A 56910-nucleotide genomic window follows, 5' to 3' on the forward strand; every position below is an offset into this window, starting at 1 on the left:
GCAGGCGTAGGAGATCACCCGGGCCGCCTCGTAGACGCGGCGCAGCAGTGCGTCCGCGTCCGGCAGGGCGAGTGCGGCGGCGATCTGGTCCTGGTCCTGGAGGGCGAGCCGGTCGGTGGCGCGGCCGGTGCCCAGGTGGAGGGCGTCGCGTACGTCGAGGAGGGTGCGGTGGGCCTCGTCCAGCCCTTCGCGGGGCGCGTCGGCCAGCCAGGAGGCGGCCACCGCGCGCAGGGCGGTGGCGTCGCGCAGGCCGCCGCGGGCCTCCTTCAGATCGGGTTCGAGGAGGAAGCGCAGCTCGCCGTGGCGGTGGGCGCGCTCCCGGACCGCCTCGCGCAGCTCGGGCAGCAGCCGGTGGGCGCCGGTGCGCCAGCGGGCGAGCATCCGGGTGCGCAGGGCGGCGGTGATCTCCGGGTCTCCGGCGACGTGCCGGGCGTCGAGCAGCCCGAGCTGCACCCTGAGGTCGCCGGCCGCGGCCCGTTCGGCCTCGCCCGGGGTGCGCACCGAGTGGTCCAGGGCGATCCCCAGGTCCCACACGGGGTACCAGAGGCGGTCGGCGAGGGCGGCGACCTCGCGCGTGTCGCGGCCGGTGTGCAGCAGCAGCAGGTCCAGATCGCTGCGCGGGGAGAGTTCCCCGCGGCCGTAGCCGCCGACGGCCACGAGCGCGACCCCCTCGCCCGCGCCGCCCAGGAGCGAGGCGAGCCAGGCGTCGGTGAGGTCGGACAGGGCCCGGCGGCGCGGCGGCCCGGGCCGCACCTCCCGGTCCAGGAGGCGCAGCCGGGCCGCCGCGTAGTTGCCGGGGTCGCCGGATCCCGTGGTCACGCGGTCTCCCGCTCCGGCCGGCTCACAGCGCGTCCGGGCCGCGCTCGCCGGTGCGCACGCGCACCGCCGTCTCGACGGGGACGCTCCAGACCTTGCCGTCGCCGATCTTGCCGGTCCGGGCGGCCTTGACGACCACGTCGAGGAGCTGCTCGGCGTCCTCGTCCTCGACCAGGACCTCGACGCGGACCTTGGGGACCAGGTCGACGGTGTACTCGGCGCCGCGGTACACCTCGGTGTGGCCGCGCTGCCGGCCGTACCCGCTGGCCTCGGTGACGGTCAGTCCCTGGACGCCGAACGCCTGCAGGGCGTCCTTGACCTCGTCGAGTCGGTGCGGCTTGATGACTGCGGTGATGAGCTTCACGCGTCCACCTTCTTGTCGGTCTCCTTCGCGGACGGCGAAGCCGTCGCGCTGTCGTTGTGGCCTCCCGCGGCGCCGCGGGAGGCGGGCGAGCCGCCCACCGCGCTGAAGTCGTACGCGGTCTCGGCGTGGTACGCCTGGTCCAGCCCGGCGGTCTCGTCGTCCTCGCTCGCCCGGAAGCCGACGACCGCGTCGACCAGCTTGGCGAGGACCCAGGAGACCACGAAGGAGAAGGCCATCACCGAGAAGGCCCCGGCGGCCTGCTTGCCGAGCTGGGTGAGGCCGCCCACGCCGTCCGTGGCCAGGACGCCGACCAGCAGGGTGCCGATGACGCCGCCGACGAGGTGGACTCCGACGACGTCCAGGGAGTCGTCATAGCCGAGCCTGTACTTCAGGCTGACGGCCCAGGAGCAGACCAGGCCGGCCACCAGGCCGATGACGATCGCGCCGACGGCGTTCACGTGCGCGCCGGCGGGGGTGATGGCGACCAGGCCCGCGACGGCTCCGGAGGCGGCGCCCAGGGTGGTGAAGGCACCGTGCCGGATCCGCTCGTACAGCAGCCAGCCCAGGATGGCGGCGGCGGTGGCGACCTGCGTGTTCAGGGCCATGGTGGCCGCGGTGCCGTTCGCGCCCAGCGCGGAGCCGGCGTTGAAGCCGAACCAGCCGAACCACAGCAGGGCGGCGCCCAGGACCACCAGCGGGAGGCTGTGGGGCCGCATGGGCTCCCTCTTGAAACCGATGCGCCTGCCGACCACCAGGACGGCCGCCAGGGCGCCGACCCCGGCGTTGATGTGGACGGCGGTGCCGCCGGCGAAGTCGATGACCTCCAGCTCGAACAGCCAGCCGCCCTCGGCCCACACCCAGTGCGCGACGGGGAAGTAGACGACCGTGGCCCACAGGGTGATGAACAGCGCCCAGGCGCTGAACTTCACGCGGTCGGCCAGGGCGCCGCTCATCAGGGCGGGCGTCAGAACGGCGAACATGAGCTGGAAGAGGACGAAGGCGAGGACCGGGATGCCCTCCTCACCGCCGGTCAGCGTCTCGACGTCGATGCCGCTGAGGCCGATGTGCTCGAAACCGCCGATCAGGCCGCCGGTGTCGGTGCCGAAGGCGAGCGAGTAGCCGTAGAGGACCCAGAGGACGCTCACGATGCCCAGGGAGATGAAGGACATCATGAGCATGTTCAGTGCGCTCTTGACCCGGACCATGCCGCCGTAGAAGAGGGCCAGGCCGGGTGTCATCAACATGACCAGCGCCGCGCTGATCAGTACGAAAGCGGTATCCGCGCCGTTCAATGTGGGCGTCTCCTCGCGTGCGCGACCCGTGGGGGCGGATCTGGGGGTCAGGATGAGCCACAGATTTCCGGAGCCCCGTTTCCGCCGATGCGGCGCGGCGTTTCACGGCCGTGACGAAGGCGCGCTCTCTGTTACGCCCGGATGAACACGCCCGCGGGCCGGAACCGCGCCGTCGCCGGCCCGGCTTCCCGCCGCCCGTGCGGCACACCGCCCTGAGCGGGCACGACGGCCGCGCCGGGCGGGCTCGGGGCGGCCCGGCCGGCGCGGTCGTATGACAACCCGGGGGACGTGCGGCGGGCGGCCGGGAAGGGCCGGTGGGACGGAGGACCGGTGGGGCGGAGGCCCGTTCAGCTCGCGAGGGCGGTCTCGCCCTCGGGCAGCTCGTCGGCGAGCCGCTCGGTGAGCTCGGCGACCTCCGCGACGTGCCCGAACTCGCGGGCGGCCGTGGCCACGGTCTTGCGGATGCGGTTGTCGACCCGTTCCGAACGGAGACGTTTCGCCACCCCCAGCGCCCGGCCGGTCATCTCGGCGCACTGCTCGGGTTCGCGCTGCAGCAGATGGACCGTGGCCATGCCGACGAGGTTGAGCGCGTAGGAGCGCTGGTGGCCCCTGCCGCCGCCGCACTCGCGGCCGAACAGCTCCACGGCCCGCCGCATCGCCGGCTGCGCGAGTGAGAGGTAGGCGGGGCTGCGGCCCGCCACATAGGCGAGGTCGCGGTAGGAGTGGGCGTTCTCGGCGTGCAGCTCGGCCTCGGAGAAGAAGCCGATCCAGTCCGGGTCGGCGTCCCCCTCGGTGGCCTCGGCGAAGGTCTCCTCGGCCATCCTCACCGCCCGGTGGCACTTGTCGGGCCGGCCCATGTTGGCGTACGCCCGCGCCTCCACCGCGTGGAGCATGGCCTGAGTGCGGGGGGTGGCGTCCTCCCGGCCGCCGTACTGCGCGAGGTGGACCAGTTCCAGCGCGTCCTCGGGCCGGCCCAGGTGGATCATCTGGCGGCCCATGTCGGACAGCACGTACGCGCCCAGCGGCCGGTCGCCGGCCTCCTTGGCCGCGTGCAGGGCGAGGACGAAGTACTTCTGCGCGGTCGGCTGGAGCCCGACGTCGTAGCTCATCCAGCCGGCCAGCTCCGCCAGCTCGGCGGTGACGCGGAACAGCCGCCGCCGCACCGGCTCGGCGTGGTGCTCCTGGAGGAGGTCGGTGACCTCGTGGAGCTGGCCGACGACGGCCTTGCGCCGCAGCCCGCCGCCGCACTGGGCGTCCCACTGGCGGAACATCACGATCGTCTGCTCCAGCAGTTCCAGCTCCGGGTCCGACAGCCGGTGGTCGCCCCGTGCTCCGGGACCCCGGGCAGGGGCCGGCGGCGCGCCGGGGAAGCGCTCGCCGGGGGCCGGTACGGCAGGGGCGGGCACCAGCCAGCGCTGCATCGGCTCGATCAGCGCGGGACCGGCGGCCATGCCCAGGGAGGTGCCGAGGAAGCCACGCCGGGCCAGCATCAGGTCGCTGCGCGAGAACTCGCTGATCATCGCCACGGTCTGCGGCCCCGTCCAGGGCAGGTCCACGCCCCCGTCGGAGGCCGTCTGGCGGGCGGCGCGCAACCCCAGGTCCTCGACGGCGACCACACAGCCGAAGCGCTCGGAGAACAGCTCGGAGAGGATGCGCGGAATCGGCTCGCGGGGCTGCTCGCCGTCGAGCCAGCGGCGCACCCGGGATGTGTCGGTGCTGATGTGGTGCGCGCCCGTCCGGCGTGCGCGGCGGTTCACCTGCCGGGCCAGCTCGCCCTTGGACCAGCCGCTGCGCGCGAACCACGAGGCGAGCTGTCCGTTCGGGCGCCTCCCGGCGGTGCCGACCCCGCCGCTGCTGCCGTTGCCGCCCACTGGAACGCCCCCATCCCGGCCCGTACGCGTCCTGTCCCCGGATGCCGTCTCGGCATGCCTCTGGCATAGGCGCACGTCGGACGTCTTCCGTGTATCTGTGTCGCCGTGTGAACCGAAAGTAATCCTACGATCACTGACGCGGCGAGTGAAATTGCAAAACCGCCACCATTCGCCACCCCTTCGGGTGAACCCAAGCAGCGCCCGGCGCGGTTCACTTGACCCAGGGCGGCCACAACCGGTTGAAGCGATGCACACCGGGGCGCGCGAAGACCGGCGCACCCCTCACACAGATCCCGTCGACCCGCTTCGACCCGGACCGCCCGGCGTCGCTCTGTGCGACGGTTTCGTAACCGAAAGCACGCGGGACCCGTTGGAGGGGGCATGGGCTTCACAATCGGCAGCATCCGCGAGATCCGGGAGCTCCGGGAGTTGCGGTCCGGCACCCGGCGCCGGGGCCGCGCCCCGGTGTGCACGGCGGTGGCCGAGTACACCGGTCTGTGGGGCTGGGACGTGGTCCCGGGTGCGCGCGCCACTCGCGTCGGCGGCCGGACCGAGTGCTCCTGCGGCGCCCCGCGGTGCCCCTCCCCCGGCGCCCATCCCCTGGACGAGTCGCTCCTGGTCCCGGCCGGCGCGACGCTGGACGAGGCCACCGCGGCCTGGGAGCGGGTCCCCGGCGCGGCCCTGCTGCTGCCGGTGGGCCGCGCCTTCGACGTCATCGAGGTCCCCGAGTCCGCCGGGCGCCGCGCGCTGGCCCGGCTGGAGCGGATGGGGCTGCCGCTGGGGCCGGTCGCCGTCGCCCCGCACGGCCGCGCCTGGTTCTTCGTGGCCACCGGCGCCGCGGCCGGCCTGCCCCGCCTGCTGTACCGGACGGGCTGGGACGACGCCGTACTGGACCTGCGCGGCCTCGGCCCGGGCGACCACGTCACCGCTCCGCCCTCCGACCTCGGCGGGCTCGGCCCGGTCCGGTGGCTGCGGCCGCCCACCCTGGAGGGGGCGGGCCGTCCCCCGCAGGCCAGGCTGCTGCTGGGCACCCTGGCTTACGTCTGCCACCGCGAACTGCCCGGCTCCTGAACCCTCCGGGCCCTCCGGCGCCTCCGGCGCGTGAGCCCGGGGCCGGGCCCCGCCGCGGCCCCGGCCGTACGCGGCGGGGCGTCCCCCGGTGTCCTTCCCGGGTTCGTCAGTCGCCGATCAGGGCGTCGACGAACGCCTCCGGCTCGAACGGCGCGAGGTCGTCCGCCCCCTCGCCCAGGCCGACGAGCTTGACCGGGACGTTCAGCTCGCGCTGGACGGCGATGACGATGCCGCCCTTGGCCGTGCCGTCGAGCTTGGTGAGCACGATGCCGGTGATGTCCACGACCTCGGCGAAGACCCGGGCCTGGATCAGGCCGTTCTGGCCGGTGGTGGCGTCCAGGACGAGCAGGACCTCGTCGACCGGGCCGTGCTTCTCCACCACGCGCTTGACCTTGCCCAGCTCGTCCATCAGGCCGGTCTTGGTGTGCAGCCGCCCCGCGGTGTCGATGAGCACCACGTCCGCGCTCTCGCCGATGCCCTCCTTGACCGCGTCGAAGGCGACCGACGCCGGGTCGCCGCCCTCGGGGCCGCGCACGGTGCGGGCGCCGACGCGCTCGCCCCAGGTCTGGAGCTGGTCGGCGGCGGCGGCACGGAAGGTGTCGGCGGCGCCGAGCACGACCGACCTGCCGTCGGCGACCAGGACGCGGGCGAGCTTGCCGGTGGTGGTGGTCTTGCCGGTGCCGTTGACGCCGACGACCAGCACCACGCCCGGCCGCACCACGCCCCCGGAGGACACTCCGCCCTCGGTGTGGACGGTGCGGTCCAGGTCGGTGCCGATCAGGGCCAGCAGCTCCTCGCGCAGCAGCGCGCGCAGCTCGGCGGGGCTGCGGGTGCCCAGCACCCTCACCCGCTCGCGCAGCCGCTCCACCAGCTCCTGGGTGGGGGCGACGCCGACGTCGGCGGTGAGCAGGGTGTCCTCGATCTCCTCCCAGGTGTCCTCGTCGAGGTGGTCGCGGGAGAGCAGGGTGAGCAGGCCGCGGCCCAGGGTGTTCTGGGAGCGCGACAGGCGCTCGCGCAGCCGCACCAGGCGCCCGGCGGTGGGCGCGGGCACCTCGATCCCGGGTGCCTCGGGCTGCGGGGGCGCGGGGGGCGCGGCAGCCTCCGCGTCCGTCGCCCCGACCGGGGGCCGCGGCAGCTCGACCTCTTCGATGGTGCGGCGTTCCTCCGCGCGGGGAGGCCCGGCCTCCTCGCCGACCTGCGGTTCGGTCGGGGGCGGGGTGATGGTCGGAGGCGGGGCGGAGCGGTCCAGCCGCGGCGTCTTCTTCTTGCGGACGCCGGTGACCACCAGTCCGCCGATCGCCACGACGGCGACCACGGCGATGACGACAGCGAGAATGAGGATGTCCATGGTTCCCTAGAGAGTTACCTGCGTCACGGGCAGGGCCTGCCCGTGACGCAGAGCCGTTCGGGCCGAGCGAGAAGCTCCTTCGGAGCCGGAGTCACAACGCGTCCCAGTATCGGCCAAGAACGCGGACGAGCGCCGTTCCGGCCCGTGGGGCGGGCCGGAACGGCGCTCGTCTCGGCGGGCACGGGCGGGTCAGCCCATCTCCTCCAGCGCCCTGCCCCTGGTCTCCGGCACGAACTTGAGGACGAACGGGATCGAGAGGGCCGCGAAGACGGTGTAGATGACGTACGCGCCCGACAGGTTCCAGTCCGACAGGCTCGGGAAGGTGACGGTGATCAGCCAGTTCGCCACCCACTGGGCCCCGGCGGCGATGCCGAGGGCGGCGGCGCGGATGCGGTTGGGGAACATCTCGCCGAGCATCACCCAGACCACCACGCCCCAGGAGAGGGCGAAGAAGAGCACGAAGGCGTGCGCGGCGACGAGCGCGACCGTGCCCTGGACGTCGGGCAGGGTGATGTCGTCGCCGGTGCCGCTCTTGTAGGAGAAGGCCCAGGCCGCGGCGCCGAGGGAGAGCGCCATGCCCGCGGAGCCGGTCAGGGCCAGCGGCCTGCGGCCGATCCGGTCCACCAGGAGCATCGCGATCACCGTGCCGACGATGTTGATGATCGAGGTGGTGAAGGAGTAGAAGAACGAGCTGCCGGGGTCGATGCCGACCGACTGCCACAGCGAGGCGCTGTAGTAGAAGATCACGTTGATGCCGACCAGCTGCTGGAACAGCGACAGGCCGATGCCGACCCAGACGACGGGCAGCAGGCCGAAGCGTCCTCCCAGCAGGTCCCGCAGGCTCGGCCTGCGCTCGCCGCGCATGCGCTCGCGAATCTCGGCGATCCTGGCGTCCAGGTCGCTCCCCTCCGCCTCGACGCCCGCGAGGACGGTCCTGGCCTCGTCCGTACGTCCCTGGGCGACGAGGTGGCGCGGGGACTCGGGTATGCGCAGGGTCAGCAGTCCGTACAGCAGGGCGGGGACGACCTCGATGCCGAGCATGAGCTGCCAGGCCTCGACGCCCAGCAGGCTGCCGCGCTGCTCGCCGCCGGCGAGGTTGAGCACGCCCCAGTTGACCAGCTGGGACACAGCTATGCCCAGCACGATCGCGGCCTGCTGGAAGGATGCGAGCCGGCCGCGGTACTCGGCCGGGGCGACCTCCGCGATGTAGGCGGGCGCGATCACCGAGGCCATGCCGATGGCGACGCCGCCCAGGGTCCGCCAGAAGGCCAGGTCCCACATGGTGAAGGGGAGCATGGAGCCGACGGCGCTGAGGGCGAAGAGCGCCGCGGCGATCTGCATCACCCGGATGCGGCCGATCCGGTCGGCGAGCCGGCCCGCGGTGGCGGCGCCGATCGCGGCGCCGATCAGGGCTGCGGCGATGATCTGCGCGAGCACGCCGGAGGCGATGTCGAATCTGCCCCGGATGCCCTCGACCGCTCCGTTGATGACGGAGCTGTCGTAGCCGAAGAGGAAGCCCCCCATCGCCGCCGCGATGGCGATGAAGACGACGTGTCTGAGGTGCTGGGTCCGTCCGGCCGGGGCGTCCGGTCCGTCCGGCCTCACCTGCGCGGTGCTGGTCACGGTGTGTACTCCTGCGGTCCCCGGCGGCGTTGCCGGGTGGGGTGCCAAGTGGTTGCCGCCTTTTACCCGGCACGCACAACTGCATGCCGCCGTTTGAAGGCATGGCCGACCATGCAGAGACTATTCCTTCAAAAGTTGAAGTCAATAGATGAGAGATAACCGAAACAGCCCCGAGCTGTAACGTTTTTCGTTCGGAAAGTGAAGCAGGAGTGAAGACCCAGGCCGCCCCTGGGGAAGCTCAGCGGAGCCGCTGGCTGATGACCTTCGACACCCCGTCGCCCTGCATCGAGACGCCGTAGAGGGCGTCGGCGACCTCCATGGTCCGCTTCTGGTGGGTGATCACGATGAGCTGGGAGCTCTCCTGGAGCTCCTTCATGATCCCGATCAGCCGCTGGAGGTTGGTGTCGTCCAGCGCCGCCTCGACCTCGTCCATGACGTAGAACGGGCTGGGGCGCGCCTTGAAGATCGACACCAGCAGCGCCACGGCCGTCAGCGAGCGTTCGCCTCCCGACAGCAGCGACAGCCGCTTGACCTTCTTCCCCGGCGGCCGGGCCTCGACGTCCACGCCCGTGGTGAGCATGTTCTCCGGGTCGGTGAGGACCAGCCGCCCCTCGCCGCCGGGGAACAGCCGCGAGAAGACGCCCTCGAACTCGCGGGCCGTGTCGCGGTACGCCTCGGTGAAGACCTGCTCGACCCGCTCGTCCACCTCCCTGACCACCTGCAGCAGGTCCGCGCGGGTCTTCTTCAGGTCCTCCAGCTGCTCGCTGAGGAAGCGGTGCCGCTCCTCCAGGGCCGCGAACTCCTCCAGCGCCAGCGGGTTCACCTTGCCCAGCTGCCGGTACGCCCGCTCGGCCGCCCGCAGCCGCTTCTCCTGCTCGGCGCGGACGAAGGGGACCGGACGGTTGCGCGGGTGACCGGGATCCTCGGGCAGCTCCTCCCCCTCGGCGGGCGGCGACGGCGGCACCGGCTGGTCGGGGCCGTACTCGCGGACCAGCACGGCCGGCTCCACGCCCAGCTCCTCCAGGGACCTGGTCTCCAGCTGCTCGATCCGCAGCCGCTTCTCGGCGCCCAGCACCTCGCCGCGGTGCACGGAGTCGGTGAGCTTGTCCAGCTCCTCCTTCAGCTGCCGGCCCCGGTCGCGCTCGGCAGCCAGCTCGCGCTCCCGTCCGGCCTTGGCGCTCCGGGCGGCCTCCCGCTCCTCCTCGGCCCGCGCCAGCGACACCTCCACGTGCGCCAGCAGCTGCCGGGCGCCGGAGGCGACGGCCGAGGCCACCTCCCGCTCGTGCCGCAGCCGGGCACGGCGGCGCTCCGCGCGCGCCCGCGCCTCCCGTTCGGCGCGCGCCGCCCGGTCCAGGGAGTCCGCCCGCCCGGCGAGCCCCTTGACCCTCTCCTCGTGGGTGCGCACCTGGAGGCGGGCCTCCATCTCCGTCTGCCGGGCGTTGGCGCCGTCGGCGGCCAGCCGGTCGCGCACCGAGGTGTCCGGCTCCTCCTCGCCCGGCTGCTCCTCGGCCACCGCCAGCCGTTCGGCCAGCACCTCGGCCTCCTCGCGGGCCCGCGCCAGCGCCTCCTCGGCCTTCGCCACGGCCGCCGCCGCGCGCTCGGCCTCCCCCTGCGCGGCCCGCGCCTGCCCGCCCAGCCGCCCGAGCCGGCCGGCGACCTGCGACCTCTCCCTGTCGGCCGCGCTGCGCCGCGCCCCCAGTTCCTCGACCCGGGCGGCGCACTCGCGCCGCCGCTCCCGGGCCCTCTCCCGGTCCCCGGCCAGCGCCTCGCACCGGCCGTCCAGTTCGGCCAGCTCGGCGGTGGCCTCGTCCACCGACGCCCGTACCTCCAGCAACGACGGCGCCCCGGCGGAACCGCCCTGCGCGAAGTGGGCGCCGAGCAGGTCGCCCTCGGCGGTGACGGCGGTCAGCTCAGGGCGCTCGGCCACCAGCTCCACCGCGTCCCGCAGGGCGCCGACCACCACCACGCCGCGCAGCAGCCGCCGCAGGGCGGGCAGCAGGACCTCCGGGCCCGACACCAGTTCCGCGGCCCACCGCGCACCGGGTACGTCCAGGGCTCCGGGGGGCTCCTCCCGCGGTGCGCCCCCGAGCACCAGCGCCGCGCGGCCGGCATCCTGCCCGCGCAGCAGGCGCAGCGCGTCGGCGGCCGCGGCCGGGCCGTCCACGGCGACGGCGTCCGCGGCCGAGCCGAGGGCGGCGGCGACGGGCACTTCGAAGCCGGGGGTGACGGTGAGGAGTTCGGCGGCCGGGCCGAGCAGTCCGGTGAGCCGGTCGCCGGCGCCGAGGAGGGCCCCGGTGCCGTCCTTGCGGCGCAGTCCCAGGGACAGGGCGTCGCGGCGGGCGGCGGTCGCCGCGCGTTCCCGCTCGGCGGCCGACAGCGCCTCGCCGGCCGCGCTCAGTTCCGCCTCGGCCTCGGCCAGTTCACCTCTGGCCGCCTCGTGCTCCCCGGCCAGCTCGGCGTCCCCCGCCTCCAGCCCGTCGACCTCGGCCCGCAGCGCCTCGTACTCCTCCCGGGCCGCCGCCGCGCGCTCGGCCGCCTCGTCCCGGGCGGTGGCCAGCCGGTCGATCTCGGCCTGCGCGGAGGCGGCCCGGCCGCGGGCGGCGGTGACCTGGCCGTGCAGCCGGGCCAGCCCCTCACGGCGGTCGGCGATGGCGCGGGCGGCGTCCTTCAGCCGCCGCTCCTCGTCGGCCAGGGCCCGCTCCAGCTCCGCGCGGTGCGCGACGGTGTCCTCCAGCGCCCGGCTCGCCGCCTCCAGCGCGGCCCTCAGCTCCGCCTCCTGCTCCCGGACCCGGGCCGCCTCACGCTCCATGTCCTCCGGATCGCGCCCCGGACGCTCCTCGACGGGCTCCGCGGACGCGCTGCGGACCCGGGCGTCGGCCAGGCTCACGGTGCCGCGCACCCGCTCGGCGAGCTGCGACAGCTCGTACCAGGTCTGCTGCGCCTGCTCCAGCCGCGGGGACAGCTCCCTGACCTGCTGCTCCAGCGCGGCCTCCCGCCGCAGCGCCTCCCCGAGACCGGCCTCCACCGACTCCTTCCGCTCCTTGAGCGCCGCCTCGTCGGCCAGTTCGGCCTTCAGCGCCGCGCGCAGGGCCACCAGGTCGTCGGCCAGCAGCCGCAGCCGGGCGTCGCGCAGATCGGCCTGGATCACCGCGGCCCGGCGGGCGACGGCCGCCTGCCGTCCCAGCGGCTTGAGCTGGCGGCGCAGTTCGTCGGTGAGGTCCTGGACGCGGGCGAGGTTGGCCTGCATCGCGTCCAGTTTCCGCAGCGCCTTCTCCTTGCGCTTGCGGTGCTTGAGGACGCCGGCGGCCTCCTCGATGAAGGCCCGGCGGCCGGTCGGGTCGGCGTGCAGGACGGAGTCGAGCTGGCCCTGTCCGACGATGACGTGCATCTCGCGGCCGATGCCGGAGTCCGACAGCAGTTCCTGGATGTCCAGCAGCCGGCAGGTGTCGCCGTTGATCTGGTACTCGCTGCCGCCGTTGCGGAACATGATCCGCGTGATGGTGACCTCGGCGTACTCGATGGGCAGGGCGCCGTCGGAGTTGTCGATGGTCAGGGAGACCTCGGCGCGGCCGAGCGGGGGGCGGCCCGAAGGGCCCGCCGTCCCGGCGAAGATGACGTCCTCCATCTTGCCGCCGCGCAGCGACTTGGCGCCCTGCTCGCCCATCACCCACGACAGGGCGTCAACGACGTTGGACTTGCCGGAGCCGTTGGGGCCCACCACGCAGGTGATGCCCGGCTCGAAGCGCAGCGTCGTGGCCGAGGCGAAGGACTTGAACCCGCGCAGGGTCAGGCTCTTGAGGTGCACGTATCCGGACTTTACCCCCAGGTGTCGGTTTCAGGACCGAAGCGAGTTTCACCGCTGAACGGGTGGGGCACATCACACGGTAAGCGCCACAGCTCCGGCCGGAAACGACGAAGGGACGCCGAAGCGTCCCTTGCAGTTTTCTCCAGCGGCCTGGCGCTGCGTTCCCCGGACCGGAAGGTCAGGTGAGCGCAGGCTCCGCCTTGGATACGTCGATGCTCTCCAGCAACGAGTCGCCGTGCCGTGCAGCGGCGGCCGACAGCGCGTCGTTCTCCGCCTGGATCCGTACCAGCTCGGATTCCAGGTCCTGAACACGCTGCTGCAGCCGTCGCATCTCGGCGAGGACTCGGGGGTCGGAACCGCCGACGTAACCGAGAAGCGCCTTTGCCATGATGGATGGTCCTCCACACTGAGTGACCGACCGGAACGGTGGTGGGTCGTGAGGGATTCGCACCCGCGGTTGCCGTTCGGCCTTCATTCCGAAGGCAGAACAGCTGCGGTGCGCGGGGCTTCCAGAGTCTCACCAAAACTTTTGGCGGTCAACACGATCACGCCACGCGCCCCGGCGGCCTTGACTCGACGGCACTCAATCTGCCGGAGGGCTCGCGGGGTCCTGTGGGGGTGACGCTGGCCGCAGCCTTGCACGTCACGCGGTGAAAGGCAACCACTTTGGATCATCGGATCGCGAAGCCCTCGTAGCCCCCGCGCGGGGGACCCCAGATCTCGGTCACACCTTCGACCCGCCCCGGCGTATCACCCGTTCGGAGCCACTCCAGCAGCAGTTCGCAGCGATCGCGCGGCCCTTCGGCGACCACCTGGACCCGGCCGTCGCCGAGATTGAGCGCAAAACCCTCCAGACCGCCGATCCGCAGCGCGCCGGCCCGGGTGAACCAGCGGAAACCGACCCCCTGCACCTGCCCGCGCACCCAGGCCGTCATCCGCACGGTCTCCCCGGCCGCGCCTTCGCCGGCGCCCTCCGTCCTCGTACCCATGGGCGCACGCTATCCGGACGCGCACCGCCCCACGCGCCCCGCCCTCTCCTTCCGCTCCCGTGTTTCCACCGTTCCCTCCTGCGCCTCTCATCGATGCCGTACAGTCACGCCGCAACGGGACTCACTCTTTCGAGTGACACAAGTGACGCCGATCACGTGAGGACTGCAGCAGATGGGACGCCACCGCCGTGCCGAACCGGTTCCAGCACCGGCCCCCGTCACCCCCGGCCGCCGCGCGGCGGTCGGGCGCCACCGCAGCCCGCACCGCAAGCGGAGCGCGGCCCCCGTCCGCACCGGTCTCCTCGGAGCATCGGCCGCGATGGCGATGGGCGCCGTGGCGGTGGCCTCGGGGCTGCTGCCCGGCCCGAGCGGCGACTACACCGTCGGCGGGTTCGCCTCCCCCTCCGGAGTGGCCCCGGGCAACCTGCGGGACCTGCAGACCCAGGGCGCGGCGACACCGGCCCCGGACGACCGCGGCGACGCTTCCGCCGCGGGCCGCGGCGACGGCCGTGCCGCTTCCCCCGGCGCGGAGCCCTCACACGGCCGCGAGTCGAAGAAGCCGGAGGCCACGCCCTCGGAGAAGGCGGCCGAGCCGACCCCGCCGCGCGGCAGTACGCCCCCGGCCGGCGAGACCGGCGCGGGCGACGTCTTCCGCAAGCCCTCCGGCACGCCCGGCGAGCCCTCCGCCTCCTCCCGCAAACCCACCGCACCCGGCCTCCCCTCCCTCGACGAGGAGACGGCCGCCGAGGCGGAGGTGCTGAGACTGGTCAACCTGGAACGGGCCGAGGCCGGTTGCCAGCCGGTCACCGCCGACCCCGAACTCGCCGAACTGGCCGGGGAGTTCAGCCAGGACATGGCCACCCGGGGCTTCTTCTCCCACACCAGCCCCAACGGCGACACCCCCTGGGACCGGGCCGAGGCGGCGGGCATCGACAACCTCGGCGGCGAGAACATAGCCCGCGGCCAGGCCGACGCCCGGGCGGTGATGGACGCCTGGATGGACAGCCCCGGCCACCGCGCCAACATCCTCAACTGCGACTACCGGACCCTGGGCGTGGGCGCGCACTTCGCCGAGGGCGGCCCCTGGTGGACGCAGAACTTCGGCTTCTGAGCGGCTTCCCGCCAGGACTCGGGCACCCGCCGCCCCGTCCGGCGGCGGGCGGTGCTCAGCGCACCGGGCGGGGCGGGCGCTGGCAGCGCGGGCAGAAGTAGCTGGAGCGGTTCATCCAGGGGCTGCGGCGCATCGGGGCGGCGCATCGGCGGCAGGGCAGGCCCTCGCGGCCGTAGGCGTCCAGGGAGCGTTCGAAGTAGCCCGACTCCCCGTTGACGTTGACGTAGAGGCTGTCGAAGCTGGTGCCGCCGACGGCTAGGGCCGCGTTCATCACGTCGCGGACGTGGCCGAGGAGTTCGGCGGTGCGCGGACGTGTGAGGGTGGCGGTGGGGCGGTCGTAGTGCAGCCGGGAACGCCACAGCGCCTCGTCCGCGTAGATGTTGCCGACCCCGCTGATCAGGGACTGGTCGAGCAGCGCCCGCTTGAGCGTGCTGCGGCGGCGGCGCAGGGCGGCGTGGAAGGCCGCCTCGTCGAAGGCCGGGTCCAGCGGGTCGCGGGCGATGTGGGCTATGACGTCGGGCAGGCCGTCCTCCGTGGTGGCGTGCAGCGACAGCCCGCCGAAGGTCCGCTGGTCGACGAAGCGCAGTTCGGTCCCCTCGGTGTCGGCGAAGCGGACGCGGACGCGCAGGTGCTTCTCGTCGGGGGCGTCCTGTGGCTGGACGAGCAGCTGCCCGCTCATGCCGAGGTGGGCCAGGACGCACTGGCCGGTGCCCTCCAGCGGCAGCCACAGGTACTTGCCGCGGCGCAGGGGGGCGCCGACGCGCGCTCCGCGCAGCCGGCCGGCGAAGTCCTCCGCTCCGGCGAGGTGGCGACGGATCGCGCGGGGGTGCAGCACCTCGGCCGCGGCGATGGTGCGGCCGCCGACCCAGCGCTCGAGTCCGCGCCGGACGACCTCGACCTCGGGCAGCTCTGGCAACGACGGCTCCTCGTCGACGTGGATCCCGCGTCAGCGGGGGCGGGATGGGGTCACTGGTGGAACGACGCGCCCACCCGCCCGGATTCCGGGCGGGTGGGCGGAAGGTGCGGGGCAGGCTCCGGACCGGTCAGGAAACCTTCTCGGCCGCCTGGCCGTCCCGCTGCTCTGCGGCGGCCCGGATCGCGCGCCAGGCGGCCTCCGCCGCCTGCTGCTCGGCCTCCTTCTTGCTGCGGCCGGTGCCGGTGCCGTACGCGACACCACCGACGCGGGCGGCAGCCGTGAAGGTCTTCTCGTGGTCGGGGCCGGTCTCGCTGACCAGGTACTCCGGAACGCCCAGCCCCTCGGCCGCGGTCAGTTCCTGGAGGCTGGTCTTCCAGTCCAGCCCGGCGCCGAGGTTGGAGGACTCCTCGATCAGGGGGTCGAAGAGCCGGTGCACCAGTTCGCTGGCCGCCTCCAGCCCCCGATCGAGGTAGACCGCGCCGATCACGGCCTCCAGGGTGTCGGCGAGGATCGACGCCTTGTCCCGGCCGCCGGTGCCCTCCTCGCCCCGGCCGAGCCGGATGAAGGCGCCCAGGTCGAGACCGCGGGCGACTCCGGCCAGCGCACGGGAGTTGACCACCGCCGCGCGCAGCTTGGCGAGCTGGCCCTCGGGCAGGTCGGGGTGGGTGCGGTAGAGGGTGTCGGTGACCACCAGGCCCAGCACGGAGTCCCCCAGGAACTCCAGGCGCTCGTTGGTGGGCAGGCCGCCGTTCTCGTACGCGTAGCTGCGGTGCGTCAGTGCACGCGTCAGAAGGGCGGACTCGAGTTGGTACCCGAGCCGCCCTTCCAGAAGCGTGTGGGACGAGGCCGCGTCCACCAGACCCGCCCTCTGCGCCGTTTCACCCCCGTCGTTGCGAGGGGAGTCTGCGGGCGTAGTGGCGTCTGACATGGAGCCCGTCACCAGCCGATCAGACCTCGAGGACCTGGCGGCGGTTGTAGGTGCCGCAGTTGGGGCAGGCGATGTGCTGCTGACGGGGCTCCTGGCAGCGCTCGCACTTCACCAGGGTCGGGACCGCAGCCTTCCACTGCGACCGGCGGTGGCGCGTGTTGCTGCGCGACATCTTCCGCTTCGGAACAGCCACGGCTATTTCTCCTGTGGATCGTCCCCGGCAGTGCGGGGTTCGTTGTCTTCGTCCTTCTCGCCGTCCCGCATGGAGCCGGCGAGTCCTTCGAGAGCCGCCCACCGGATGTCGACGGCCTCGTTGTGGTCGTGCCCGGGGTCGTCCGCGAGCCTCGCCCCGCAGCGGGGGCAGAGTCCGGGGCAGTCCTCCTGGCACACCGGCTGCAGCGGCAGTGACAGCACCACCGCGTCACGCAGCACGGGCTCGAGGTCGAGCAGGTCGCCCTCGAGTCGGAACGTCTCCTCGTCCTCGGCGTCGTCGCCGGTGTCCGCGAAACGGCTCCGGTCGTCGGCGTCGGGGTAGGAGAACATCTCCTGGAAGTCCGCCTCGCACTCCTGCTCCAGCGGCTCCAGACACCTTACGCACTCCCCCTTCAGCCGTGCACGGGCGGTGCCCGTGACGAGCACCCCTTCCATGACCGACTCCAGGCGGAGGTCGAGCTCCATGGGCGAACCCTGCGGCACCCCGATGACCTCGATGCCGAGGTCTGCGGGAGCCGGGACCGTCCGGGAGAACTCCTTGAGCGCACCCGGACGGCGCCCCAGCTCGCGCGTGTCCAGCACGAGGGGGGAACGGGGGTCGAGGGGGGCGTTCAGGGCTTCCTGCTTTCTACGGTCTGACACCGGCTGGCTCCGTTTTCCTGCGTTCTGGGCAGCCGAACGTCGCGGGCGGACCACGACCGAATGGCCAGGATACTGGACCGGCCGCCCCGGACCCAATCCGGGCCGACCGGACACGGCCGGGCCTGCGGGACACCGGCCCGGCGGGGTGCCGGGCCGGCACGGGCCGATACGGCTAGCGGCCCTGCTCGTACTGCCGCAGCCGCTCCATGTCGATCATGCTGGTGTCGAAGAAGCTGGTCTCGTCGAGCGCCGCGGGCTGCTGCGCCTGCTGCGGCTGGTACGGCGGCTGTCCGGGTTCCTGCCCCTGATGGTAGGCGTACGGGTCCTGCTGCGGCTGCCCGTACTGCTGCTGCGGATAGCCGTAACCGCCCTGCTGGACCTGCGGCTCGTACGCGGGCTGCTGCGGCGGGGACTGCTGCTGGTAGGCGTAGGGGTCCTGCTGCGGCTGCCCGTACTGCTGCTGCGGATAGCCGTAACCACCCTGCTGGTAGGCGTACGGATCCTGCTGGGGCTGCTGCGGCTGCGGCTCGTAGGACGGCTGCTGCGGCGGCTGCGCGGGAACCTGAGGCGCCTGCTGCGGCTGCTGCGCCTGCGGTGCGCCGGAGACGGCTGCGAGGTCAGCGAGGTAGTCGGCGTCGCTCTGCTGCCCGTGCTCGTCCTGGGCCGCCAGATGGGCACCGAGCTCGTCGACGGGCCGGTGGCCGGTGAGCTTCTGCCGGCCGCGTCCGACCGCCTCCAGAGTCTTGGTCAGCACCGCCTCGAAGGCCCGGAACTGGGCCTCCACATAGGCGTCGGCGCGCTCCCGCAGCTCGGCGGGGTCGGCGGAGCGCTCCGGGATGTCCTCGCCGTCCTCCTCGCCGTAGGGGTCGGCGCCCGGCTCCCGGCCCAGCAGCTTCTCCCGCCCCCGGTCGACCGAACCTATGGTCTTGCTGAGGACGACCTCGAAGTTGGCGAGCTTGCTGTCGACGTAGTCGTCGGCCTCGGCCCGGATCCCCTCGGCCTCCTGGCGCGCCTGGGCGAGGATGCGGTCGGCCTCCTCCTGCGCACGGCGGGCGATCTCGGTGCCGGAGACCAGCGAGCCGCGCTCGGCCTGGGCGGAGTCGATGATCCGCTGGGCCTCCCGCCGGGCCTCGGCGATCATCTGCTCCCGGTCGCCGATCAGCTCCTGGGCCTGGGCGAGCGAGCCGGGCAGCGCCTGCCGCACCTCCTCCAGCATCCCCAGCAGCTCCGCGCGGTTGACCACGCAGGAGGCCGACATGGGCATGGAGCGGGCGCCTTCGACCGCCGCGACGATGTCGTCGAGTTTCTGCTGTACGTCCACGGGAGCGACTGTACGGGCAGCGGCCGCCGGTGCGACAGCGGATGCGGGAACCGGTCCGGTGGCGGTCCCGCCCGGTCCCGCCCGGTCCCGTCCGGCCCCTCCGGCCCCCGGGACGGGCCGCGGCCGGGCGGGGCGCCGCAGGGGCGCCGGAGGCCGTCAGGGGCGGGACAGGCGCCCGCGCAGGGCCTGGAGCACCACCGGCGGCACCAGGTGGGAGACGTCGCCGCCCCAGGCCGCGACCTCCTTGACCAGGCTGGAGGAGAGGAAGCTGTAGGTCGGGTTGGTGGGCACGAACAGCGTCTCCACCCCGGAGAGCCCGTTGTTCATCTGGGCCATCTGCAGCTCGTAGTCGAAGTCGCTGACCGCCCGCAGGCCCTTGACGATGGCCGGGATGTCGCGCTGCTTGCAGAAGTCCACCAGCAGTCCGTGGAAGGCCTCGACGCGCACGTTGCCGTACTCGGCGGTGACCTGGTGGATCAGGTCGATGCGCTCCTCGACGGTGAACAGGCCCTGCTTGGACTTGTTGATCATCACCGCGACGTACACCTCGTCGTAGAGCCTGGAGGCGCGGGAGATGATGTCGAGGTGTCCGTTGGTGATGGGGTCGAAGGACCCCGGACAGACGGCGCGGCGCACTGGCGTTTCCTCGCTCTCCGTACGGGTCATGACGCGTCGGTGACCTCTTCGGCTTCTTCGGCGGCGCGACCGTACCAGAGCGTTCCCTCGCCGTAGCGGCGGGAGCGCAGCCCCTCGAAACCGGCGGGCCAGCGGAATTCGCCGCCCCTGGTGCTCCGTTCCACGGTGGCGAGGGCGCCGCCCGCGAGCCACCCCCCGGCGCGGAGTGTGAGAAGGATCTCGCGCAGCTCCCCGTCCCCGACGGCGTACGGCGGGTCGAGGAACACCGCGTCGTACGGCTCCCCGGGGGCCTGCGCGCGTATCACCTGCTCCGCGCGGCCGGCGCGCACCTCGGCGCCGGGCAGGCCGAGGCCGCGGACGTTCTGGCGGATGGTGCGCACGGCCCGGGCGTCGGACTCGACCAGCAGGACGTGGGCCGCGCCGCGCGAGAGGGCCTCCAGACCGACCGCGCCCGAACCCCCGTACAGGTCGAGCACCCGCAGGCCCGACAGCGGGCCGAGCAGCGACTCCCAGGTGGAGAACAGCCCCTCGCGCGCCCGGTCGGAGGTCGGCCGGGTGCCCTGGCCGGGCGGCACCGCCAGACGTCGTCCGCCGGCCGCTCCGGCGATCACGCGGGTCATCGCTTCACCGTCTCCAGGGTGCTCGGGGGCCGGGGTGCTCGGGCGGGGGCGCGGCGGGCCGCCGCCCCACCACGATAGGCGCGTGCCCGGGCCCCCGCCCCCGGCCCCCCGCGCGCGGCGGACGGGCGCCGGGCCCGCTGCTCCCCCTCAGCCCTTCTCCAGGTACTCCTCGCGCTCGGCGTCCAGCAGTGCCTCCAGCGCCGCGCGCAGCTCGGGCAGGCGCTCCAGCTCGGGGTCGGCGGCGACGATCGCCGTCGCCTTCTCCCGGGCGGCCGCGATGACCTCCTCGTCGTCGATGACGGCGAGCATCCGCAGGGAGGAACGGGTGCCGGACTGCGCCTGGCCCAGCACATCTCCCTCCCGGCGCTGCTCCAGGTCGATGCGGGACAGCTCGAAGCCGTCCAACGTCGCGGCGACCGCCCCCAGCCTGGCGCGGGCGGGGCTGCCCTCGGGGGCCTCGCTGACCAGCAGGCACAGCCCCGGCGCGCTGCCGCGCCCGACCCGGCCGCGCAACTGGTGGAGCTGGGAGACGCCGAAGCGGTCCGCGTCCATGATCACCATCACGGTGGCATTCGGCACGTTCACCCCGACCTCGATGACCGTCGTGGCGACCAGGACGTCCAGTTCTCCCGCGGCGAAGCGGCGCATCACCTCGTCCTTGGCGTCCGGCTGCATCCGGCCGTGCAGCGCGGCCACCCGCAGGCCCTTGAGCGGCCCGTCGGCGAGCTGCCCGGCGATGTCGAGGACGGCCAGCGGCGGACGGCGCTCGCCCCCCGCGTCGGCGCCCTCTCCGCCCTCGCCCCCCGTGCCGTCCCCGCCGCTTCCGTCACCCGCGCCGCCCGCGCCGTTCCGCCGGGTGCCCGCGGGCTCCTCCTCGTCGCCGATGCGCGGGCAGACCACGTAGGCCTGGTGTCCGGCCGATACCTCCTCGCGCACCCGCTCCCAGGCACGGGAGAGGAAGTGGGGTTTCTCGGCGGCGGGCACGACATGGCTGGCGATGGGCGAGCGCCCGGCCGGGAGCTGGTCCAGCACGGAGGTCTCCAGGTCGCCGAAGACCGTCATGGCGACCGTGCGCGGGATGGGGGTGGCGGTCATCACCAGCAGGTGCGGGGGCTGCTTCCCCTTGGAGCGCAGGGCGTCGCGCTGCTCGACGCCGAAGCGGTGCTGCTCGTCGACCACGACCAGGCCCAGGTCGTGGAAGCCCACCTTGTCCTCGATCAGGGCATGGGTGCCGATGACGATCCCGGCCTCGCCGGTGGCCAGGTCCAGCAGCGCCCGGCGGCGGGCGGCGGCCCCCATCGAGCCGGTGAGCAGCACCACCTTGGTGGCGTGCTCGGCGCCGCCGAGCATCCCGCCCTCGGCCAGCTCGCCCATCATCTCGGTGATCGAGCGGTGGTGCTGCTGGGCCAGCACCTCGGTGGGGGCGAGCATCGCGGCCTGCCCGCCGGCGTCCACCACCGCGAGCATGGCGCGCAGCGCCACCAGCGTCTTGCCGGAGCCGACCTCGCCCTGGAGCAGCCGGTGCATGGGGTGCTCGGTGGCCAGGTCGTCGAAGATCTCCCGGCTGACGGCCCGCTGGCCGTCGGTGAGGGTGAACGGCAGCCGGGCGTCGAAGGCGTCCAGCAGCCCGCCCTCGCGCGGCCTGCGCGCCACGGCCGGCAGCTGGCCCTCGGCCAGGCGGCGGCGGGCCAGTGCTACCTGGAGGACGAACGCCTCGTCCCACTTCAGCCGGGCCCGTGCCAGCTCCACGTCCGCCTTGGTGCGCGGCCGGTGGACCTTCTCCAGCGCCTCGGGCAGCGTGGGCAGGCCGCGTTCGGCGCGCAGGGCGGCGGGCAGCGGGTCGGCGACGCCCGCCCAGCCGGTGGCCAGCAGGGAGTCCACGACGGTGGCGACGGCCTTGGCGATCTTCCATGACTCCAGCTGCTTGCACGCCGGGTAGATCGGCATGAGCCTGCCCGCGAAGGCGTCCACCGCGTCCGCCCCGCTGCCGGCGCCCAGCAGCTCGTAGGCGGGGTGGGAGAGCTGGAGCTTCCGGTTGAACACACCGACCTTGCCCGCGAACATCCCCCGGCGGCCGGGCAGCAGTTCCTTGTGGTGGTGGTGGACGGCCCTGCCGAAGAAGACGAGCTGGAGGCGGCCGCTGCCGTCGGTGAGGGTGACCTCCAGGCGCTTGCCGCGGCCCTGGTTGAAGGTGAGCACCCGGGAGTCGGCGACCTGGGCCACGACGGTGACGTGCTCGTCCAGCGGCAGGTCGGCGAGCCGGGTCAGCTCACCGCGCTCGGCGTACCGCCGCGGGTAGTGGTGCAGCAGGTCGCCGACGGTGTGCAGGCCGAGGTGTTCGGCCATCACCTTCGCGGTGGTGCCGCCGAGCACCTTGCGCAGCGGTTCCGTCAGGGGATCTCGCGTGTTCTCTTCCAGCACGGGCACGTCCCCCATTGCACACCACGCCGCCGACAGTGCGGGTCACGCGACCCGTTCGACCCGCTCCCCCGCCCACTCCCCTCGACCCTGCTCACTCCACGCCGATCAGCAGGGGGCCGCTCTGCCGTCCCTCGTAGACGAGCGTGTCGACGGCCAGGTGGTTGCGGCGCACATGGTCCTCCAGGTGCCCGGCCAGGCCTTCGGGCGCGCCCGCGCCGACCACCAGGGTCACCAGCTCGCCGCCCGCCGAGAGCATCCGGTCCAGTACGGCCGCGGCGACGTCCGCCGCCTGTGCGCCGATCAGCGCCACGTCCCCCTCGATCAGGCCGAGGACGTCCCCGGCCTGGCAGATCCCGGCGGTGGTCCATGCCTGCCGTTCGGCGACGCACAGCTCGCCGTACCGGGTGGCCCCGGCCGCGGAGGTCATGGCGACGACGTCCTCGTCGAAGCGCCGACCGGGCTCGTGCACGGCGAGCGCCGCGATGCCCTGCACCGGGGAGCGGGTGGGGATGATGGCGACCCGCAGCCCCTCGGCGCGGGCCTGCTCGGCGGCCGCGGCGGCGGTGTGCCGCAGTTCGGGGTCGTTGGGCAGCAGGACGGCCTCGGGCGCGCCCGTCCGCAGCAGCGCCTGCGCCAGCTCCCCGCTGGCGGGCGGCTCCCCGGGCCGTGCGGTCACGGTGGTGGCGCCCGCCGCGGCGCACAGTTCGGCCAGTCCGTCGCCGGGCACCACCGCGACCACGGCGCGGGGGGCGGCGCGGTCGGGGGCGTGTGCGGGCGTACGGCCGGTGTGCCGGTCACCGCTCCGGGCGCCGAAGTGCGTGATCCGGACGCGGAAGGGGCGTCCGGCCTCGATCCCGGCCTCCACCGCGGCGCCGGCGTCGTCCACATGGACGTGGACGTTCCACAGCCCGTCGCCGCCGACCACCACCAGGGAGTCGCCCAGGGCGTCGAGCCGGGTGCGCAGGGCGGCCACGGCCTCGTCCCCGGCCTCCAGCAGGTAGACGACCTCGTAGGCCGGGCCGGCCGGCTCCTCGGGCGCCGCGCAGCCTCCGCCGCCGGGCTCCGCGCACGGGTCCGAGGACGGGCGCGGGCCCGGCGCGCCGGTGCGGCCGGAGGACTCGGCGGCCGGGGCCTCGGGCCGCTCCCCGCACAGCGCCGCCACCAGCGCGCCCAGCACGGTGACCAGGCCGTAGCCGCCCGCGTCCACCACACCCGCGCGGGAGAGGGCCGGGAGCTGCCCGGGGGTGGCCTCCAGGGCCGCGCGGGCCGCGGACCATGCGGCGCGGGCCACCGCGGCGCAGTCCCCGGCGGCGTCCGCCGCCGCGCCGGCCGCGGCGGCGGCCACGGTGAGCACGGTGCCCTCCACCGGGTGCGCGACCGCGGCCCGGGCCGCGGCGGCCGCGCGGACCAGCGCGCGCCGCAGCGGCTCCCCGTCGTCGCGGCCGCCCCCGTCCGTCCCTGTTCCGGCCGCCCCGTCCGTCCCGGTTCCGGCGGCCTCGGCCTCGCCGATCTCCTCGGCCATGCCGCGCAGCAGCTGCGCCAGGATCGTCCCGGAGTTGCCGCGTGCGCCGATCAGCGCGCCGTGCGCCATGGCCCGTACCGCCTGGGCCGGGGTGGGCTCCCCCGCGCAGGCGGCCTCGACGGCCCGGGCGGCGGACTCCACGGTCAGGTAGAGGTTGGTGCCGGTGTCGGCGTCCGCGACCGGGTAGACGTTGATCGCGTCGATGGTCTCGCGGGCGCGGCCCAGCGCGTCGAGCGCCTGGGCGCTCCACTCCCGTACCGCGGCGGCGTCGAGCGGGTGCGGCACGGACGGGCCTCCTGGGGGCTTGCGGCCGGGCGGCCGGGAAGGACATCTGCGACGGGCGAAGGCTAGTGCCCGGCGCGGTCCGCGGCCGGGGGTGGGGCCGGTGCCGCGGTGCGGGGCCGTGGTAATTTCGTGGTCCGGACGGGGGCGAGGTATGCTTCCCCGGTTGCCCGACCCGCTCGGGCTCTATCCAATTCCCTGGCAGTGCCGGTCATCCTCTGATCCTGCCGACGCCGGGATTTCACTGTAAGTGCATCTGAAGTCTTTGGAGTGACCCGTGGCTGCCAACTGCGACGTCTGCGGCAAGGGGCCGGGCTTCGGCAACAACATCTCGCACTCGCACCGCCGTACGTCCCGCCGTTGGAACCCCAACATCCAGCGGGTGCGTGCGATGGTCGGTCGGACGCCGAAGCGGCTCAACGTCTGCACCTCGTGCATCAAGGCCGGCAAGGTCTCGCGCTGAGCGCATGACCTCTCCCCCGCCGCGCGGCGGGGGTGATCCGGTCTCGCGCTGACGCAACGCCCAGCGCGGCCACTTTGCCGGTTGCACCGGAAGGCCGGTCCACCTCGGGTGGACCGGCCTTCCGGCATTGCGGGCCTCCGGCCGGCGGCCGGCCGGAACGGCTGCTCGGGCTCAGGTCTCCTCCTCCGGACCCTCCCGTTCCAGCCGCCAGCCGTGGTCCACGGGCCCGATCCCGCCGCCCAGCGCGAAGCCCGCGGCGATGGCGCCCGTCACGTACTCCTTGGCGTCGGCGACCGCCTCCGGGACCGGGCGCCCCTTCGCCAGCCCCGCGGCGATCGCGGCGGCCAGGGTGCAGCCGGTTCCGTGGGTGTGGCGGTTGTCGTGGCGGGGCGCGCGCAGCCAGTGCTCGGCGGTGCCGTCGGTGAGCAGGTCCACCGCGTCCCCGCCGTCCTTGAGGTGGCCGCCCTTGATCAGCGCCCACCGGGGCCCGTACGCCAGCACCGCCTCCGCCGCGCGCGGCAGATCGGCCTCGCGTTCCACCCGTACGCCGGTGAGCTGGGCGACCTCGTCCAGGTTGGGGGTGGCGACGGTGGCCCTGGGCAGCAGTTCGGTGCGCACCGTCTCCAGCGCCTCGGCGGCCAGCAGCGGGTCGCCGTGCTTGGAGACTCCGACGGGGTCGACGACCACGGGCGCGGTGAGGCCGTCCAGCAGGCCTGCGACCGTCGCGACCAGTTCGGCGGTGGCCAGCATGCCGGTCTTGACCGCCTGCACCCCGATGTCGTCCACGACGCTGCGGAACTGCTGCCGCACCGCCTCGGCGGGCAGTTCCCAGGCGCCCTGCACGCCCAGGGAGTTCTGCGCGGTGACGGCGGTGAGCACGCTCATCCCGTGGGTGCCGAGCGCGAGCATGGTCTTCAGGTCGGCCTGGATGCCCGCTCCGCCGCCGGAGTCGGACCCGGCGACGGTGAGGACGCGCGGTGGTGGTGTACGCATGCCCCGCAGCCTAAGCCGCCCCGCCCCGGTGCCCCTCCGCCGGGCGGCTCGCGCCCGTGTTCACGGCAGCCGTCGGTCGAGCGGCCCCCTCGGCGGGCAACCGGGTCCGCGAAAGCGGCAGCCACGGCGGGTCAGTCCCCGAAGTGGTCCCAGCCGCCCGCCCGGTTCCACGGGGCGCCGTCCACCGTGACCTGCGGCGCGGCCGAGGGGTGCAGCACCTCGCCGATGCGGCGCCAGCGGGCGGGGAGCTTGGCGTCCGCGGGGAAGGTGGCGACGATCGCGTGGTCCTCGCCCCCGGTGAGGACCCACTGCAGCGGGTCGACGCCCACCGCCTGCCCGATGTCGGACATCTGGGCGGGGACGTCGAGGGCCGACGAGCGGACGTCGATGCGGACCTTGCTGGCGTCGGCGATGTGCCCGAGGTCGGCGACGAGCCCGTCGCTGACGTCCGTCATCGCCGTCGCGCCCAGTTCGGCCGCCGCCGGGCCCGCGTGGTAGGGCGGCTCGGGGCGGCGGTGGGCCTCGACGAAGGCCCTCGGCGAGCGGAATCCGCGGGCGAGCACCGAGTGCCCGGCGGCCGACCAGCCCAGCCAGCCGGTCACCGCGACGACGTCGCCGGGCCGCGCCCCGGACCGGGTGACCGGCTCGCGCCCGTGCAGGTCACCCAGCGCGGTGATGGCCACCGTGATGGTCTCGCCGCGCACCACGTCCCCGCCGACCACGGCCGCGCCCGCGACCTGGCACTCGTCGTGGAGGCCGTCCATCAGCTCGGTGGGCCAGGTGGCGGGGAGTTCGGCGGGTACGACCAGGCCGAGCAGCAGCGCGGTGGGCTCGGCCCCCATGGCGGCGATGTCGGCCAGGTTCTGCGCCGCGGCCTTGCGGCCGACGTCGTAGGCGGTGGACCAGTCGCGCCGGAAGTGCCGCCCCTCCAGCAGCAGGTCGGTGCTGGCCACCACGCGCCGGTCGGGCGCCGCGACCACGGCCGCGTCGTCGCCCGGGCCGATCCGTACGGCCGGGGTGGGGGTGATCCGCGAGGTCAGCTCGCGGATCAGTCCGAACTCCCCGAGCTCCCCCACGGTACGGCCGGGGGTCCTGGGGGCGCCCCCAGGGAATCCAGGGGGAGGCTGCCCCCCGGGAGAACTCAGCATCGTCGTGCCCCTTCGTCAGTGCGCTCGAACGGTACCGCCGCGGCCGTCCTCCCGGCCCCCCGAGTCACCGTTCCGCCGCGCCCGCCCGCGGTCCGGGTCTCCCCGGCGGCACGGGCGACGCGGTACCGTGGCGTCCCTTCTTCCCACATGATCCTCGTGGCCGCCCTGGAGGTTCCGTGGTACAGGCGTACATCCTGATCCAGACTGAGGTCGGCAAGGCGTCGTCCGTCGCCGAGGTCGTCGGCGCGATCCCGGGAGTGGTCCGGGCCGAGGACGTGACCGGTCCCTACGACGTGATCGTGCGGGCCGAGGCCGACACGGTGGACGACCTGGGCCGCATGGTGGTGGCCCGCATCCAGCACGTGGAGGGCATCACCCGCACCCTGACCTGCCCGGTCGTGCATCTGTAGCTCCCCCGTATGCTCGTCCGGTGAGCTTCCCGCCCCGCCGGTCCCTGCCGTCCGCCCTCCGTGCGCCCGCCGCCGTGCTCGCCGTGCTCGCCGCGGCGGCCGGCTGCGCGTCCGGCGGCGACCGCCCCGGTCCGCCCGTGCCGAGCCCGACGGGCGCGGCCGCCGGCATCTGCCGCGAGCTGTACGACGCGCTGCCCGAGGAGGTGGACGGGCAGCCCCGGGGCGAGATCGAGCCCGAGACGCGGTTCGCCGCCGTGTGGGGCGAACCCGCGATCGAACTGAGCTGCGGGGTACCGCGGCCCGAGGTCCTCACACCCGGCAGTGAACACTACAACCCCGCCACCGAGGCGGTGGAGGTGAACGGGGTCTCCTGGCTGCTGGAGGAGCGGGACGGCGGCCACCGGTTCACCCTCCTCGGACGCGAGGTCTTCGTGCGGGTGGCGGTCCCCGACGCGTACGCGCCCGAGGTCAACGCCCTGGTCGACCTCGCCGGCGCGGTGCGGGAGGCCGTCCCGGAGAAGCCTCTGTGACGTCCCGGCGCGTCCGCTCCGGACCCGCGCTCCCCTCACGGGCCCGCGCCCCGCGCCGCCGGGGCGACCGGGTCAGCGCAGGCCGGTCGGGCGGCGCAGGGCGGCCCTGATGAGGCGGTCGACCAGCTCGGGGTAGCCGACTCCGCTGGCCTCCCACATCCGCGGGTACATGGAGATGGGCGTGAAGCCGGGCATCGTGTTGATCTCGTTGATGACGAACTCGCCGCTGTCCAGCAGGAAGAAGTCCGCGCGGACCAGTCCCTCGCAGGAGGCCGCGTCGAAGGCGCGCACCGCCAGCTCCTGGACCTCGCGGGTCTGCTCCCCGGTCAGCGGGGCGGGCACCAGTCCCTCGGCCGAGTCGATGTACTTCGCCTCGAAGTCGTAGAAGTCGTGGGCCGTGGCCGGCGGGATCTCGGCCGGAAGGCTGGCGCGCGGGCCGTCCTCGAACTCCAGGACGCCGCACTCGATCTCACGGCCGCGCAGCAGCGACTCGACGATGATCTTGGGGTCGTGGCGCCGCGCCTCGGCGATCGCCTCGTCCAGGCCCGACAGGTCCTCGACCTTGGTGATGCCGAAGGAGGACCCGGCCCGGGCGGGCTTGACGAAGACCGGCCAGCCGTGGTCGGCGGCGAAGTCCACGACCCTCTTCCGCGCGGCCTTCTCGTCCTGCTCCCACTCGCGCGGCCTGACCACCGTGTAGGGACCGACGGGCAGCCCGAAGGAGGTGAAGACCCGCTTCATGTACTCCTTGTCCATGCCGACCGCCGAGGCCAGCACGCCCGAGCCGACGTAGGGCACTCCGGCCAGGTCCAGCAGGCCCTGGAGCGTGCCGTCCTCGCCGTACGGGCCGTGCAGCATGGGGAAGACGACGTCGACCTCCCCGAGCACCTTGGGCACCGAGCCCGGCTCGCTGTAGACGACCTCGCGGTTGTGCGGCTCGAAGGGCAGCAGCACGGAGCCGGTGTCGGACTCGGCGAGCTGCTCCACGCTCGGCAGCGCGCGGTCGGCGATCGCCATGCGCTCGGGGTCGTCGGCGGTCAGCGCCCAGCGGCCGTCGGCGGTGATGCCGATGGGCAGGACGTCGTAGGCGCTGCGGTCGATGGCGCGCAGTACGGCGCCCGCGGTGACCACGGAGATCCCGTGTTCGGAGCTGCGGCCGCCGAAGACGACGGCGACGCGCGGCCGCCGGCCGGCCGGCGGGGGCGTCTGGGGGCCTGGGGGGAAGGACTGGCTGCTCATATCCGGGCGAGATTACCTGACGTGACGGTGGCGGGCGGTCAGCGGCGCTCGGCCTTGGCGCTGCGCGACATCAGTTCCTTGAGGGCGACCAGCGGCGGCTTGCCGTCGTGGACGATGTCGACGACGGTCTCGGTGATGGGCATGTCGACGTCGTGCCGCCGGGCCAGGTCCAGCACCGATTCGCAGGACTTGACGCCCTCGGCGGTCTGCCGGGTCGCCGCGACGGTCTCCGCCAGGGTCATGCCCCTGCCGAGGTTGGCGCCGAAGGTGTGGTTGCGCGACAGCGGCGAGGAGCAGGTGGCGACCAGGTCTCCCAGACCCGCCAGGCCCGCGAAGGTGTGCGCGTCGGCGCCCATGGCCAGACCGAGCCGGGTGGTCTCGGCCAGGCCGCGGGTGATCAGCGAGGCCTTGGCGTTGTCGCCCAGGCCCATGCCGTCGGCGATGCCGACCGCCAGCGCGATGACGTTCTTCACCGCCCCGCCCAGTTCGCAGCCGACGACGTCGGTGTTGGTGTAGGGGCGGAAGTAGGGGGTGTGGCAGGCGGCCTGGAGTCTGCGGGCCACCTCCTCGTCGCGGCAGGCGACGACGGAGGCGGCGGGCTGCCGCTCGGCGATCTCGCGGGCCAGGTTGGGGCCGGACAGCACGGCGATCCGGTCCGGGCCGGCCCCTGCGACCTCCTCGATCACCTCGCTCATCCGCTTGGCGGTGCCGAGTTCGACGCCCTTCATCAGGGAGACGAGCACGGTGTCCGGCGGCAGCAGCGGCCGCCACGCCGAGAGGTTGCCGCGCAGGGTCTGGGAGGGCACGGCCAGCACCGCGAACCGGGCCCCGGCCGCGGCCTCGGCGGGGTCGGTGGTGGCGCGCACGGCCTCGGGGAGGACGACCCCCGGCAGGTAGTCGGGGTTGGTGCGGGTGGTGTTGACCGCCTCGGCCAGCTCCGCGCGGCGGCCCCACAGGGTCACCTCGCAGCCGGCGTCGGCGAGCACCATCGCGAAGGCGGTGCCCCAGGATCCGGTGCCGTAGACGGCGACTCGCGTCACGCGCTCTCTCCCTCGGCTGCCGCGCGGCCGACGGTGTTCAGGCCGGCGGCGTTCTCCTCACCGGCGCCGCGCCCCGCGGGCTCGCCGCCCGCGGCCGCCCTCGCGGCTGTCTCGCGGCGGCGGCCCTGCGCGAGCGCCCGGCGGCGGTCGTATCGCTGGGCGGGCGCGGGCTCGCCGCGCACCTCGGCCAGCAGTTGCGTGATCGCGTCCATGATGACGTCGGTGACCTCGCGCAGCAGTTCCGCGGTGGGTTCGCGGTCGTAGAACCGCGACAGGTCGACGGGCGGCCCGGCCAGCACCTTCAGCGTCCTGCGCGGGAAGAGCCGGATCTTCTTGATCCCCGCGTACGGCGGCACGGCCTCGTTGGCGCCCCACTGCGCGACGGGGATGACGGGCGCCCTGGTGAGCAGGGCGACGCGGGCGGCGCCGGTCTTGCCCTCCATCGGCCACATGTCCGGGTCGCGGGTGAGGGTGCCCTCGGGGTAGAACGCCACGCACTCGCCCCTGTCGATCGCCTCGACGGCGGCGCGGAAGGCGCTCACGGCGTCCGCGGTCTCGCGGTAGACGGGGATCTGCCCGGTGCCGCGCATCACCGCGCCGACGAATCCGCCCTTGAACAGGGAGTCCTTGGCCAGGAAACGGGGGACGCGGCCGGTGTTGTACTGGTAGTGGGCGTAGGAGAGGGGGTCCAGATAGGAGTTGTGATTCACCACGGTGATGAATCCGCCCTCTTCCGGAATATGCTCCATTCCGCGCCAGTCCCGCTTGAACAGCACCACCAGGGGCGGTTTCGCCAAAACCGCGGCAAAGCGGTACCAGAAGCCGATTCTGCGGCGGGACACCCGGACACCATCTCCTCTTGCCTGCTGCGGCACACGCGCCGCCGGGAACAACCGCACAAGTGTCGCCCCGGGCCGTCGCCCTGTCGAGCACACCGTAACCCCGCAAAGCCCCGGGCGGCTCCGGCGGTGGGTGAGAATGGTGCCGATGCATCGCGACGACACGGCGCAGGCCGCGGCGGCCCGGGGCTGGACCCTGCTGGTGCCCCTCAAGCCCCTGGCGCTGGCGAAGAGCAGGCTGGTCCCGGCGGCCGGGAGGGAGCTGCGGTCCGGGCTGGCCCTGGCCTTCGCCCAGGACACCGTCGCCGCGGCGCTGGGCTGTCCGGCGGTGGAGGATGTGGTGATCGTCACGGACGATCCGCACGCGGGGGCGGAACTGGCCGCTCTGGGGGCGCGGATCGTGCCGGACGCGCCGGGTGCCGGGCTGAACGCCGCGCTGGAGCACGGTGAGGCGGTCGTACGGCCGGAGCGCCCCGGCGCTCCGGTGGCCGCGCTGAACGCCGACCTGCCCGCACTGCGTCCCGCGGAGCTGGCCCGGGTGCTGGACGCGGCGCGGGCGCATCGCCGGGCCTTCCTGGCCGACGCGGCCGGGATCGGCACCACGCTGCTCGCCGCGTCCGGCGGCGCGGCCCTGGCCCCGGCCTTCGGAGGCGCCTCGCGCGCCCGTCATCTGCGCTCCGGCGCCGTGGAGATCACGCTGTCCGGGGTGGACAGCGTCCGGCGGGACGTGGACACCGGTGCGGACCTGGCCGCGGCGCTGGCCCTGGGAGTGGGCCCGCACACGCTCAGAACGTCTGCAGCGTCACCAGCGTGATCCGGCGCCGCCCGCCCTCGGCGCCGGTCCCGGTCTCGGCCCCGTTCCCCGTCTCGGTCTCGATCCGCACCCGCTGGCCCGGGCGCAGCAGCCGCAGACCTCCCGCGTCGAACGCCTCGGCGTCGAAGGGAAGGGGCGTGCCGTCGTCGAGGAGCACGCTGCCGCTGCGGGTCGCGGGGTCATAGGTGTACGCGGTGGCCTGCATGGCGCCGAGCCTAGACGAGCCGGGCGGCCGGGCAGGGCGGACGGCCCGCCCGGCCCGGCCGGGCGGTGGCGCGGACGGGCCGGGTGCTCACGGACCGCGGCCCTCGAACGGACCGCGGGCCGGGCTCCCCTGGAGTCCGGCCCGGCGCGGTCACCGCATGTCCGTGTGCCCGGTTCACTTCCCGCGGGTCGCCGCCCTCTTGCGCGCCGAGGTCCTGCGGCCGGGGGCTTTCTTGGCCGGTGCCTTCTTGGCGACGGCCTTCCCGGCGCTCTTCTTTCCCGTGGTCTTCTTGGCCGTGGTCTTCTTCGCCGCCGTCTTCTTCGCCGGGGTGGCCTTGGCCGTGGTCTTCTTCGCGGTGGTCTTCTTGGCCGCGGCCTTCTTCGTCGCCGCCGCCGTGGTCTTCTTCGCCGGGGCCGCCTTCTTGGCCGCGGCCTTCTTCGCGGCCGCCTTGCGGGTGGTGGCGCCGGTCCCGCCCGAGAGGCTGCCCTTGGGAGCCTTCTTCACGGCCACCTCGCCGCCCTTGGGGAGTTTCTTGGCGCCGCTGACCAGGTCCTTGAAGCCCTGGCCGGCACGGAAACGCGGAACGGAGGTCTTCTTGACCCTGACGCGCTCGCCGGTCTGCGGGTTGCGGGCGTAGCGGGCCGGACGCTCCACCTTCTCGAACGAGCCGAAACCGGTGACCGAGACCCGGTCGCCGGCGACGACCGCGCGGACGATCGCGTCCAGCACCACGTCGACCGCGTCGGCGGCCTGCTGTCGTCCGCCGAGCTTGTCGGCAATTGCTTCAACGAGCTGCGCCTTGTTCACGTCTTCCCCTTCGGAGGCATTGCCGGAACGAATCTGTCCAAGCTTTTTCGCACGTTAGGCAGATATTTACCGCAAATCAAACGCGAAACGTGCGAATCACCCTTGTGTCGCAACGAAATAGACCATCACGCACTTCGATCCACGCGCCGGTCTTCCCGTTCTCCGGGGAAGGGGCCGTTACCCGCCTCGATGTCCTCCACCAGACACTCCAGCCGTCGCGCCGCGCCGGCCAGGTCGTGCTTCGCCGCCGCCGTGACGGCCAGGAGCCTGCGGGAGAGCGCCGCCCGTACGTCATCGGGCACTTGCAGCGCGCGCACCATGGCGTGCGCCTCCTTCAGTCGGACGGCGACGAGGTCGTAGAGGGGGAGTTGGCCGTCGCTTTCCATGTTCCGATTGTGCCATTGGAGGTGAGTTGTCACCCCGGTCGGCCCCAACACGCCGCGGACGGACACGTACGGGTGAGGCAACTGCGCGACGCGGGGCGGGATTTGCCCTCCCCTCTGTCCCCGCCCGTACGCCCGAGCGCCCCCGGCTCGTGGAGCCGGGGGCGCTCGAAAAGTGCGCGGCGGGCGCCCGCCGCACCGGGCGGACGCCGGACGTCAGGGCGCCAGGGCGCCAGGGCACCGGTGCGTCAGACGGCGAGCGTCTGCGGTTTGAAGGAGGGGCGCTTCGCCTCGTAGGCGGCGATGTCCTCCTCGTGGCGCAGGGTGATGCTGATGTCGTCCAGCCCCTCCAGCAGCCGCCAGCGGGCGTTCTCGTCCAGTTCGAAGTCCGCCTCGACGCCGGGCGCGGTGACCTTGCGTTCCACCAGGTCGACGGTGATCTCGGCCGTCGGGTCGGCCTCCGTCAGCTCCCACAGCGCGTCCACGGTCCGCTGCGGCAGGACGACGGTCAGCAGGCCGTTCTTCAGCGAGTTGCCGCGGAAGATGTCGGCGAAGCGGGAGGAGATCACGGCCTTGAAGCCGTAGTTCTGCAGCGCCCAGACGGCGTGCTCGCGCGAGGAGCCGGTGCCGAAGTCGGGTCCGGCCACCAGCACGGTGGCGCCCTGCCGCTCCGGCCGGTTGAGCACGAACTCCCCGTCCTTGCGCCAGGCCTCGAACAGACCGTCCTCGAAGCCGTCGCGGGTGACCTTCTTCAGCCAGTGCGCGGGGATGATCTGGTCGGTGTCGACGTTGGAGCGGCGCAGCGGGACGGCGCGGCCGGTGTGGGTGGTGAAGGCTTCCATGGCTTTCCTCAGACTCCCGCGAGCTCGGTTGCGTCGGACAGGTCGGCGGGCGAGGCCAGGTGGCCCAGGACCGCGGTGGCGGCGGCCACCTGCGGGGAGACCAGATGGGTACGGCCGCCCTTGCCCTGCCTGCCCTCGAAGTTGCGGTTGGAGGTGGACGCGGCGCGCTCGCCGGGCTTGAGCTGGTCGGGGTTCATTCCCAGGCACATCGAGCAGCCCGCGTGCCGCCACTCGGCGCCGGCCTCCGTGAACACCTTGTCCAGACCCTCCTCGACGGCCTGGAGCGCCACCCGTACCGAGCCGGGCACCACCAGCATCCGCACCCCGTCGGCGACCTTCCGCCCCCGGAGCAGGGCGGCGGCCGCGCGCAGGTCCTCGATGCGGCCGTTGGTGCACGAGCCGACGAACACGGTGTCCACGGCGATCTCGCGCAGCGGCTGCCCGGCGGCCAGCCCCATGTACTTCAGCGCGTTCTCGGCGGCCAGCTTCTCGCTGGGATCGGTGAAGGAGGCCGGGTCCGGCACGCTCGCGCTCAGCGGCGCGCCCTGGCCGGGGTTGGTGCCCCAGGTCACGAACGGCGCCAGCTCGGACGCCTCGATGACCACCTCGTGGTCGAAGACGGCGTCGTCGTCGGTGCGCAGGGTCCGCCAGTACTCCACGGCCGCGTCCCAGTCGGCGCCCTTCGGCGCGTGCTCGCGCCCGGCGAGATAGGCGAAGGTGGTCTCGTCCGGGGCGATCATGCCCGCGCGGGCGCCGGCCTCGATGGACATGTTGCAGATGGTCATCCGCGCCTCCATCGACAGCTTCTCGATGGCCTCGCCGCGGTACTCGATCACATAGCCCTGCCCGCCGCCGGTGCCGATCCGGGCGATGATCGCCAGGATGAGGTCCTTGGCGGTCACCCCCTCGGGCAGCTCGCCGTTGACCGTGATCGCCATGGTCCTGAAGGGCGCCATCGGCAGGGTCTGGGTGGCCAGGACGTGCTCGACCTGGCTGGTGCCGATGCCGAACGCCAGCGCGCCGAAGGCGCCGTGCGTGGAGGTGTGGCTGTCGCCGCAGACCACCGTCATGCCCGGCTGGGTCAGTCCCAGCTGCGGTCCCACGACGTGGACGACGCCCTGCTCGACATCGCCCAGCGGGTGCAGCCGCACCCCGAAGTCCGCGCAGTTCTTGCGCAGCGTCTCCAGCTGGGTGCGCGAGACGGGGTCGGCGATGGGCTTGTCGATGTCGAGGGTGGGGGTGTTGTGGTCCTCGGTGGCGATGGTGAGGTCGGTGCGCCGCACCCGGCGTCCGCTCTTGCGCAGCCCGTCGAACGCCTGGGGGCTGGTGACCTCGTGCAGCAGGTGCAGGTCGATGTAGAGGAGGTCGGGCTCGCCTTCCGCGCGCCGGACGACGTGGTCGTCCCAGACCTTCTCCGCGAGTGTCCGTCCCATCGCTTTCCCTCCGACCGGCCGCACTGCCGGCCTCGTCTCGACATCCGTGCCGCCGTCCCCGCACGAGCGGGGTGGCGACTGTCACCCCAGCTTGGCGGGTTCCCGGGGAAATTGAACTTGCGTTTCGTAATGTGAGACGCGAATATCGTTGCATGGACAACTCTAGCGGCGTCGGCGTACTCGACAAGGCGGCTCTGGTATTGAGCGCTCTGGAGTCCGGTCCGGCCACCCTCGCCGGGCTGGTCGGAGCGACCGGGCTCGCGCGCCCCACGGCGCACCGGCTCGCGGTGGCACTGGAACACCACCGCTTCGTGGCCCGCGACATGCAGGGCCGTTTCATCCTGGGTCCGCGCCTGGCCGAGCTGGCCGCCGCCGCGGGCGAGGACAGGCTGCTCGCCTCGGCGGGTCCGGTGCTCACGCACCTGCGCGACGTCACCGGGGAGAGTGCCCAGCTCTACCGCCGCCAGGGAGACATGCGCATCTGCGTCGCCGCGGCGGAACGGCTGTCCGGACTGCGGGACACCGTGCCGGTCGGCTCCACCCTCCCGATGAAGGCCGGCTCCGCGGCCCAGGTCCTGATGGCCTGGGAGGAGCCGGAGCGGCTGCACCGCGGACTGCAGGGCGCCCGCTTCACGGCGACGGCCCTCTCGGGTGTGCGGCGGCGCGGCTGGGCCCAGTCCATCGGCGAACGCGAGCCCGGCGTCGCCTCGGTCTCGGCTCCGGTACGCGGTCCGTCCAACCGCGTGGTGGCCGCGGTGTCGGTCTCGGGCCCGATCGAGCGCCTGACCCGCCACCCCGGCCGGATGCACGCCCAGGCGATCGTGGAGGCCGCCGGCCGCCTCACCGAGGCCCTGCGCCGCAACGGCGGCTGAACGCCGGACGGATCGGGGCCCGGCCGCCGGGCCCCGCCGGGGCGACGCGGACACAGGTGGAGACGCAGACGCAACGGAGAAGGCCCTCCGCCGAAGCGGAGGGCCTTTCCTCGTCCGTACCCCCGACCGGATTCGAACCGGCGCTACCGCCTTGAGAGGGCGGCGTGCTAGGCCGCTACACAACGGGGGCCCCAGCAGCGGTCCCGAAGGACCGAGTACCCCCGACCGGATTCGAACCGGCGCTACCGCCTTGAGAGGGCGGCGTGCTAGGCCGCTACACAACGGGGGCTTGGATCTCGCTGGGAAGATCGCGCTGGGGTACCAGGACTCGAACCTAGACTAACTGAACCAGAATCAGTCGTGCTGCCAATTACACCATACCCCACCGGAACTCAAGCTCTTGCGGAACTTTTCGTCCTGGTGACCGCCTTGCGTCTCCGGCCTTTCGGCCCGTTCCGCCTGGCGACGGGAAGAACATTACCCGATCGAAGCCCGTGCTCCAAAACGAGTTCCCGCCGGGTCGCCGGCTGCCGGGAACACCCGCCACCGGCACCGCTCCCGTACGGAACGTGACCACGGCGGCCGCTCCGGCGCAAGCGCCGTGCCGCCGGTGAGGCCGGGCCCGGCGGGCGAAGACGGGGCATACCGCTGCCCCAGGCCCCTGTGGCCGCTCCCGAAGGAGCGGCCACAGCCGTTGACGCCCCCGTTCCCGGTGTTCGCACCGGGAACGGGGGGCGTCATGGACGGCTCACGCCTGTGCGGCGGCGGTCTCCAGCTTGGTCAGGGCGGCGTCCACGCGGGCCAGGGTGCGCTCCCGGCCCAGGACCTCCAGGGACTCGAACAGGGGCAGCCCGACGGTGCGTCCGGTGACCGCCACACGGACCGGGGCCTGGGCCTTGCCCAGCTTCAGCCCGTGCTCCTCGCCGGCGGCCAGGACGGCCGCCTTGAGGGCCTCGGCGTTCCACTCGGCCTCGGCGAGCTTGGCCCGCGCGGTGCGCAGCAGGGCGTCCGCGCCGGGCTTCATGGCCTTGTTCCAGGCCGCCTCGTCCTCGACCGGCTCGTCCAGGAAGAGGAAGTCGACGTTGGCGGTGATGTCGGACAGGACCGTCAGGCGGGTCTGTGCCAGGGGCGCGAGCGCCTCGAAGGCGGCGCGGTCGAAGCTCTCGGGCGTCCACGGCGCGTGCGGGGCGGTCAGCCACGGCTCGCAGCGGGCGACGAACTCCTTGGTGTCCAGGTCCCGGATGTGGACGGCGTTGATGGCCTCGCACTTCTTGAGGTCGAAGCGTGCCGGGTTGGCGTTGACGTCGCCGATCTCGAAGGCGGCGACCATCTCCTCCAGCGAGAAGATGTCGCGGTCCTCGGCGATCGACCAGCCCAGCAGGGCGAGGTAGTTGAGCAGGCCCTCGGGGAGGAAGCCGCGCTCGCGGTAGAGGTTGAGCGAGGACTGCGGGTCGCGCTTGGAGAGCTTCTTGTTGCCCTCTCCCATCACGTACGGCAGGTGCCCGAATCGCGGGGTGCTCCCGTTGCCCACTCCGATCTCCGCCAGCGCCCGGTACAGCGCGATCTGGCGCGGTGTGGAGGAGAGCAGGTCCTCGCCGCGCAGGACGTGGGTGATCTCCATCAGGGCGTCGTCGACCGGGTTGACCAGCGTGTACAGCGGGGCGCCGTTGGCGCGGACGATGCCGTAGTCGGTGACGTTCTCCGGGGTGAAGGTCAGCTCGCCGCGGACCAGGTCGGTGAAGGTGATCGTCTCGTCCGGCATCCGGAAGCGGACGATCGAGGCGCGGCCCTCGGCCTCGTACGCGGCCTTCTGCTCCTCGGTGAGGGTGCGGCACTTGCCGTCGTAGCCGGAGGGCTTCCCGGCCGCGCGGGCGGCCTCGCGGCGCTCCTCCAGCTCCTCGGCGGTGCAGTAGCAGCGGTAGGCGTGGCCGGCCTCCATCAGCTTCCGCGCGACGTCGGCGTAGACGTCCATGCGCTGCGACTGGCGGTAGGGGGCGTACGGGCCGCCGACCTCGGGGCCCTCGTCCCAGGTCAGGCCCAGCCAGCGCATCGACTCCAGCAGCAGCTCGTAGGACTCCTCGGAGTCGCGGGCAGCGTCGGTGTCCTCAATGCGGAAGACCAGGGTGCCGCCGTGGTGCCGGGCGAACGCCCAGTTGAACAGGGCGGTGCGGACCAGGCCCACATGGGGGTTGCCGGTCGGCGAGGGACAGAACCGTACGCGTACGTCAGATGCGCTAGCCACGCTTGATCACCTTGTTGGTGAGAGTGCCGATGCCTTCGATGGTGACGGCGACCTCGTCGCCGACGTTGATGGGGCCGACGCCCGCCGGGGTGCCGGTGAGGATGACGTCCCCGGGGAGCAGGGTCATCGCCTCGGTGATGTGGACGACCAGGTCCTCCACCGAGCGGACCATCTGGCCGGTGCGGCCGAGCTGGCGCTGCTCGCCGTTGACGGTGCACATGACGGCCAGGTCCGCCGGGTCCACGTCGGTGACCACCCACGGGCCCAGCGGGCAGGAGCTGTCGAAGCCCTTGGCCCGGGCCCACTGGGACTCGGTGCGCTGGACGTCGCGGGCGGTGACGTCGTTGGCGCAGGTGTAGCCGAGGATCACGTCCGCCACCCGCTCCCGGGGCACCTGGCTGCACATCCGGCCGATGACCACGGCCAGCTCGGCCTCGTGGTGCACCTCGCGGGAGAAGGACGGGTAGACGATCGGGTCGCCGGGGCCGATCACCGAGGTGGAGGGCTTGAAGAACGCGACCGGCACCTCGGGGACCCCGCCCCCCATCTCCGCGGCGTGCTCGGCGTAGTTGCGGCCGATGGCCACCACCTTGTTCGGCAGCACGGGCGGCAGCAGCCGCACCTTGTCCAGGGGGACCCTCTTGCCCGAGCGCTCGAACTCGGCGAAGGGGTGGCCCTTGATGATGTCGAGGACGAGGCCGTCGCCGCTGGTGGCGTCCCCTTCCACGACTCCGAACGCGACGTTGCCGTCGATGGAGAATCTGGCGATGCGCACGGGTGGTGCTGCCCCTCGTTGATCGCGGGTGGGAGATGACACTCAAGGGTAAGCCCCGCACACTCGCGGTGTGCGGGGCCCTGCCGTGCGCATGTGTGGAGGTGTCGCTCCGGGGTAGCGATGGGAAGCGGGGAGAAGAGTCTCCCGGCCGCCCGGCTCGGACGTGTTCAGCGCAGACGTGCCATGAGCGCGTGCTCGACCAGCGTGATCAGCGCGCTCTTCGCCTCCGCCCGGTGCCGCGCGTCGGTGGTGATGATCGGCGCGTCCGGACCGATCTGCAGCGCCTCGCGCACCTCGTCCGGCGTGTACGGCTGGTGCCCGTCGAAACCGTTGAGCGCGATCACGAACGGCAGACCCGAGTTCTCGAAGTAGTCCACCGCCGGGAAGCAGTCCGCCAGCCGGCGAGTGTCCACCAGCACCACCGCGCCGATCGCACCGCGCACCAGATCGTCCCACATGAACCAGAACCGGTCCTGGCCCGGCGTACCGAACAGGTACAGGATCAGGTCCTGGTCCAGCGTGATGCGGCCGAAGTCCATCGCCACCGTGGTGGTGGTCTTGTCGGCGGTGTGCGTCAGGTCGTCGATTCCGGCGGACGCGGCGGTCATCACGGCTTCGGTGCGCAGCGGGTTGATCTCCGACACGGCGCCCACGAAGGTCGTCTTGCCCACGCCGAACCCGCCCGCCACCACGATCTTCGCGGAGGTGGTGGAGCGGGTTGCACCGCTAGAGCTTGCGAAGTCCACTGAGCACCCTTTCGAGCAGTGTCACATCTGGCTGGCCACCGGGCTCGCTGCTGCTGCCCGGCTGGTGAATGGCGACGAGGCCGGCCTCGGCCAGGTCGGCCACGAGGATACGGGCGACGCCCAAGGGAATGGAGAGAAGTGCGGAGATCTCGGCAACCGATTTGATCTCGTAACACAGATGGCAGATCCGCTGGTGCTCCGGGAGCTGCCCCTGGAGCTGTGCGGGCTGCGCGGTGGTGTGCACCAGCGCCTCGATGGCGAGCTGGTAGCGCGGCCGGGTACGGCCCCCGGTCATGGCGTACGGCCGCACCAGCGGCGACGACCCGCCGCTGTCGTCGGCCGCCTGCCGGGCTCGGCGGGGCCGCGGGGGCTCCTCGGCCTGCCTCGGGTGGGGAGGACGAGGAGTGTGGGGCTGCTGAGGCTGCTGGTACTGGGGGTACTGCTGCGGCCCGGGCTGGGAGTGGGATTCCTGCCAGTGCTGCCCGCTGGGGGCGGAGGGGAAGTTGTAGCGCTTCATGGGCGGGTCGTGCTGCGGCTGAGACTGGTGCTCACCGCCGTAGGGACCGCCTGGGGGCGTTGCCACGTCTCCTCCTCCACTGCCTGATGTCACTCGGGCCGCCGTCTTCCGTGTGCCGCTAGCCCACCGCGTCCCCGCACCTTATGGCGCGGAGACGCGATACGCACGGCCTGTATTGCTAGTTGAGCAGACTTCCCTGCAGCTCGGCGCGGAGGTCCGGCGTCAGCACCGTACCCGCGCGATCCACCAGCAGGGCCATCTCGTACCCGACCAGACCGATGTCCGCCTCCGGATGCGCCAGCACCGCCAGCGAGGAGCCGTCCGAGATCGACATGATGAAGAGGAACCCCCGCTCCATCTCCACCACCGTCTGGTTCACCGCACCCCCCTCGAAGATGCGCGACGCACCGGCGGTCAGCGAGGTCAGCCCCGACGCGACCGCCGCCAACTGATCGGCACGGTCCCGCGGGAACCCCTCGGACATGGCCAGAAGGAGGCCGTCGGCGGAGACCACCACCGTGTGCGACACCCCCGGGGTGTTGTCCACGAAGTTGGTGATCAACCAGTTCAGGTTCTGCGCCGCCTGGCTCATCGGGCTCACACTAACGCTCCTGATCGTAGGTGCTGCCGGGGCCGAAGCCCGGTCGGTCATTCTGGGTGTTGTCCGAGCCGCCCGCGGTGCGTCCCCGCCGGACGCCGCGGTGCAGGTTGCTCAGCCTGCCGCGGACGTCCTCCGGGTTGCGGGAGACCTGGGCCCCCTCCTGGGGTGTCTGCTCCGCGGCGCCCTCGACCAGGTTGGCCCTGGGCACGCGGCGGGGCAGACCGGAAGGGGTGACTCCGCCGGCCTTGGGGTCGCGGAGCCCCTCCGCCCGCTGCCAGCGCTCGTCGTTCGCCGTGCGCCAGCCGGAATCGTCGGAACGATCCGCCTGCCGGGGCACCTCCGGAGATTCCGCTTGCGGCTGGTACTGCGGGGCCGGGACTTCCTCGGGCTGCTGCCTCCGCGACTCCCGGCGCGGGAGTCCTGCGCCGGTCACAGTGGGGGAAGCATCCGAAGTCCGCCCCGGTCGATCGAAGCCTACGCGTTCGCGGCCGTCTTCGGGAGCGCTGGGGAAGGATTCCGTTTCCGTATCCCGGAGGGGCCCCTGTCCGGCGCCGTAGCCGTTCCCGTCATAGCCGTTACCGTCGTACCCGGCTCCGTAGTCCGGCCGGTACTCCTCCTGGTAATCCTGGCCGTATCCACCGCTGTGCCGGTACTGCTGCCCGTACTCGTCCTGGTACCCCTGGCCGTATCCCGTCTCCTGCCCGTAGGGGGTGGCCTCCGGGAATCCGGCCTGTGAGCCGTACTGGCCGGTCTGCTCGGGGTCGTAGGGGGCCTGCTGGGAGGCGTACTGCTCCTGGGCGTTCCGCCCGTCGCCGTAGTCGCCCTCCTGCCGCTGGTACTGGGGCTGCTGGGACTCCAGCGCCGCACGCCGCTCCTCGCGCGTCAGCGAACGCCCGACCGGGTCGTGCTGGGGGGAGTCGTCCTGCGAACCGGCCTGGGATCCGTAGCGGGAGTCGTCGAAGCCCAGATCGGCGGCGGAGAGCTGCCGCTGCTGGTTGTGGTGCGCGGGCTGGGCCGCGTTCGGCTGCTCCGGGACGATCCGGGAGACGGTGAAGTCCTCCTCGATCTCGTCCTGGCCGCCGCCGCCGTGCGTGATCTCCTCCGGGAGCATGACCAGCGAGGTGGTGCCCGCCTGCTCGCCGGAGGGGCGCAGCTGGACGCGGATGCCGTGCCGGCTGGCCAGCCGGCCGACCACGAACAGGCCCATGCGCTGGGAGATGGCCGCGTCCACCGTCGGCGGGTTGGCCAGCTTGTGGTTGATGTCGGCGAAGTCCTCGGGGGTCAGGCCGATGCCCTTGTCGTGGATCTCGATCATCACCCGGCCGTCGGGCAGCCTGGTCGCGGTGACCCGGACCTTGGTCTGCGGCGAGGAGAACGAGGTGGCGTTCTCCAGCAGCTCGGCCAGCAGGTGCACCAGGTCGGTGACGACGGCGCCGTGGATCTCGCTCTCGGAGACACCGGACAGCTCGATGCGCTCGTAGTCCTCCACCTCGGAGGAGGCGGCGCGCAGCACGTCCACCAGCGGCACCGGCTGGGTCCAGCGGCGGCCGGGCTCCTCGCCCGCGAGGACCAGCAGGTTCTCGCCGTTGCGGCGCATACGGGTCGCCAGGTGGTCCAGCTTGAAGAGGTTCTCCAGCTGGTCCGGGTCGGCCTCGTTGTTCTCCAGGTCCGTGATGAGGGCGAGCTGGCCCTCGATGAGGCCCTGGTTGCGGCGCGAGAGGTTGGTGAAGATGGCGTTGACGTTCCCCCGCAGCAGCGCCTGCTCGGCGGCGAGGCGGACCGCCTCGCGGTGGACCTGGTCGAAGGCGCGGGCGACCTCGCCGATCTCGTCGCGGCTGTTGATCGGGATGGGCTTGACGCGGGTGTCGACCTTGCCCGGGTCGGTGCGGGAGAGCTGGTCGACCAGCATCGGCAGCCGCTGCTGGGCGATGTCGAAGGCGGCGGTGCGCAGCCTGCGCATGCTGCTGCTCATCGAGCGGGCCATCATCCCGGCGATCACGAAGGCGATCACCAGGGCGGCGAGCACGATGACGGAGTTGACGATGGCGTCCCGCTTGGCGTCCGAGGCGATCTGGGCCGTCTCGTTCACCGCCCGGTCGGTGAGTTCCTTCTCCACCTCGCGGTAGGCGTTGAACTTGGCGGTGGCCGCGGTGTACCAGTTCTCGGCGGTGATGCCGCCGGCCCGCAGCTTCTGGGGGGAGGTTCCGGAGGCGATGGCCTGGATCATCTTGTCGGTCGCGGGCGGGGCGGTGAAGTCCCGTCCGGCGGCCTCGGCCTCCTCCTCGGCCTCGGCGAGCCGCTCACGGGCGTCGTCGCCGGCCTTGGCCATCTCCTCCTGCAGCAGCTCCCAGTCCTCCGGGGAGGAACCGCCGCGGTACTCCTCGACCGCGATGTTCTCCAGGTACGCGTAGGAGCTGAAGGCGGTGAGCTGCCGCTGCCTGTCCGCCGCGCCCGGACCGGGCTTGATCAGCAGGTGGGTGCCGATCGAGCGCTGCAGCGACTCGGCGGCCTTGGAGAGGGAGGCGGCGTAGACGCTGCGGCCGTAGGAGGTGATGTTGCCGGTGCCCAGGCCCAGTTCGTTGGAGAACTCCATCAGCGGGTGCTGGACCTGGACGTAGCCCTCCTCGGTCTCCACACCCTTCAGCCGGTCGGTGTAGGCGGCCTGCCGCAGTTCCTCGAGCTTCGGCTCCACCTTCTGGAAGGCGTCGAGGCGGCGTTTGAGGTTCTGGTGGTCTGGCATCTGGTCGACGCGGCGGTAGAACTCCTCGCGCGCGGCGTCGGTGACCCCGCGCACCTCCTGGATCACCGGGTCTTCGGTCTTGCCCTGCAGCAGCGGCGCGGCGGTGCGGTCGCGCTCGTCGATCAGGGCGTGGCCGTACGTGGCGGCGGCGCGGACCAGTTCCGCGGTGCGGTTGGCCTCCTCCGCCTCGTTCAGCGTGTCCAGGGAGTCCTGCACCCGGAAGCCGCCGAAGACCAGGGCGACGAGCACGGGGATGAGGAGAATGGCGTTCAGTCTGGTGGCCACGCGCCAGTTGCGCACCGCGAACCGGCCGCCGCTGCCCGACTCCCCGCCGTTTCCGGGCAGGTCGGAGTGCGCCTCCACGGCGCGCTGCGGCGGCGTGAAGTTGCCACGCGGCTCCCCGGGCGGGGAGCTCGGATTGCTTCGCCTCACTCGACCAAACCTCTCGGCTTCAGCCCATCGTCTTCGATGAAACCGTAACTACTGCTGAGTTCAGCGAATTTCAGCACGGCAGACAGAAGCTTTCCAAACACCTGGACCAGTGGCGAATAACACGCGGACACCGGGGAGGAAAAGGGCATATGGTCCACAGATTGACGAAAGGCTGAAATTTTGTGCGCGCTGGGGAGCGAGGTGCTCGCGGCGAGTGGTATCCGCTCCGCAATTCTCTGTCGAAACGTTATGAAGGCCGGGACGGGCCGGGCGCGGGGCCCGGTCCGTCCCGGCTACTGATCCATAACCCGCTGTCGCCGTCGGCGACTTGTGCGATCCGGGCGGCCACCGTACGCAGGCCGGCCCGCCGTGCGCAGGCCGTGCCCGGATCAGCGCAGACGTGCCAGGAGCGCGTGCTCGACCAGCGTGATCAGCGCGCTCTTCGCCTCCGCCCGGTGCCGCGCGTCGGTGGTGATGATCGGCGCGTCCGGACCGATCTGCAGCGCCTCGCGTACCTCGTCCGGCGTGTACGGCTGGTGCCCGTCGAAACCGTTGAGCGCGATCACGAACGGCAGACCCGAGTTCTCGAAGTAGTCCACCGCCGGGAAGCAGTCCGCCAGCCGGCGAGTGTCCACCAGCACCACCGCGCCGATCGCACCGCGCACCAGATCGTCCCACATGAACCAGAACCGGTCCTGGCCCGGCGTACCGAACAGGTACAGGATCAGGTCCTGGTCCAGCGTGATGCGGCCGAAGTCCATCGCCACCGTGGTGGTGGTCTTGCCACCGGTGTGCGTCAGGTCGTCGATTCCGGCGGACGCGGCGGTCATCACGGCTTCGGTGCGCAGCGGGTTGATCTCCGACACGGCGCCCACGAAGGTCGTCTTGCCCACGCCGAACCCGCCCGCCACCACGATCTTCGCGGAGGTGGTGGCACGCGGCGAGGAGGCCCCGTAGGCGGCCTGCGGGCTAGAGCTTGCGAAGTCCACTGAGCACCCTTTCGAGCAGTGTCACATCCGGTGCGCCACCGGGCTCGCTGCTGCTGCCCGGCTGGTGGATCGCCACCATCCCGGCCTCGGCCAGGTCGGCGACGAGAATACGGGCCACTCCCAGGGGTATGGCGAGCAGCGCCGAGATCTCCGCCACCGACTTGACCTCCTGGCACAGGTGGCAGATCCGCTGGTGCTCCGGGAGCAGGCCCATGAGCTGCGCCGGGTCGGCTGTGGTGCTCACCAGCGCCTCGATGGCGAGCTGGTAGCGCGGCCGGGTACGGCCCCCGGTCATGGCGTACGGCCGCACCAGCGGCTGGTCGCCCTCACCGCCGTACGGCGCGTGGTCGTTCAGGCCACCGTACGGACCGGGTGAGGCGGGCGGCGGGGTCATGGCTCCTCCGAGCGAGGCATGTGGTCAACGATGCGGACTGTAGTGCTCGTGTGGGGGGGGGAGCGCGGACTAGTTGAGCAGACTTCCCTGCAGCTCGGCGCGGAGGTCCGGCGTCAGCACCGTACCCGCGCGATCCACCAGCAGGGCCATCTCGTACCCGACCAGACCGATGTCCGCCTCCGGATGCGCCAGCACCGCCAGCGAGGAGCCGTCCGAGATCGACATGATGAAGAGGAACCCCCGCTCCATCTCCACCACCGTCTGGTTCACCGCACCCCCCTCGAAGATGCGCGACGCACCGGCGGTCAGCGAGGTCAGCCCCGACGCGACCGCCGCCAACTGATCGGCACGGTCCCGCGGGAACCCCTCGGACATGGCCAGAAGGAGGCCGTCGGCGGAGACCACCACCGTGTGCGACACCCCCGGGGTGTTGTCCACGAAGTTGGTGATCAACCAGTTCAGATTCTGCGCCGCCTGGCTCATCGGACTCAACTAACGCTCCTGCTGGTAGGTGGGGCCTGTACCGCGGCTGCCGCCGGCCTGGCCGCTTCCGGCCTGCCGGCCCTGCTGAATGCCTCGGCGGAGATTGGTCAGCCGGCCGCGTACGTCGTCGGGCGCACGCGAGACCTGCGGGCCGGTCGGTGTGGACGGCCGCTGCTGCGCGGTGCCCGCCACGAGGTTGGCGCGCGGCACGCGGCGGGGCAGACCGGAGGTGGTGACCCCGCCGGCGGCGGGCTGGCGGAGCTGTTCGGCCCGGCGCCAGCGCTCGTCGTTCGGGGTCTCCTGCCACCCGGCGCCGGCGTCGCCGGATCCGCCGGTGGACTGCCGCTGGGGTGCCGGCCGGGCGGGCCTCTCGGACCGCCGCGGGGCTGCCGGGCCGGACGCCCCCGGCGACGGGGACTCGCCCGACGACGCGGTCGCCGGAGCCTGCTGGGCGGCCTGCCGGGCGCTGAACCAGCTCGACTCCATCGACTCGAAGATCGGCGTGCGCTCGTCCGAACCCGTCGCGGCCGGGCTGCTGCCGGGCAGTTCGTAGGCGGAGGACTCGCGGGCGGTGGAGGCGCCCTGCCGGGGGACGGCGTACTGGCCGGTGTCCTGCGGGCTCTGGGGAGCCTGGGCGGCCGGGTACTGACCGGTCTCCTGGGGACCGCGCGGGAGGGCGTACTCGCCGGTGTGCTGCGGGCTCTGGGGCCGGGGGTACTGGTCGGTGTCCTGCGGACCGCGCGGGCCGCCCTGCGGCTCCACACGCGGAAGCTGGGCGGTCTCGCCGGGCCCGGCGGGCTGCTGCGGATAGGCGCCGGGGCCGCCCGGGCGGGCGAACTCCGAGGTGCTCTCCGCCTCCTCGTGACCGCGCGGCGCGTCGTGGGCCTCGTACCGGCCGGACGCCCGCTCGCCGCGACCTTCGGCCCAGCTGGGACGCCGTTCACCCGATCCGGCGGGCAGTTCGCCGGCGGAGACGCCGTCGTGCCGCTGCGGCGGCTGCTGGCCGGTGCGGGGCTCGGGACGCGCGCCGGGGCCGAAGGCGCCCGCGGCACCCGCGGGGACGCCCTCCGCGGGACGGACGGGCTGCCCGGGGCGGGACGGCTGTCCGGGGCCGGGACGGCCGGGTGCGCCGAAGCCCCCGCCCGCGGGACCGCCTGCGGGGCCTCCCGCCGCAGGACCGCCGGGGAGCGCGGCGCGCGAGGAGGGGCCGCCCTGGACCTGGTTGCGGGTGGGCAGCGCGCCGAGCCTGCTGGTACCGGCCGGCGCACCGCCGCCCTGCGGCTCGCGCCGCAGCGTGGCGGACGGACCGGCGCCCTGGCCGCCGTCGCCGGTGGGCTTCTTCTGCTGGCCGCCGCGCTGGGTGACGTCGACCGGGAGCATGACCAGCGCGGTCGTGCCGCCGGAGTCGGAGGGGCGCAGCTGGATGCGGATGCCGTGCCGCAGGGACAGGCGGCCGACCACGAACAGACCCATGCGGCGGGAGACCGAGACGTCGACCGTCGGGGGGTTGGCGAGCCGCTCGTTGATCGCCGCGAGGTCCTCGGGCGACAGCCCGATGCCGGTGTCGTGGATCTCGACCAGCACCCGCCCGTCGGGCAGCGCGTGGCCGGTGACCCGGACCTTGGTCTGCGGCGAGGAGAACGAGGTGGCGTTCTCCAGCAGCTCGGCCAGCAGGTGCACCAGGTCGTTGACGACCCGGCCGGCGACCTCGGTGGTGGGAACGGCGTTCAGCTCGATGCGCTCGTACTGCTCCACCTCGGAGGCGGCGGCGCGCAGCACGTCCACCAGCGGCACCGGGCGGGTCCAGCGGCGGCCGGGCTCCTCGCCCGCGAGGACCAGCAGGTTCTCGCCGTTGCGGCGCATACGGGTCGCCAGGTGGTCCAGCTTGAACAGGGAGGAGAGCTGGTCCGGGTCGGCCTCGCGGGACTCCAGCTCGGAGATGAGCGAGAGCTGACGCTGGATCAGGCCCTGGCTGCGGCGCGAGAGGTTGGTGAACATCGCGTTGACGTTCCCCCGCAGCAGCGCCTGCTCGGCGGCGAGGCGGACCGCCTCGCGGTGGACGTCGTCGAACGCCGCGGCCACCCGGCCGATCTCGTCGCGGCTGTGGACGCCGACGGACTCCACGGAGGTGTCGACGTCCTGCGGGTCGGCCTCGGAGAGCTGCTTGACCAGCTCGGGCAGGCGGCGGTGGGCCACGTCCTGCGCGGTGTCCTGCAGCCGGCGCAGCGAGCGGATCATGGAGCGGGCCACGACGAACGCGCCGACCAGCGAGATGCCGAGCACCAGCAGCACCAGGATGCCGTTGAAGAGGGCCGACTGCTGGGCCTCGGCCCGCAGCGTACGGGCCTGCTCGTCCATCTGCGTGAGCAGCGAGGCCTCGATCTTCCGCATCTGCTCGATCTTGACCTGGTCCTGGTCGAACCAGTCCAGGTAGGAGCGGTTCTCGCGCGAGATGCCCTTGGGGTCCTTCACCACACGCTCGGCGTACTCGTCGGCCGAGGTGATGTTGACGATGCCCTCGTCGAGCGGCTTGGTGAGCTCGGCCGCCTCGTTGTTGCCGTAGATGTCGTCGAAGCGCTTGCGGGCCGCGCTCTCGCTCTCCCAGGCGGTCCTGATGTACAGGTGGTCGTTGTCCGACAGCTTGGGGCCGTCCTCGCGGGCCAGACCGGCGCTGATGATCGCCCGCTGCATGGAGGCGTACTCCTTGGCGGAGGAGAACGCGGCCAGCGCACGGGTGCTCTGGATCATCTCCGGGTTGCTGGTGGCCTGCGCCATGTCCTGGGACAGGCTCAGCAGCGACTGGATCAGCTGGTTGTAGTCGTTGACCGTCTGCGAGATGTTGTCCGGGTTGTCGTACGCCCGCTCCCGGATGCTCTTGAGCCGGTTCAGCTGCCGGGTGATGTCCGTGATCGTGGCGCGGACGCCGGAGAGGAGCCCTGTGTCGGCCTCCTCGAGCGCGGGGGTGGCGTCGAAGAACGCCGCCTTGACCTGGTCGGTCTCCTCACGGGGGCCGACGACCGCGTCGTCCTTGGGGTTGCCGGTGCCGGTCAGGGGGCCGGCCGAGCGGTCCCGCTCCTCCTGGAGCGCCGTCGCCAGCTCGGTGGCGCGCTCGGTCATCTCCGTGAGGAGCTTCATGTTGTCGAGCTGGTCGACCTCGGCGAGCGAGTTGTTGATGCTCAGCGCGCCCAGCGAGGTGGCCGTGACGACCGGAAGGGCCAGCAGCGAGACCAGACGGGTGCTGATGCGCCAGTTGCGCAGGGCGAGACGGGAGCCCGTCGCAACGGGCTCCTTGGGCTTCGGGGCGCCCTCGGCCTCGCCGTCCGGTCGCGCCTTGGCGCGCTTGCCCTTGTCGGCGTCGAGGGCCTGCTCCCGGCCACCGCTCTCCTGGGCGCGCTGTGGCGAGGAGCCGCGGTCGGTCGCACCGCGCAGCTCCGGGTCCCCCACAGCGCTGCCATCCCTCTTGAAACGTCCCTGCACTAGCGTCGCAACCTCTGGACCAGGCGTCCCCCCGCGAACGGCGGAACGGTATCGAGTCGGGAAGGCCCGAAGGACCCCCCTGACGGTCGTGAGTGACCGGCGCGCCCCCAAGTCTCCGCCACGCGGCGCTCCTGTGCGCCCCTTGCGCGCCGGGTCGTCTCCTGCGGCGGTCCGTGGAATTCCAGCACAGTGCCGGATCTCCAACAAGGTCCGTGGATAAGGCTGTGACATGCGTGACGCTACGCAGATGGTCCATGGCGGAGGGTGTAGACGCATACGGCGCATCGCGGACTTTTGGCAGCTGGCGCCACACGTGAGCCGCTACAGTGCTCACTGCCCCGGTAGCGACACCGGAGGGCGGATCACCCGCTCGTGAGGCTTATGACCGTTTGGGATACCGCTCCTGACGGTCCGTTGTGCGGCTTTTGCCCGCCGTTCCGTGAGTAAAATCACAGACTGATCGTTATACGGGTCATCCCTGGAGGGGAACGGGCCCCTTACGCTCAGCTTTACACGAGGCATGTAAACGACAAGAAGGCGAGCGAGGCGGACTCGGTGAAGACCACGATGATCACGCGCAGTGTTGCCAACCCGCAGCGCACCACCCTGGCCCACCTCAGGGACGCCGACGGACTGGTCCCGGTCGTCCCGGCCGAGGGTGCGGAGAGCGGGGAGGGGGCCGGGAACCTTCCGGCCCAGACCGCCAACCCGCGCCGGACCGTCCTGGTGGACGCCCCCGTCGGCTGACCGACTCCGCGACGACGGACCTCGTCGGCCCCGTACGCCCGAGGCGTACGGGGCCGAGCTGTTTCAGGGGGCGGTTCGCGCGGCCTCGGCGGCCGGTTCCGCTCCCGGTTCCCCGGCCTGCGGTCAGCCCTGCCAGCTGTGGGGGGCCCGGAAGCCGGAGGTGCGCTCCAGACGGCGCCAGGGCGCGGTGCTGCGGCGCGGCCCGGAGGCGGCCGCCGGGCCGGCCTGGTGGGCGGCTGCGCGGGCCATGAGCAGGGCGGTGACCGCGGCGAGTTCCTCCTCGCTGGCGTGGCCCTTCTCCACACGGACCACGTCGGTGACGGCGGCGGCAGTGGCGGGAACGTTCACAGGGCTGTCCTCACAGGTGTCACTGGGGCGGGTTGCCGTGCTTGCGGGCGGGCAGGTCGGCGTGCTTGGTGCGGAGCATGGCCAGGGCGCCGATGAGGACGCCGCGGGTGTCGGCGGGGTCGATGACGTCGTCGACCAGGCCGCGCTCGGCCGCGTAGTAGGGGTGCATCAACTCGGCCTTGTACTCCTTGACCAGCTCCGCCCGGGTGGCCTCGGGATCGTCGGCGGCGGCGATCTGCCGCCGGAAGATCACACCCGCCGCGCCCTCGGCGCCCATCACCGCGATCTCGTTGGTCGGCCAGGCATAGGTCAGGTCCGCACCGATGGACTGGGAGTCCATCACGATGTACGCACCCCCGTAGGCCTTGCGCAGCACCAGCGAGATCCGCGGCACGGTGGCGTTGCAGTACGCGTACAGCAGCTTCGCGCCGTGCCGGATGATCCCGCCGTGCTCCTGGTCCACCCCCGGCAGGAAGCCCGGCACGTCCAGCAGGGTGACGATGGGGATGTTGAACGCGTCGCACATCTGCACGAAGCGGGCGGCCTTCTCCGAGGCGTGGATGTCCAGCACTCCGGCCAGCTGCTGGGGCTGGTTGGCCACCACGCCCACCACCTGGCCGTCCAGCCGGGCCAGCGCACAGATGATGTTGGTGGCCCAGCGCTCGTGGACCTCCAGCATCTCGCCGTCGTCGACGATCTCCTCGATCACCGCCCGCATGTCGTAGGGGCGGTTGCCGTCGGCCGGCACCAGGTCGTACAGCACCTCGCTGCGCCGGTCGGCCGGGTCGGCGCACTCGGTGCGCGGCGGGTTCTCCCGGTTGTTGGACGGCAGCAGGGACAGCAGGTAGCGGACCTCCTCCAGGCAGGTGGCCTCGTCGTCGTAGGCGAAGTGCGCCACCCCGGAGGTCGCGGCGTGCACATCCGCCCCGCCCAGCCCGTTCTGGCTCACCTGCGCGCCGGTGACCGCCTGGACCACGTCGGGGCCGGTGATGAACATCTGCGAGGTCTCGCGGACCATGAACACGAAGTCGGTCAGCGCCGGGGAGTACGCCGCCCCGCCCGCGCACGGCCCCAGCATCACCGAGATCTGCGGGATGACGCCGGACGCCTTGGTGTTGCGGCGGAAGATGCCGCCGTAGCCGGCCAGCGCCACCACGCCCTCCTGGATGCGGGCGCCGGCCCCGTCGTTGAGGGAGACCAGCGGCGCACCGGCCGCGATGGCCATGTCCATGATCTTGTGGATCTTGCTCGCGTGGGCCTCGCCCAGCGCCCCGCCGAAGATCCGGAAGTCGTGGGCGTAGACGAAGACGGTACGGCCCTCGACCGTGCCCCAGCCGGTGACCACCCCGTCGGTGTACGGCCTGCGGTCCTCCAGGCCGAAACCGGTGGCGCGGTGCCGGCGCAGCGGCTCCACCTCCTGGAACGACCCCTCGTCCAGCAGCAGTTCGATCCGCTCGCGCGCGGTCAGCTTGCCCTTGGCATGCTGGGCCTCGGTGGCCCGCTCGCTCGGACCTCGCCGGAGCTGCTCACGGATGGCGTGCAACTCCGCCACACGGCCACGGGCGTCGCTCGCCGCGGGCGGCGTCTGGGACAGATCGGTCATGTTCAGACCCTACGAAACGACCGTGCTGTTCGCTGTCGTCGGATTCGTACAGTCTCAGCCCTCGATTCATGGCCACGCTGGACAGAACCGTGCCCCTGACGCCGTTACACCAGGGAGGATCCCCAGTTTCCCCCGGTGTGGACTGTGGGGTTCCCACAGTCCACACCGGGGAAGGTGTTCAGACCTGGGTGGGCGTGTCGTGACGGCCGGTCAGCCCTGGGGCTCGACGCCGGCGCGCAGCAGACCGTAGGTGTAGGCGTCGACGAGGGCCTGCCAGGAGGCGGCGATGACGTTGTCGGCCACTCCGACGGTGGACCACTCGCCGCCGCCGTCGCCGGTGGACACCAGCACCCGTGTGGTGGACTCCGTGCCGTGGGTGCCCGCCAGGATGCGGACCTTGTAGTCCACCAGCTCCATCTGGGCGAGTTCGGGGTAGATCCGCTCCAGAGCCAGCCGCAACGCCCGGTCCAGGGCGTTGACGGGGCCGTTCCCCTCTGCGGTGGAGACGATGCGCTCGCCCTTGGCCCACAGCTTCACGGTCGCCTCGTTGGCGTGGGACCCGTCGGGGCGGTTCTCCACGATGGCGCGCCAGGACTCGGTGGTGAAGAAGCTCCGGGGACGCCCCTCCGCCCCGTCCCGCAGCAGCTCCTCCCTCAGCAGCAGCTCGAAGGACGCGTCGGCGGCCTCGTAGCTGTAACCGCGCAGTTCGCGCTCCTTGACGCGCTCCACGATCCGGCCGACCAGCTCGCGGTCGCCGCCGAGGTCGATCCCCAGCTCCTGGCCCTTGAGCTCGATGGAGGCGCGGCCGGCCATGTCGGAGACCAGCATCCGCAGGCGGTTGCCGACCAGCTCGGGGTCGATGTGCTGGTAGAGGTCGGGGTCCACCTTGATGGCGGAGGCGTGCAGTCCGGCCTTGTGTGCGAACGCCGAGACACCCACGTACGGCTGGTGGGTGGAGGGCGTGAGGTTGACGACCTCGGCGATGGCGTGGGAGATCCGCGTCATCTCGCGCAGCGCGCCCTCGGGCAGGACCTTCATGCCGTACTTGAGCTGCAGGGCGGCGACCACCGAGAAGAGGTTGGCGTTGCCCACGCGCTCGCCGTAGCCGTTGGCGGTGCACTGCACATGGGTGGCGCCGGCGTCCACGGCGGCCAGGGTGTTGGCGACGGCGCAGCCGCTGTCGTCCTGGGCGTGGATGCCCAGGCGCGCGCCGGTGTCGGCGCGCACCGTCCGCACCACGGCCTGGACCTGGGCGGGGAGCATGCCGCCGTTGGTGTCGCACAGCACGACCACGTCGGCTCCGGCCTCGTACGCGGTGCGCACGACCTGCTTGGCGTACTCGGGATCGGCCAGGTAGCCGTCGAAGAAGTGCTCGCAGTCGACGAAGACCCGCCGGCCCTGCTCCCGCAGGTGCTCCACCGTGTCGCGGACCATCGCCAGGTTCTCCTCCAGCGTGGTGCGCAGCGCCAGTTCGACGTGGCGGTCGTGTGCCTTGGCCACGATGGTGACCACCGGCGCCTGCGAGTCGACCAGCGCCCGCACCTGCGGATCGTCGGCCGCCGCGACGCCCGCCCTGCGGGTGGCGCCGAACGCGACGAGCCGTGCGTGGCGGAAGTCGATCTCCTCACGGGCGCGCCGGAAGAACTCGGTGTCCCGGGGGTTGGCACCGGGCCAGCCGCCCTCGATGAAGCCGACACCGAAGTCGTCCAGGTGACGGGCGATGGTCAGCTTGTCGGCGACGGAGAGGTTGATGCCCTCCCGCTGTGCCCCGTCGCGGAGCGTGGTGTCGAAGACGTGGAACGCGTCGCCGGGGGACGCGTCCCCCGGCTGCCGGGAGGCCGCGGCGTCGGTCATGCTGGTCTGGCTCCTGTCGATGGATGTAGGTCCGGAATGCTTGGCCCTACTTGTCCCCATCATCCCTCACGCCCTCGTTCCGGCCGGGTGGTGCCGGAAAACGAAAAGACCCCTCGCGGGTGCGAGAGGTCTGCGCGCGGGTCTGGGACACGGTGTCCGCCACCGCACCGGGTCTGTGCGTAGGCGGTCACTGCGGACCGGCGCGCCTGCTGCCGATAATCATGGCGAGGTGAGGCACGGGCACAGTCTGGCACGAATCCGCTCCGCGGATCGGGCGGTCTCACGATGTGGTCGGTCACGGTCGGCGGCGGGGTGGGCGGAGAGAGCGGGCGGGGCGGGAGGGCCGGGACGCTCGCGGCCCTCCCGCCCCGCCGGGCCGGACTCTCAGGCCAGCTTGTGCATCCAGCCGTGCGTGTCCTGCGCGCGGCCGGTCTGGACCGCCAGCAGCGCCTCGCGCAGCTCCATCGTGATCTCGCCCGGCTCGCCGTCGCCCACCGTCCAGTTGCCGGAGGCGGACTTCACCGCGCCGACCGGGGTGATGACGGCGGCGGTACCGCAGGCGAAGACCTCGGTGATCGAACCGTCGGCGTTGCCCTCGCGCCACTCCTCGGCGGAGATGAGCCGCTCCTCGGTGCGGTAGCCCAGGTCCCCCGCGATGGCCAGCAGCGAGTCGCGGGTGATGCCCGGCAGCAGGGTGCCGGTCAGCTTGGGCGTGACGATGGTGGCGTCCTTGCCCGAGCCGAACACGAAGTACATGTTCATGCCGCCCATCTCCTCGATCCAGCGGCGCTCGCCGGCGTCCAGGTACACCACCTGCTCGCAGCCGTGCGCGGCGGCCTCGGCCTGCGGGAGGAGGGAGGCCGCGTAGTTGCCGCCGGTCTTGGCCTCGCCCGTGCCGCCGGGGGCGGCGCGCACGTACTCCTGCGACAGCCAGACCGAGACGGGCTTGACGCCGCGCGGGAAGTAGGCGCCCGCGGGCGAGGCGATCACCACGAACAGGTACTCGTTCGCGGGCTTGACGCCGAGCCCGACCTCCGCGGCGAACATGAAGGGACGCAGGTACAGCGACTGCTCGCCCTTGCCGGGCACCCACGCCCTGTCCTGCTGCACCAGCAGGTCGCACGCCTCGACGAAGGTCTCCACCGGCAGTTCGGGCATCGCCAGCCGGCGCGCGGAGCGCTGGAAGCGCCGGGCGTTGGCGTCCGGGCGGAAGACGGCGACCGAGCCGTCGGGCTGGCGGTACGCCTTCAGCCCCTCGAAGATCGTCTGGGCGTAGTGCAGCGTCATGTTCGCCGGGTCCATCTGGAACGGGGCGTACGGCTGGAGCTGCGCGTCGTGCCAGCCCCGGCCCTCGGTCCACCGGATGGTGACCATGTGGTCGGTGAAGTGCCGGCCGAAGCCGGGGTCGGCGAGCACCGCCTCGCGCTCCGCGGCGGGCAGCAGCTGCGCGGAGGGCTTGAGGTCGAATTCGATACGGGGCGTCGTCATGGTGAGCGCGTCCTTCACTGGGTGTCGTGGTGGACCGCGCTCCCGTCGCCCCGGTCGGTACTAGGACGTCCGAGCTTCCCTGCGTACAGCGGCCCCATGTCCGATTATCGGGGGCGGCAGACCGCATGGGGTCACGGGTGGGCGGTCCTGGTGGTAGATGTTCGCACCCAACCGCCGAGTAGCCCAGCGGCCGGGCGCCTGCGGCCCGGCCGGACGGAGCGTACGGCCGGGGGTCAGCCGGCTACTCGCGCCGCGAGGGCGTCGCCGATCTCGTCGGTGGTGCGGGCGGCGGAGCGCTCCGCGAGGTCGGCCGAGACCGCGTCCTCGATGCGGGCCGCCTCGGGGTCGAGGCCCAGGTGCCGCAGCATCAGCGCGACGGACAGGATCGTCGCGGTGGGATCGGCCTTGCCGGTGCCGGCGATGTCGGGCGCGGAGCCGTGGACCGGCTCGAACATCGACGGGAAGGCGCCGGTGGGGTTGATGTTCCCGGAGGCGGCCAGTCCGATGCCGCCGGTGACGGCGGCGGCGAGGTCGGTGAGGATGTCGCCGAAGAGGTTGTCGGTGACGATCACGTCGAAGCGCTCGGGCTGGGTGACGAAGAAGATCGTCGCGGCGTCCACGTGCAGGTAGTCGGTGGTGACCTCGGGATACTCCTCGCCGACCCGGTCGAAGATGTTCTTCCACAGGTGGCCGGCGTGCACGAGGACGTTGTTCTTGTGGACCAGCGTGAGCTTCCTGCGCGGCCGGGCCTTCGCCCGCTCGTAGGCGTCCCGCACCACGCGCTCCACGCCGTACGCGGTGTTCACGCTGACCTCGGTGGCCACCTCGGCCGGGGTGCCGGTGCGCAGGGAGCCGCCGTTGCCGGTGTACGGACCCTCGGTGCCCTCCCGGACGACGACGAAGTCGATGTCCGGGCGGCCCTCCAGCGGGGTCGCCGTGTTCGGGAAGAGCTTCGAGGGACGCAGGTTGACGTAGTGGTCGAAGGCGAAACGCAGCTTGAGCAGCAGCCCGCGCTCCAGCACCCCGGAGGGAACGGAGGGGTCGCCGATCGCGCCGAGCAGGATGGCGTCGTGCCCCTTGAGCCGCTCCAGCTCCGCGTCCGGGAGGGTCTCTCCGGTGGCGTGCCAGCGCTTCGCGCCGAGGTCGTACTCCCGTGTCTGCAGCTTCGCGTCCTGCGGGAGGACGGCGGACAGGACCTTCAGGCCCTGGGCCACGACTTCCCGGCCGATGCCGTCACCGGGGATCACTGCGAGGTCGATGCTGCGAGACATGGGAGGGACCATACCGCTCGTCCCAGGAGATGACACACGCTGTCCGCGATGCGGACCGGGCGCTCCGGCGCCGTACGAACGCCGCCCGAGCACCGCCCGAGCGCCGCCGTACCGCCGTGCGAGCCGCAGCCGGGACCCTTCGGTTCCGGGCGCGGCTCGTACGGCGTTACGGCCCGGGGCGTCCGGCCCGCGTCCGGACGGGCGGCGGAGCCGGCCTCAGTGGCCGGTGGCGCCGCCGTTGTCCCGGCGGTCCAGCGCCCGCTGGAGGGCGGCGGCCGCGTTGCGGCGGTCGGCGTTGTCGTGGTGGTCGCGGGCGGTGTGGCGGGGGCGGCGGCGTGCGGTCGCGTCCATGGCGAACTCCCTGGGGGACGGAAGAACCGGAGGGTGGAAAGAG

General features: G+C 72.8%; 52 protein-coding genes and 3 tRNA genes (1 of these 55 running past the window's edge). 8 read left to right on the plus strand and 47 right to left on the minus strand.

Annotation, left to right across the window (positions count from 1 at the left end; genetic code table 11):
- The 4 genes from QPK52_RS07040 to QPK52_RS07055 form a co-directional block, all read right to left on the minus strand.
- Nucleotides 1-819, minus strand: partial view of a [protein-PII] uridylyltransferase gene (locus QPK52_RS07040; protein ID WP_410536208.1) — the start only. Its footprint begins 1638 nt before the window's first position; 819 of the gene's 2457 nt are visible here — the first part of the coding sequence; its start codon is at nt 817-819; its stop codon lies beyond the left edge, outside the window.
- Nucleotides 820-841: 22 nt separating this feature from the next.
- Nucleotides 842-1180, minus strand: a complete 339-nt coding sequence (locus QPK52_RS07045; protein ID WP_093662123.1) for a P-II family nitrogen regulator — start codon at nt 1178-1180, stop codon at nt 842-844.
- The gene (locus tag QPK52_RS07050) at nt 1177-2472 is read right to left on the minus strand and encodes an ammonium transporter (protein ID WP_410536210.1); all 1296 of its coding nucleotides are present in this window, start codon (nt 2470-2472) and stop codon (nt 1177-1179) included. Before QPK52_RS07050 ends, QPK52_RS07045 begins: the two co-directional genes overlap by 4 nt.
- 347 nt (nt 2473-2819) lie before the next feature.
- Entirely contained in the window at nt 2820-4343 is a 1524-nt protein-coding gene (locus QPK52_RS07055) for a hypothetical protein (RefSeq protein WP_410536212.1), read from the minus strand.
- A gap of 381 nt (nt 4344-4724) precedes the next feature.
- Here QPK52_RS07055 and QPK52_RS07060 point away from each other — a divergent pair, with 381 nt between their 5' ends.
- Entirely contained in the window at nt 4725-5414 is a 690-nt protein-coding gene (locus tag QPK52_RS07060) for a bifunctional DNA primase/polymerase (RefSeq protein WP_410536213.1), read from the plus strand.
- A 106-nt stretch (nt 5415-5520) separates the two neighbouring features.
- Here the strand turns inward: QPK52_RS07060 and ftsY are convergent, their stop codons facing one another.
- From ftsY to QPK52_RS07085, 5 genes are all read right to left on the minus strand, one after another.
- Nucleotides 5521-6762: a signal recognition particle-docking protein FtsY gene (gene ftsY, locus QPK52_RS07065; protein ID WP_410536215.1), complete on the minus strand. Its 1242-nt coding sequence runs from the start codon at nt 6760-6762 to the stop codon at nt 5521-5523.
- Nucleotides 6763-6951: 189 nt separating this feature from the next.
- Nucleotides 6952-8385, minus strand: a complete 1434-nt coding sequence (locus QPK52_RS07070) for a sugar porter family MFS transporter (protein ID WP_410536217.1) — start codon at nt 8383-8385, stop codon at nt 6952-6954.
- A 238-nt stretch (nt 8386-8623) separates the two neighbouring features.
- Nucleotides 8624-12190, minus strand: a complete 3567-nt coding sequence (smc, locus tag QPK52_RS07075; RefSeq protein ID WP_410536219.1) for a chromosome segregation protein SMC — start codon at nt 12188-12190, stop codon at nt 8624-8626.
- A gap of 178 nt (nt 12191-12368) precedes the next feature.
- Nucleotides 12369-12578 carry a hypothetical protein gene (locus tag QPK52_RS07080; protein ID WP_093662111.1) on the minus strand — a complete coding sequence of 70 codons (210 nt, stop codon included), beginning with the start codon at nt 12576-12578 and terminating at the stop codon, nt 12369-12371.
- Between the two features lie 283 nt (nt 12579-12861).
- Nucleotides 12862-13179 carry an acylphosphatase gene (locus tag QPK52_RS07085; RefSeq protein WP_410536221.1) on the minus strand — a complete coding sequence of 106 codons (318 nt, stop codon included), beginning with the start codon at nt 13177-13179 and terminating at the stop codon, nt 12862-12864.
- Nucleotides 13180-13351: 172 nt separating this feature from the next.
- Between QPK52_RS07085 and QPK52_RS07090 the strand changes: the two genes are divergently transcribed.
- On the plus strand, nt 13352-14290 hold the full coding sequence (locus QPK52_RS07090) for a CAP domain-containing protein (protein WP_410536223.1): 939 nt from the start codon (nt 13352-13354) through the stop codon (nt 14288-14290).
- 55 nt (nt 14291-14345) lie between these two features.
- Here the strand turns inward: QPK52_RS07090 and mutM are convergent, their stop codons facing one another.
- From mutM to QPK52_RS07135, 9 genes are all read right to left on the minus strand, one after another.
- Complete coding sequence (gene mutM / locus QPK52_RS07095) at nt 14346-15206, minus strand: bifunctional DNA-formamidopyrimidine glycosylase/DNA-(apurinic or apyrimidinic site) lyase (protein WP_410536225.1); 861 nt, start codon at nt 15204-15206, stop codon at nt 14346-14348.
- A gap of 127 nt (nt 15207-15333) precedes the next feature.
- Nucleotides 15334-16134 (minus strand): ribonuclease III, encoded by an 801-nt coding sequence (rnc, locus tag QPK52_RS07100; RefSeq protein WP_410536227.1) that lies wholly within the window; start codon nt 16132-16134, stop codon nt 15334-15336.
- A 19-nt stretch (nt 16135-16153) separates the two neighbouring features.
- Complete coding sequence (gene rpmF, locus QPK52_RS07105) at nt 16154-16327, minus strand: 50S ribosomal protein L32 (protein ID WP_031508259.1); 174 nt, start codon at nt 16325-16327, stop codon at nt 16154-16156.
- 2 nt (nt 16328-16329) lie between these two features.
- Nucleotides 16330-16989: a YceD family protein gene (locus QPK52_RS07110; RefSeq protein ID WP_410536229.1), complete on the minus strand. Its 660-nt coding sequence runs from the start codon at nt 16987-16989 to the stop codon at nt 16330-16332.
- A gap of 172 nt (nt 16990-17161) precedes the next feature.
- Complete coding sequence (locus QPK52_RS07115; RefSeq protein WP_410536231.1) at nt 17162-18310, minus strand: cell division initiation protein; 1149 nt, start codon at nt 18308-18310, stop codon at nt 17162-17164.
- Between the two features lie 156 nt (nt 18311-18466).
- Entirely contained in the window at nt 18467-18976 is a 510-nt protein-coding gene (gene coaD / locus QPK52_RS07120; protein WP_093662100.1) for a pantetheine-phosphate adenylyltransferase, read from the minus strand.
- Nucleotides 18973-19566 carry a 16S rRNA (guanine(966)-N(2))-methyltransferase RsmD gene (gene rsmD / locus QPK52_RS07125; protein WP_410536233.1) on the minus strand — a complete coding sequence of 198 codons (594 nt, stop codon included), beginning with the start codon at nt 19564-19566 and terminating at the stop codon, nt 18973-18975. Before rsmD ends, coaD begins: the two co-directional genes overlap by 4 nt.
- 147 nt (nt 19567-19713) lie before the next feature.
- Nucleotides 19714-22002, minus strand: coding sequence for an ATP-dependent DNA helicase RecG (gene recG, locus QPK52_RS07130; protein ID WP_410536235.1), 2289 nt, complete (start codon nt 22000-22002; stop codon nt 19714-19716).
- Nucleotides 22003-22078: 76 nt separating this feature from the next.
- On the minus strand, nt 22079-23794 hold the full coding sequence (locus QPK52_RS07135; protein ID WP_410536237.1) for a DAK2 domain-containing protein: 1716 nt from the start codon (nt 23792-23794) through the stop codon (nt 22079-22081).
- 274 nt (nt 23795-24068) lie between these two features.
- Between QPK52_RS07135 and rpmB the strand changes: the two genes are divergently transcribed.
- A complete protein-coding gene (gene rpmB, locus QPK52_RS07140) occupies nt 24069-24254 on the plus strand; it encodes a 50S ribosomal protein L28 (protein WP_093662092.1) in 186 nt (61 codons plus the stop codon).
- A 171-nt stretch (nt 24255-24425) separates the two neighbouring features.
- Here the strand turns inward: rpmB and thiD are convergent, their stop codons facing one another.
- Both thiD and QPK52_RS07150 read right to left on the minus strand, forming a co-directional pair.
- A complete protein-coding gene (gene thiD / locus QPK52_RS07145; RefSeq protein WP_410536239.1) occupies nt 24426-25247 on the minus strand; it encodes a bifunctional hydroxymethylpyrimidine kinase/phosphomethylpyrimidine kinase in 822 nt (273 codons plus the stop codon).
- Between the two features lie 131 nt (nt 25248-25378).
- On the minus strand, nt 25379-26323 hold the full coding sequence (locus QPK52_RS07150) for a thiamine-phosphate kinase (protein WP_410536241.1): 945 nt from the start codon (nt 26321-26323) through the stop codon (nt 25379-25381).
- Nucleotides 26324-26571: 248 nt separating this feature from the next.
- Here QPK52_RS07150 and QPK52_RS07155 point away from each other — a divergent pair, with 248 nt between their 5' ends.
- A complete protein-coding gene (locus QPK52_RS07155) occupies nt 26572-26805 on the plus strand; it encodes an Lrp/AsnC family transcriptional regulator (protein WP_093662086.1) in 234 nt (77 codons plus the stop codon).
- Between the two features lie 20 nt (nt 26806-26825).
- Nucleotides 26826-27335: a DUF3515 domain-containing protein gene (locus QPK52_RS07160; RefSeq protein WP_410536243.1), complete on the plus strand. Its 510-nt coding sequence runs from the start codon at nt 26826-26828 to the stop codon at nt 27333-27335.
- A 72-nt stretch (nt 27336-27407) separates the two neighbouring features.
- Here QPK52_RS07160 and QPK52_RS07165 read toward each other — a convergent pair whose 3' ends face one another.
- From QPK52_RS07165 to QPK52_RS07175, 3 genes are read right to left on the minus strand one after another with little or no spacing between them, the layout of a single operon-like run.
- Nucleotides 27408-28574, minus strand: coding sequence for a D-alanine--D-alanine ligase family protein (locus QPK52_RS07165; protein WP_410536245.1), 1167 nt, complete (start codon nt 28572-28574; stop codon nt 27408-27410).
- 38 nt (nt 28575-28612) lie between these two features.
- Complete coding sequence (locus tag QPK52_RS07170) at nt 28613-29614, minus strand: NAD(P)H-dependent glycerol-3-phosphate dehydrogenase (RefSeq protein WP_410536247.1); 1002 nt, start codon at nt 29612-29614, stop codon at nt 28613-28615.
- Nucleotides 29611-30456 (minus strand): lysophospholipid acyltransferase family protein, encoded by an 846-nt coding sequence (locus QPK52_RS07175; protein WP_410536249.1) that lies wholly within the window; start codon nt 30454-30456, stop codon nt 29611-29613. Before QPK52_RS07175 ends, QPK52_RS07170 begins: the two co-directional genes overlap by 4 nt.
- Nucleotides 30457-30601: 145 nt before the next feature.
- Here QPK52_RS07175 and cofC point away from each other — a divergent pair, with 145 nt between their 5' ends.
- Complete coding sequence (gene cofC, locus QPK52_RS07180) at nt 30602-31267, plus strand: 2-phospho-L-lactate guanylyltransferase (protein WP_410536251.1); 666 nt, start codon at nt 30602-30604, stop codon at nt 31265-31267.
- On the opposite strand, the gene QPK52_RS07185 is transcribed toward cofC, so the two are convergent.
- The 5 genes from QPK52_RS07185 to leuC form a co-directional block, all read right to left on the minus strand.
- Nucleotides 31239-31472: a hypothetical protein gene (locus QPK52_RS07185; RefSeq protein WP_410536252.1), complete on the minus strand. Its 234-nt coding sequence runs from the start codon at nt 31470-31472 to the stop codon at nt 31239-31241. The genes cofC and QPK52_RS07185 overlap by 29 nt on opposite strands.
- A 174-nt stretch (nt 31473-31646) precedes the next feature.
- A complete protein-coding gene (locus tag QPK52_RS07190) occupies nt 31647-32279 on the minus strand; it encodes an HU family DNA-binding protein (RefSeq protein ID WP_410536253.1) in 633 nt (210 codons plus the stop codon).
- A 125-nt stretch (nt 32280-32404) separates the two neighbouring features.
- Nucleotides 32405-32665, minus strand: a complete 261-nt coding sequence (locus QPK52_RS07195; RefSeq protein WP_410536254.1) for a hypothetical protein — start codon at nt 32663-32665, stop codon at nt 32405-32407.
- A 245-nt stretch (nt 32666-32910) separates the two neighbouring features.
- A complete protein-coding gene (leuD, locus tag QPK52_RS07200) occupies nt 32911-33504 on the minus strand; it encodes a 3-isopropylmalate dehydratase small subunit (RefSeq protein WP_410536255.1) in 594 nt (197 codons plus the stop codon).
- 8 nt (nt 33505-33512) lie between these two features.
- Complete coding sequence (gene leuC / locus QPK52_RS07205) at nt 33513-34937, minus strand: 3-isopropylmalate dehydratase large subunit (RefSeq protein ID WP_410536256.1); 1425 nt, start codon at nt 34935-34937, stop codon at nt 33513-33515.
- Nucleotides 34938-35089: 152 nt separating this feature from the next.
- Here leuC and ndgR point away from each other — a divergent pair, with 152 nt between their 5' ends.
- On the plus strand, nt 35090-35809 hold the full coding sequence (gene ndgR, locus QPK52_RS07210; RefSeq protein WP_093662066.1) for an IclR family transcriptional regulator NdgR: 720 nt from the start codon (nt 35090-35092) through the stop codon (nt 35807-35809).
- A gap of 117 nt (nt 35810-35926) precedes the next feature.
- Here the strand turns inward: ndgR and QPK52_RS07215 are convergent.
- From QPK52_RS07215 to QPK52_RS07275, 13 genes are all read right to left on the minus strand, one after another.
- Nucleotides 35927-35999: transfer RNA gene (locus tag QPK52_RS07215), tRNA-Glu, on the minus strand.
- Nucleotides 36000-36025: 26 nt separating this feature from the next.
- Nucleotides 36026-36098 (minus strand) — tRNA-Glu (locus QPK52_RS07220).
- A 24-nt stretch (nt 36099-36122) separates the two neighbouring features.
- Nucleotides 36123-36194 (minus strand) — tRNA-Gln (locus tag QPK52_RS07225).
- Nucleotides 36195-36557: 363 nt separating this feature from the next.
- Entirely contained in the window at nt 36558-38051 is a 1494-nt protein-coding gene (gltX, locus tag QPK52_RS07230; protein ID WP_410536258.1) for a glutamate--tRNA ligase, read from the minus strand.
- Complete coding sequence (locus QPK52_RS07235) at nt 38044-38826, minus strand: fumarylacetoacetate hydrolase family protein (protein WP_410536260.1); 783 nt, start codon at nt 38824-38826, stop codon at nt 38044-38046. The genes gltX and QPK52_RS07235 overlap by 8 nt, the downstream gene beginning before the upstream one ends.
- Nucleotides 38827-38993: 167 nt before the next feature.
- Complete coding sequence (locus QPK52_RS07240) at nt 38994-39572, minus strand: GTP-binding protein (protein ID WP_165869416.1); 579 nt, start codon at nt 39570-39572, stop codon at nt 38994-38996.
- Nucleotides 39553-40155, minus strand: coding sequence for a DUF742 domain-containing protein (locus QPK52_RS07245; protein WP_410536262.1), 603 nt, complete (start codon nt 40153-40155; stop codon nt 39553-39555). Before QPK52_RS07245 ends, QPK52_RS07240 begins: the two co-directional genes overlap by 20 nt.
- Nucleotides 40156-40267: 112 nt before the next feature.
- Nucleotides 40268-40681, minus strand: a complete 414-nt coding sequence (locus QPK52_RS07250) for a roadblock/LC7 domain-containing protein (RefSeq protein WP_026057603.1) — start codon at nt 40679-40681, stop codon at nt 40268-40270.
- A 10-nt stretch (nt 40682-40691) separates the two neighbouring features.
- A complete protein-coding gene (locus QPK52_RS07255; RefSeq protein WP_410536264.1) occupies nt 40692-43862 on the minus strand; it encodes a nitrate- and nitrite sensing domain-containing protein in 3171 nt (1056 codons plus the stop codon).
- Nucleotides 43863-44251: 389 nt separating this feature from the next.
- Complete coding sequence (locus QPK52_RS07260; RefSeq protein WP_410536266.1) at nt 44252-44851, minus strand: GTP-binding protein; 600 nt, start codon at nt 44849-44851, stop codon at nt 44252-44254.
- A complete protein-coding gene (locus tag QPK52_RS07265) occupies nt 44832-45245 on the minus strand; it encodes a DUF742 domain-containing protein (RefSeq protein ID WP_101255539.1) in 414 nt (137 codons plus the stop codon). The genes QPK52_RS07260 and QPK52_RS07265 overlap by 20 nt, the downstream gene beginning before the upstream one ends.
- Before the next feature lie 69 nt (nt 45246-45314).
- Nucleotides 45315-45728: a roadblock/LC7 domain-containing protein gene (locus tag QPK52_RS07270; protein WP_026057603.1), complete on the minus strand. Its 414-nt coding sequence runs from the start codon at nt 45726-45728 to the stop codon at nt 45315-45317.
- 9 nt (nt 45729-45737) lie between these two features.
- A complete protein-coding gene (locus tag QPK52_RS07275; protein ID WP_410536268.1) occupies nt 45738-49205 on the minus strand; it encodes a nitrate- and nitrite sensing domain-containing protein in 3468 nt (1155 codons plus the stop codon).
- 555 nt (nt 49206-49760) lie between these two features.
- On the opposite strand from QPK52_RS07275, the gene QPK52_RS07280 reads away from it, so the two are divergent.
- Nucleotides 49761-49952 carry a hypothetical protein gene (locus tag QPK52_RS07280; protein ID WP_410536270.1) on the plus strand — a complete coding sequence of 64 codons (192 nt, stop codon included), beginning with the start codon at nt 49761-49763 and terminating at the stop codon, nt 49950-49952.
- A gap of 123 nt (nt 49953-50075) precedes the next feature.
- On the opposite strand, the gene QPK52_RS07285 is transcribed toward QPK52_RS07280, so the two are convergent.
- From QPK52_RS07285 to QPK52_RS07310, 6 genes are all read right to left on the minus strand, one after another.
- Nucleotides 50076-50300 carry an acyl-CoA carboxylase subunit epsilon gene (locus QPK52_RS07285; RefSeq protein ID WP_410536272.1) on the minus strand — a complete coding sequence of 75 codons (225 nt, stop codon included), beginning with the start codon at nt 50298-50300 and terminating at the stop codon, nt 50076-50078.
- Nucleotides 50301-50319: 19 nt separating this feature from the next.
- Entirely contained in the window at nt 50320-51903 is a 1584-nt protein-coding gene (locus tag QPK52_RS07290; protein WP_410536274.1) for an acyl-CoA carboxylase subunit beta, read from the minus strand.
- Between the two features lie 210 nt (nt 51904-52113).
- Complete coding sequence (gene cimA, locus QPK52_RS07295; RefSeq protein WP_410536276.1) at nt 52114-53757, minus strand: citramalate synthase; 1644 nt, start codon at nt 53755-53757, stop codon at nt 52114-52116.
- A gap of 384 nt (nt 53758-54141) precedes the next feature.
- Nucleotides 54142-55245: a branched-chain amino acid aminotransferase gene (locus tag QPK52_RS07300; protein WP_410536278.1), complete on the minus strand. Its 1104-nt coding sequence runs from the start codon at nt 55243-55245 to the stop codon at nt 54142-54144.
- 233 nt (nt 55246-55478) lie between these two features.
- Nucleotides 55479-56516 (minus strand): 3-isopropylmalate dehydrogenase, encoded by a 1038-nt coding sequence (locus QPK52_RS07305; RefSeq protein ID WP_410536280.1) that lies wholly within the window; start codon nt 56514-56516, stop codon nt 55479-55481.
- A 216-nt stretch (nt 56517-56732) separates the two neighbouring features.
- Nucleotides 56733-56867, minus strand: a complete 135-nt coding sequence (locus tag QPK52_RS07310) for a hypothetical protein (protein WP_093663306.1) — start codon at nt 56865-56867, stop codon at nt 56733-56735.
- Between the last annotated feature and the right edge of the window lie 43 nt (nt 56868-56910).

It is taken from the genome of Streptomyces sp. KL2, from assembly GCF_046529545.1.
Lineage (GTDB): Bacteria > Actinomycetota > Actinomycetes > Streptomycetales > Streptomycetaceae > Streptomyces > Streptomyces radiopugnans.

Excerpts from the sequence above, each read along its gene's own strand:
- ndgR (WP_093662066.1), top strand. The coding sequence starts at position 35,090 with ATGGACAACTCTAGCGGCGTCGGCGTACTCGACAAGGCGGCTCTGGTA.
- QPK52_RS07060 (WP_410536213.1), top strand. The coding sequence starts at position 4,725 with ATGGGCTTCACAATCGGCAGCATCCGCGAGATCCGGGAGCTCCGGGAG.
- recG (WP_410536235.1), bottom strand. The coding sequence starts at position 22,002 with ATGGGGGACGTGCCCGTGCTGGAAGAGAACACGCGAGATCCCCTGACG.
- QPK52_RS07195 (WP_410536254.1), bottom strand. The coding sequence starts at position 32,665 with ATGGAAAGCGACGGCCAACTCCCCCTCTACGACCTCGTCGCCGTCCGA.
- cimA (WP_410536276.1), bottom strand. The coding sequence starts at position 53,757 with ATGACCGACGCCGCGGCCTCCCGGCAGCCGGGGGACGCGTCCCCCGGC.
- QPK52_RS07090 (WP_410536223.1), top strand. The coding sequence starts at position 13,352 with ATGGGACGCCACCGCCGTGCCGAACCGGTTCCAGCACCGGCCCCCGTC.
- QPK52_RS07310 (WP_093663306.1), bottom strand. The coding sequence starts at position 56,867 with ATGGACGCGACCGCACGCCGCCGCCCCCGCCACACCGCCCGCGACCAC.
- QPK52_RS07270 (WP_026057603.1), bottom strand. The coding sequence starts at position 45,728 with ATGAGCCAGGCGGCGCAGAATCTGAACTGGTTGATCACCAACTTCGTG.
- QPK52_RS07185 (WP_410536252.1), bottom strand. The coding sequence starts at position 31,472 with ATGCAGGCCACCGCGTACACCTATGACCCCGCGACCCGCAGCGGCAGC.
- QPK52_RS07165 (WP_410536245.1), bottom strand. The coding sequence starts at position 28,574 with ATGAGCAGCCAGTCCTTCCCCCCAGGCCCCCAGACGCCCCCGCCGGCC.
- QPK52_RS07305 (WP_410536280.1), bottom strand. The coding sequence starts at position 56,516 with ATGTCTCGCAGCATCGACCTCGCAGTGATCCCCGGTGACGGCATCGGC.
- leuC (WP_410536256.1), bottom strand. The coding sequence starts at position 34,937 with ATGGGACGGACACTCGCGGAGAAGGTCTGGGACGACCACGTCGTCCGG.
- thiD (WP_410536239.1), bottom strand. The coding sequence starts at position 25,247 with ATGCGTACACCACCACCGCGCGTCCTCACCGTCGCCGGGTCCGACTCC.
- rnc (WP_410536227.1), bottom strand. The coding sequence starts at position 16,134 with ATGTCAGACGCCACTACGCCCGCAGACTCCCCTCGCAACGACGGGGGT.
- rsmD (WP_410536233.1), bottom strand. The coding sequence starts at position 19,566 with ATGACCCGCGTGATCGCCGGAGCGGCCGGCGGACGACGTCTGGCGGTG.
- leuD (WP_410536255.1), bottom strand. The coding sequence starts at position 33,504 with ATGGAAGCCTTCACCACCCACACCGGCCGCGCCGTCCCGCTGCGCCGC.
- coaD (WP_093662100.1), bottom strand. The coding sequence starts at position 18,976 with ATGACCCGTACGGAGAGCGAGGAAACGCCAGTGCGCCGCGCCGTCTGT.
- QPK52_RS07290 (WP_410536274.1), bottom strand. The coding sequence starts at position 51,903 with ATGACCGATCTGTCCCAGACGCCGCCCGCGGCGAGCGACGCCCGTGGC.
- ftsY (WP_410536215.1), bottom strand. The coding sequence starts at position 6,762 with ATGGACATCCTCATTCTCGCTGTCGTCATCGCCGTGGTCGCCGTCGTG.
- cofC (WP_410536251.1), top strand. The coding sequence starts at position 30,602 with ATGCATCGCGACGACACGGCGCAGGCCGCGGCGGCCCGGGGCTGGACC.
- QPK52_RS07250 (WP_026057603.1), bottom strand. The coding sequence starts at position 40,681 with ATGAGCCAGGCGGCGCAGAACCTGAACTGGTTGATCACCAACTTCGTG.
- QPK52_RS07300 (WP_410536278.1), bottom strand. The coding sequence starts at position 55,245 with ATGACGACGCCCCGTATCGAATTCGACCTCAAGCCCTCCGCGCAGCTG.
- QPK52_RS07085 (WP_410536221.1), bottom strand. The coding sequence starts at position 13,179 with ATGGGTACGAGGACGGAGGGCGCCGGCGAAGGCGCGGCCGGGGAGACC.
- QPK52_RS07265 (WP_101255539.1), bottom strand. The coding sequence starts at position 45,245 with ATGACCCCGCCGCCCGCCTCACCCGGTCCGTACGGTGGCCTGAACGAC.
- QPK52_RS07080 (WP_093662111.1), bottom strand. The coding sequence starts at position 12,578 with ATGGCAAAGGCGCTTCTCGGTTACGTCGGCGGTTCCGACCCCCGAGTC.